Source organism: Agrobacterium sp. 10T429, assembly GCF_056393925.1.
The window spans coordinates 630,625-685,307 of the sequence record NZ_JBFTGV010000001.1 but is presented as its reverse complement, the minus strand read 5'-3'; the positions used below and the strand labels follow the sequence as shown (position 1 = coordinate 685,307).

Here is a 54,683-nt window from a genome sequence, read left to right as displayed (position 1 = left end):
ATGGCGGCGTCTTTCCCGATACCGAAGAGGGCCTGAAGAAGCTGCCCGGCATCGGCGACTATACATCTGCTGCCGTGGCGGCCATTGCGTTCAACCGGCAGGCGGCGGTGATGGACGGTAATGTGGAGCGCGTCATCTCCCGCCTTTTCGCGATAGATGCACCCCTGCCCGGCTCGAAACCCGCCATGAAGGCGAAGGTGGCGGAGCTTACGCCTCCCGACCGGCCGGGCGATTTTGCGCAGGCGATGATGGATCTCGGTGCGACGATCTGCACGCCGAAGCGCCCTGCCTGCGCGCTCTGTCCGTTCAATGGCGGCTGTCTGGCGCTTGCCCATGACGAGCCGGAGCGGTTTCCGGTCAAGGCCGCGAAAAAGGCAAAACCGGTGCGGCTGGGAGCCGCCTTCGTGGCGGTGAATGCAAGCGGCAAAATTCTGCTGCGGCGGCGCATAGAAAGCGGCCTTCTCGGTGGCATGACGGAGGTGCCGACAACGGCATGGACCGCCCGCGTGGATGGCGGCACCGACACGAGCCACGCGCCTTTTGCCGCGTCTTGGCAAGCGGCGGGCGTCATCGTGCATGTCTTCACCCATTTCGAGCTGCGGCTCACCGTCTATCGGGCACAGGTGCCGGATGGGCTTGAAACTGGCGCGGATGACGGATGGTGGGAGCCGGTTACAAATCTTGACGCGCAAGCCTTGCCGACGGTGATGAAAAAAGTCATCGCACAGGCTATTCCATCCGCATTCGATGAAAGCAGGAAGTTTCGATGACCAAGATTGAGCATATCGTATTCGACATCGGCAAGGTACTGATCCACTACGATCCGCATATTCCCTATAGCCGCCTCATTCCCGATGCCGACGAGCGCAAATGGTTCTTCGAGAATGTCTGCACCCATGACTGGAACCTCGAACAGGATCGCGGACGCGGCTGGGAAGACGCCGAGGCGCTGCTGATGGAGCAGTTTCCCGAGCGGGAAGAGCATATCCGCGCCTTCCGCAAGTTCTGGCATGAGATGGTCTCGCATTCCTATGACGACAGCGTCGCGATCATGACTGGCCTGATCGACAACGGTCACGACGTGACGATGCTGACCAACTTCGCCTCCGATACCTTCCGCGAAGCGCAGAAGATGTTCCCCTTCCTCACCCTGCCGCGCGGCGTGACGGTCTCTGGCGATGTGAAGCTGCTGAAACCGGATGTGGCGATCTACGAGCTGCACGCGAAGGAATTTGGCCTCGACCCTGCCGCAAGCATCTTCATTGACGATACGCTTGTGAATGTCGAAGGCGCCAAGGCCGCCGGCTGGCAGGCGGTGCATTTTACCGGAGCGGAAAAGCTGAAGCAGGATCTGCAATCCTACGGCGTGGATGTCTGACAGACCATCAGATCCAAAAAGAAAATTGGCGCAGGCGGAAATGGCGGTCTCCTGCCTGCGCCAGTCCTGCCGCAAGCGGCATGGGACAGCAATGTTTTCGTGAACTTTCCGAACCGGATTTTCACAACCATTGCTTTGCGTAGGACACTATGACCGTTCTCTTGCGCGAAACTTGTCTGGCTAAATTTAGATATTCAAAAATACCAACGCCCGACACCGAAGTGCCGGGCGTTGGTCGTTCTCCATCCGGGACTGAAGGTACTAAACCGGACGGAGACGTATGCTGACAATGGCGGGCGGTGGATCGTTGCCTTCAGCCTTTTGGGCTTTAGACTGTCAGGCCTTTGCCAGTTCACTGCGGATGATTGTTCTCAGATCATCGATAGGCTTCAGCTGGTCGCCATCCTCGAAGTGCCAGAACGTCCATCCGTTGCATGCGTCGAGACCCTGCACCTTTGCACCAAGACGGTGAATGGAGCCGGCAGTCCCGCCGGATGCAATCGTACCATCGGCACGAATAATGGCGCTATAACGGCGCTTTGCATCGGTCAGCACCTGGCCGGGACGGACGAGGCCGCTTTCCACCAAGGTATTGAAGGCAACACGCGGTTCGGCCCTCTTGCCGGTCATGACGGTCAGCTCCGCCTTGCCGAGCGGCTCGACGGCGGCGATGCGGGCAGAGGCCGCGTCGATGTAATCCTGTTCGCGCTCGATACCAACGAAGTGGCGGCCGAGACGTTTTGCAACCGCACCCGTGGTGCCGGAGCCGAAGAACGGGTCGAGCACGATGTCGCCAGGCTTGGTAGAGGCCATGATGATGCGTGCCAGCAATGCTTCCGGCTTCTGGGTCGGATGCACCTTCTTGCCGTCGTCACCTTTCAGCCGCTCATGACCGCTGCAAATCGGGAACAGCCAGTCGGAGCGCATCTGCACGTCGTCGTTGGAGGCCTTCAGCGCTTCGTAATTGAAGGTATAGCCCTTGGCTTTCGGATCGCGGCTCGCCCAGATCATGGTCTCATGGGCGTTCTGGAAACGGCGGCCCTTGAAGTTGGGCATGGGATTGGTCTTGCGCCAGACGATATCGTTCAGGATCCAGAAATCGAGGTTCTGGAGCATGGAACCGACGCGGAAGATGTTGTGGTAGGAGCCGATGACCCAGATGGTACCATTCGGCTTCAGCACGCGGCGGCAGGCCAGCAGCCAGGCGCGGGTGAAGGCATCATAGGCCTCGAAGGAGGAGAACTGGTCCCATTCGTCATCGACCGCATCAACCAGCGACTGATCTGGCCGGTGAAGCGTACCGCCAAGCTGGAGGTTGTAGGGCGGATCGGCGAAAATCGCATCCACCGACTGGCTCGGGAGGGCATCCAAGGCAGCGACACAATCACCTTTGATTATGCTGTCTTTCCAGGCGTCACTCTCGCCCGCACGATCAAAACCGGCACGCCGAAAATCGGCCAGCGGAAAAACTGCTGCCATTGGTACTCGCTCCATACGCTTACTCTCTACTGATGCTTATGGTTACCGAAGATGGTTATCAAAGCCTGAACAAGTCACGGAAAATGCGAAATAAATGGCTGTCGCGGCTGACACGCGCAATTTGCTGGCGCGGGCGGGGAACCCGAAGTGGCGCAAAAACGTTGTGCACAACGGGTTGTCCTGTTCCGCATGTCGGTGCTGGCAATACCGGCAACTCAGGGGGTAATCCGCAATGATGTCCGTAACGCGAGTGGCTTCTTTTTCAGTGCATGCCTTTTCCGCGGCTTTTCTTCTGGCGGCGCTGCCGTCAAGCTTGGGGGCGCAGGAGCCGGCACCGCTATACAACGTCGTCACCGACGCTGTGCTGTTCGATGGTGGCCCATCGCTCGGCAACAGCGACAGGGTGCGTTGGGATTTTTACAAGGCTGACGGGGCCGGAGTGCGCAGCGACGTCAATGCCGGCGGCTCCTACGACGCCACCTTCGAAGCGAAGCTGCCGGCGGGCAAGTATGTCGGCGTGGCAGCGCTGGGCAACATCCGTCGCGAAATACCCTTCGAGGTGAAGGAGGGAAGCCTAACGAGGCCAAAGGCTAATTTCGACGCGGCGGAACTAACGGTGGTGCCAAAACGCAGCCCCGGCGGCGATGTGGAAAGCCAGGCGAAAACCGAAATCACCAAAGACGATTTCAAGGACAGCGTTTACGGGCAGAACACGACCTTCGTGCCGGCGGGCGAACTGCTCCTCACCGGCAGCATCGGCCCTGCGCGTGCGCAGGAAACGCTTGCCATCAAGGCGGGCGAGACGATCAGCCACGATCTAGTCATCCCGAGCGGCGTGGTCGTTGCCAAGGCGGCCTATACGGACGGTGGCAAGGCTGTGGAAACGGACGATATCCGTTTCGAAGCGCTTTCAGCCAAGGAGACGCTTGATGGCACGCGCCAGACCATCAACGGTGTTTACGGCACCGGCAAAACCATGGAAATGCCTGCCGGTGATTTCGTGATGCGCGCGCGTCTGGGCAAGGTCACGGTGGAACAGCCCTTCACCGTAACTGCAGGAAAACGCACCGAGATCAACCTCAACCTCGATGCTGGTGTTCTGGCAATCACGGCACCGGGTGCGGAGCGGATCGACATCGTCGAAACGACCAAGGACCTTCAGGGTACGCAAAAGGAAATTTCCGGCCGTTATGGCAACCGGCATCAGGAGACCCTGCATCCCGGCGATTATTCGGTGAAGGTGAGCTACGACAAGAAATCCGGGCGCGAGCCGAAGGAGATCAAGGCGACGGTCAAGGCCGCCGAGAGAACCGAGACGAATGTGCCGGAGTAGCAGTAAGCCGCTGCCCGGCCGGGTGCGGCGGCGGCTCGCCAATCTTCACGCCGGTAAATCCTGATGCCGCGATGCGATCGCACAGCCTAATCCACTGGCAGCCGCGACAGGCTTGCCGGATGTCTCCGGCGGCAAAGGCCAGACGCATTTTCTCAAGCAGCTCCGGCGTTGCCCGCAGCCGCTTTCCGGCGGTGATTGTCTCGTTCAAAAGCGTTGAAACCGAAAGCCGGGCCGCCTCGTCCCTCTGGACCACGCCCTCGTTGAAACAGTGGGCATGGCTTTCGCACAACAGGCCAACGCAGATATCGTCCGGCCCATCGACCAGCTCGATATCCTCTTCGCCTGCGTTCAGCCGAGCGGCGACACGGTCGTAGTTTTCGACAAAGCCGGAGGTATATCCCTTCCCCACATAGGTCAGCATGCAGAGAAGGTGATGGGGGCGAAGGCGGACCGTCACGGGACGCGTTTCCGATCAAGAAAACAGATCGGCGGACAAAGGAAAAATCCGCTCCGTGATTTCGCCGTATCAGCAGCCATACATGCTCCCTTCACGCACCGCGGATCGTCATCGCGGCCGGATATCGATAACCGACTTTTCGGGCGGAGTCCAAACGAGCACAGCCAATCGTTCCCGGCCTATCCGACGATGGCGAAGGCGTCGTGCACCGAGCCTGAAGGGGTGCGGATTGCCTTGCGACCGATCCATTGCACGTGCCCGTCGAGAATTCGCACCGCCTCCTCGGCACGGCCGCCGCGCAATGCGTCGAGGATCGCGCGGTGATCGGTATCGGTGCGGCGCTCCCATCCTGCCCGCCAGGCGGAAAACAGGAATCGGGCGCTCGCGGCATGCAGGCCGTCGATCGCCTCCATCAGGCGCGGCATGTTGCAAGGCGCCGTGATGAGGCGGTGGAAGCGGCGATTGGCCTCTTCCCAATGCTGCACGTCGACCGCGCTATCGCCTTCGAGCGTGGCGGCCTCCGCCTGGTCGAGAATGGCTGAAGTCATGTTTGGAATGGCGTGGCGCAGCGCCAGAACCTCAAGCGCGGCGCGCATTTCCGCGACTTCGCGCACATCGGCGAGGCCGAAATCCGCGACCCGCACGCCGCGGCGCGGAATGCTGGCGGCCAAGCCCTGCGCCTCCAGCCTGCGGAACGCTTCGCGCACCGGCACATGCGATGCGCCGAATTCGGCGGCAATGTGATCCTGCCTCAGACGTTCACCCGGCGACAGCTCACCGCGCACGATGCGGTCAGCCAGAGTGCGGCTGATGCGTGCGGCAATGGTATCTTCGGGTCTGGTTTTCGCTGTCTTGGGCATAACATCCCATAACGCATCCGGCGCTGATCTGTGTAGCGGTTTTTGTGCGCAGGAAACGCGCAAAGCCAAATCCCAGCTATGAGCCGGGCGCGGCCGACCCTTGCGGGCCAGCCGGTTGAGCTTGACGCGGACTTGGTCTAAAAGCCCGGGCATCACTTTTTTCCAAGGCAAATCCGATACAGGGAGCGCCCATGAGCGGCTTCGACCTCATTATTTTCGACTGTGACGGCGTTCTGGTCGATTCCGAAATCATCGCCGCACAGGTGGAGTCCCGCCTTCTGACCGAGGCCGGGTATCCGATCTCCGTCGAGGAAATGGGCGAGCGTTTCGCCGGCATGACCTGGAAGAACATCCTCCTGCAGGTGGAAAGCGAAGCCAGCATCCCGTTTTCCGCATCGCTGCTCGACAAGTCGGAAAAGCTGCTCGACGCGCGGCTGGAACGCGACGTGAAGATCATCGAGGGCGTCAAGTTCGCTCTGTCGCGCCTGACGACACCGCGTTGCATCTGCTCGAATTCCTCCAGCCACCGCCTCGACATGATGCTGACGAAAGTGGGCCTGAAGCCCTATTTCGCACCACATATCTACTCCGCCAAGGATCTCGGAGCCGACCGCGTCAAGCCGAAGCCGGATATCTTCCTGCATGGCGCAGCCCAGTTCGGCGTTTCACCGGATCGCGCCGTCGTAATCGAGGATTCCGTGCACGGCGTGCATGGTGCAAAGGCAGCCGGCATGCGCGTCATCGGCTTCACCGGCGCATCCCACACCTATCCGAGCCATGCCGACCGGTTGACGGATGCGGGCGCGGAAACGGTGATTTCACGCATGCAGGACCTGCCCGCCGTTATTGCAGCGATGGCGGAGTGGGAAGGCGCTTTTTAATCTCTGGCTTTGTCACAAACGCCACTTCGTCATGCTCGGGCCTGTCCCGAGCATCTGCAACGACTTGATTCCACGATACGTGTTCGGATCCTCGGGACAGGCCCGAGGATGACGTTGCGTATGAGGCATGGTTTGTTTGCGATCTGCCCGAAAGCCCGCAAAAGCAGCCTCCGGTTTTTACATTTCGCCCGTCAAATCACCGGCGCTTGGTCTTGGCCTTTGCGCCCTGCTCGGCAAAACCGATATAGACACTGACCGACCTCGGTGCGCCGCCCGGTCCGTTGGGAATGGCGACATGATCGTTGTTGAAGATGAACTGCGTGCCGGCACCGCCCGCAGCAACGTCGATGGCGAAATTGGTCGTTTCGCCGTAAATCTCGCCGTCGCCGTCCTTAACGGTGACGCGGATCGGTACGGTCACGCGGCCGGGCTTCGACATCGGGCCGGGAACGAGACGGCCCTGGGCCAGCACGTTTACCGTCAGCGTGGTTTCGTTCGCGGTACAAGAGCGCGTCGTGTCTGACAGCGAAACCTGATAGGCGAGTTTCTGCGGATCGTCCTTTGCGCCACCGGCATAGACGCGGTGGACGGCATTGGCATCGAGAACCGTGACCGTCGGGCAGTTGGCCTGCACCACCGGAGCAACGGCATTTGCCTGCGCCGCCGGAGGGTTGACGGCAAGCGAGTCTGACGGATTGGAGGAATTGCATCCTGCAACAACGGCCAGAAGCGACATCGCGGCGGACAAACGCAAGAAATTCCCTGACACTCTTCTAATTCCCTCTCCATTGTCCCGGAACCGAACCGGAGACGCTGTTTATTGACCTTTCACGCAGGTTGGCGATGGTCTATAGCAGCGACGCCGGAAAAAATCGATTGGCATGTTTGGTTTTGCTTGAATTTTCAAAAAAGCCCTTCATTACCTCGCCAATCGCCTCATTCCGGCGGGATGCTGCTGATAAAGAGCCGGTAACGGCAACGGACAGACCGGTAAACGACAAGGGACTATCTCGTGAAATATGTATCGACCAGGGGTGCGGCCCCTTCGCTTGGTTTCTGCGACGCGCTTCTGGCGGGCCTTGGCCGTGATGGCGGGCTTTACGTGCCGCGCGAATGGCCCTCCATGTCGAAAAAGGAAATCCGCAACCTGCGCGGCAAGTCCTATCAGGACATCGCGTTTGAGGTTCTCTACCGTTTCACCGGTGGTGAAATTCCGGCCGACAAGTTCAGGGCGATGATCGACGACGCCTATGCGACGTTCCGCCATCCGGCCGTAGCACCCCTGACGCAGACCGGGCCGAACACCTTCGTGCTGGAGCTTTTCCACGGCACCACGCTTGCCTTCAAGGACGTGGCGATGCAGCTTCTCGCCCGCCTGATGGATTATACGCTGGCTGAGCGCGGCGAACGCGCCACCATCGTCGGCGCCACCTCCGGCGACACGGGCGGCGCAGCCATCGACGCCTTTGCCGGGCGTGAGCGCACCGACATCTTCATCCTTTTCCCCAATGGCAAGGTCTCTCCGGTGCAGCAGCGCCAGATGACGACCTCCACCGCCTCCAACGTGCATGCGCTGGCGATCAACGGCAATTTCGACGATTGCCAGAACCTCGTCAAAGAAATGTTCAACGACGCGAAGTTCCGCGACGGCGTCAAGCTTTCGGGCGTCAACTCCATCAACTGGGCGCGCATCATGGCGCAGGTGGTCTATTATTTCACGGCGTCCCTGTCGCTCGGCGGTCCCGACCGGAAGATTTCCTTCACCGTCCCAACGGGCAATTTCGGTGATATCTTCGCCGGTTACGTTGCCAAGAAGATGGGCCTGCCGATCGACAAGCTTGTCATCGCCACCAACGACAACGACATTCTGGCGCGCACGCTGAAGACAGGCCGTTACGAGATGCGCGGCGTCACGCCCACCACCTCGCCCTCGATGGACATCCAGATCTCGTCCAATTTCGAGCGGCTGCTGTTTGAAGCCTATGGCCGCGATTCCGCTGCAGTAAAGGCATCGATGGATGGCCTCAAGCAATCCGGCGCGTTTGAAATCCCGCCGCATGCGCTGAAATTCATCAAGAAGGATTTCCGCGCCGGCCGTGCCACCGAAAAGCAGGTGGCGGCGACGATCCGCAATACGCTTGAGAAAACCGGTTACCTGATCGACCCGCATACGGCGACCGGCGTTTTTGTGGCGGAAAAACACGAAAAGGCATCAAGCCCGATGGTGGTCCTGTCCACTGCCCATCCGGCTAAATTCCCGGCCGCCGTAAAATCCGCTTGCGCAATCGACCCGGCGCTTCCAGTATGGCTAGCTGACATTATGAACCGGGAGGAGCGTTTCGACATTCTGGACGCAGAGCTGAAGACGGTGGAAACCTTCATCGGCAGCCACGCACGCGCCGGCAAATAGAGACGCGGAAAGACTTGATATGAGAGTTAATGTGACCCGGCTTTCGTCCGGGTTGACCGTTGTCACGGAAAGAATGCCGCATCTCGAAAGCGTTGCTCTTGGGGTGTGGATCAAATCCGGGTCCCGCAACGAGACGACTGCCGAGCACGGCATCGCCCATCTTCTCGAGCATATGGCCTTCAAGGGTACGGCGCGCCGCACCGCCCGGCAGATCGCCGAAGAGATCGAAAATGTCGGCGGCGAAGTCAACGCCGCGACATCGACGGAAACAACTTCATACTACGCCCGCGTCCTGAAAGACCACGTTCCGCTCGCCGTCGATATTCTTGCAGACATTCTGACGGAGTCGCTGTTCGACGAAGACGAGCTGGAGCGGGAGAAAAACGTCATCCTCCAGGAAATCGGTGCCGCCACCGATACGCCTGACGATGTGATTTTCGACAATTTTTCCGGCGTCGCCTATCGCGACCAGACCATCGGCCGCCCGATCCTCGGCACTCCGGAAACCGTGCAATCCTTCACCAGCGCCCAGATCAGGCATTATCTCGCCCGCAACTATACGACGGATCGCATCTTCGTCGTTGCAGCAGGTGCTGTCGACCACCAGAGCTTCGTGAAGCAGGTGGAAGAACGTTTTGCCTCGCTGCCGCAGCTGCCGGTAACCACGCCGGTTCTCGAAAAGGCGATCTATACCGGCGGGGAAATCCGCGAGACCCGTGACCTCATGGACGCGCAGGTGCTTCTCGGCTTCGAGGGCAAGGCCTATCACGCCCGCGATTTCTACTGTTCGCAAATTCTCGCCAATATTCTTGGGGGCGGCATGTCATCGCGCCTGTTCCAGGAAGTGCGAGAGTCCCGCGGCCTTTGTTATTCCGTTTATGCCTTCCATTGGGGTTTTTCCGACACCGGCATTTTCGGCGTGCACGCGGCGACCGGCGGCAACGACCTGCCGGAACTGATGCCCGTCATCGTCGACGAGTTGCGCAAGTCTTCCCAGACCATTCATCAGGAAGAAATCGACCGCGCCCGCGCACAAATCCGCGCGCAACTGCTGATGGGTCAGGAAAGCCCGGCAGCCCGTGCCGGCCAGATGGCACGGCAGATGATGCTTTACGGGCGGCCCATCCCCAATGAGGAGATGATGGAGCGCCTGAACGACATCACGCGGGAACGCCTGACCGATCTTGCAGGACGGCTATTTTTCGATACAGTTCCGACGTTGTCTGCAATTGGCCCGCTCGAACAGCTGCCGCCTCTTTCAGACATTACTGCCGCGCTTTCCGCGCAGCAGCCCGCAAGGATAAAGGCGAACGGCTGAGGGTTGCGGTTTCTTTCCGTACAGGGATGGTGAATGCTGCGTTTTCTTTCCCGACATAACGACACCCCGGAACTGCGCAGCGCCAACCATCTTCTCAGACTGCCGCGCTATGGCGATTTCAAGCAGTGGCACGTTCTGCGCTCGGAAAGCCGTCAGTTTCTCCAGCCATGGGAACCCACCTGGCGCCCGGACGAACTGACGGAAGGCTCCTTCCGCACGCGTGTGGTGCGCAACGGCCAGGAGTTTTCCTCCGGCACCGCCGTGTCGTTTCTGCTATTCGAGAAGGAGACGTTGCTCGTTGGCGGCATCACCATCGGTTATATCAGGAGGGGTGCTGCACAAAGCTGCATGATAGGATATTGGGTGGGCGAACGCTACGCCGCGCAAGGCCATATGTCTGCCGCATTAAAATTGGTAATACCCTATATCTTCAACGGACTTCAGTTGCACCGTATCGAGGCAGCCTGTATTCCGGAAAACTTCAAAAGCATCCGGCTTCTCGAAAATGCCGGGTTCCAGCGGGAAGGCCTCTTGCGGGAATATCTGAAAATCAACGGCCAATGGCGGGATCATACGATGTTTTCCCTTCTTGTCGACAAGCAAAGCTCCAGTGGAACGAAGTACGATACATGACTTACACTCACTCTGCGCCGTGCCTGTCGAAACGTCTGGCGGCAATTGCACTGGCTGCGCCGTTCTTCCTGTTTTTCCTGCTTTTTTCGTCTCTTTCCTACGCCTTCGAGCCAGTGAAGATTTCCCGTGACGATACGGCGCTCGATCTCACCGCGACAACCGATATCTATGCCAATCAGGGTGAAGCCTTTCAGGTCTCGACCGCGCCCGGTCCGGATGGCATCCGCCGCCGTATCGAGGTGCGTGCCAGCTCCACCGACCATCAGGGCGACTGGGCCGTCTTCGCGCTCGCCAACGTCTCGGAAGAGCAGCTGGAGCGCGTTATCGTCGCACCGCATTTCCGTCTGGTGAATTCCAAGCTGTTCTGGCCCGATCTCGGCTCGCAGCGCATCATCGCGATCACACCGAGCGAAGGCTTTGCGCTTGACCGGCAGCCAAGCCCGGATGCCGACGTCTTCCGCATCACGCTCAATCCCGGCTCCGTCATCACCTTCGTCGCCGAGCTGTCGACCCCGCAATTGCCGCAGATCTATCTGTGGGAACCGGAAGCCTACAAGGATACGATCAACGCCTTCACGCTCTATCGCGGCATCGTTCTCGGCATTGCCGGCCTGCTGGCCGTGCTCCTGACCATCCTGTTCGTCGTCAAGGGAACCTCGGTTCTGCCGGCGTCGGCCGCGCTCGCCTGGGCGGTGCTCGCCTATATCTGCGTCGATTTCGGCTTCCTTGAAAAACTCATCACCGTCACATCCAGCGATCAGCGAATATGGAGGGCGGGCGCCGAAGTGGCTCTCGCCTCCAGCTTCGTGGTCTTCCTGTTCACCTATCTCAATCTAAACCGCTGGCACGCGCATCTGGGTTATGCGACCTTTGCCTGGGTGGTGGGGCTGGCGCTGCTGTTCGGCGTCGCGATTTACGATCCTTCGGTCGCCTCCGGTATCGCGCGCGTCTCCTTCGCGCTGACGGCGACGGCCGGCATCGCACTCATCATCTATCTTGGCTTCAACCGTTACGACCGGGCGATTTTGCTCGTTCCGTCCTGGGCGCTCATCCTCGTCTGGCTGTTCGGCAGCTGGCTGACGGTGACCGGACAATTGGACAACGACATCGTTCAGCCGGCGCTTGGCGGCGGGCTGGTGCTGATCGTGCTTCTGATCGGCTTCACAGTCATTCAGCATGCCTTTGCCGGCAGCGCCTATCAGCAGGGCCTGTTTTCCGATCTCGAACGGCAATCTCTCGCACTGACGGGCAGCGGCGATACCGTGTGGGACTGGGACGTGACGCGCGACCGCATCGTCACCACACCTGATATTTCCAACCGTTTGGGGCTGGAGCCCGGCACGATGCATGGTGCTGCGCGCAACTGGCTGCCGCGCCTGCATCCTGACGATCGCGACCGGTTCAAGGCAACGCTCGACGTGCTGCTCGACCATCGCAAGGGCCGCCTCAATCACGAATTCCGCATTCGCGCTGAAGACGGACATTTCCATTGGCTGCAAATCCGCGCCCGCCCGGTTCTCGGCTCCAACGGCGAAATCATCCGCTGCGTCGGCACCATCACCGACATCACCGAGCAGAAGAACTCGGTGGAGCGGCTGTTGCAGGATGCGATGAATGACAATCTGACCGGGCTACCGAACCGGCAGGTCTTCCTCGACCGCCTGCAATCGATCCTCAACCTCTCTCCTGAAAGCGACGGCGTGCGCCCGACGGTGATGGCGATCGATATCGACCGTTACAAGCTGGTCAACGATACGCTCGGCATTGCTGCAGGCGACAATATCCTCATCGCGTTGACACGGCGTCTGCGCCGCCTGTTGAAACCGCAGGATACGCTGGCGCGTCTCGGCGGCGATGAATTCGGCCTGATCCTGACCTCGGAGCGCGATCCGCAGCGGGTGGCCGATTTCGCCGATGCGGTGAACAAGGCAATCATGGTGCCGATCAATTTCGCCAATCGCGAAATCATCCTCACCGCCTCCATCGGCCTCGTTTCATGGATCGACCAGCAGGAAAGTGCCGCAGGTCTCTTGAGCGATGCGGAACTGGCGATGTACCGCGCCAAGCGCGCTGGCGGAAACCGCGTCGAGCCGTTCCGTCCCGCTTTCCGCACGTCCGGCACCGACCGCCTGCAAATGGAAAGCGATCTTCGCCGCGCCATCGAGCGCAAGGAGCTGTCGCTCGCCTATCAGCCCATCGTCAAGCTTGACGATGGCGCGCTGGCCGGTTTCGAGGCGCTGATGCGGTGGGAACACCCCAAACGCGGCAACATTCCGCCGAGCGAATTCATCCCCATCGCGGAAGCCTCCGGCCTGATCGAACCGCTCGGCATGTTCGCGCTGGAGAGGGCAGCGACCGACCTGATGGACTGGCAGCATTCCATCGAGAAGATGCCGATCTTCATCTCCGTCAATATTTCCAGCGCGCAATTGCTGAATAACGAACTGTATAACGACGTGCGCGGCATGCTGACGCGAACGCGCTGTAATCCGCAGCAGCTGAAGCTGGAGCTGACGGAATCCGTGGTGATGGAAAACCCGGAACAGGCGCGGCTGGTGCTTTCCAAGCTGAAGGAAACGGGCATCAGCCTCGCCATGGACGATTTCGGCACCGGCTATTCGTCACTTGCCTATCTCACCCGCTTCCCCTTCGACACGATCAAGCTCGACAAGGCACTGGTGGCCAATACCAGCGACAAGCGCAACGTGCTGCTGCGCTCCGTTATCGCCATGGCGCGCGCGCTCGATATGCAGGTGGTTGCGGAAGGCATTGAAACGCCTGAGGATGCGGCGGAACTCTCACGCATGAACTGCCATTTCGGCCAGAGCTTCCTGTTCGGCACACCGGTTTCCGGCGATGCGGCGCTGAAGCTTCTGCGCGAGCGGTTCCAGCCGACGAAGCGAGCTTCGTAAGAGGTATTGGAATATGGGGTGGTAAAGGGCTACTCCATCCACCGCCGTCATTCCGGCATTGAGGCGGAATGACGGGAGAAGGAAACGGCGCGTTTTCTGACTATGACTTCTCGTGTCTCGTATTCACTGCGCCATCGAGAACTGCTGCATCTGCTGTTGAGGCATCGCGTCGATCCTGCCGTGTAGCAGGTCGTGGATGAATTCCATCTTGCTCACAACAGGCGGGGCCAGCACGAAGGGATAAAGGTCCGCCTCCCCCATGCTGCGCTGGATCGAGTTGATGGCGACGCTGAGCGGAATCCAGGCCTTGACCAGTTGTGCGGCGCTACGGGCATTGTAGGGATCGAAAGTGACCTCCGCCGCCATTTCCTCATGTCCGTCGGGGTCTATCGCCACGCCAAAGGCGCGCGCGGTTTCCAGCGTATCGACGATGTGAAGATAATGCGCGAAACACTCGGCAAAATCCTCCCAGGGATGCACGGAGGCATAGGCGCTTATGAAAGTTTCCTGCCAGTTGGGGCGCGGCCCCTGCTCGTAATTGCGCTGTAGCGCCGCGGCATAGTCTTCGCGCTCGTCGCCGAATACCGCGCGGCAGGCCTCCAGTCGGTTCTCATCACGAACCAGCTTGTTCCAGATGAAATGCCCGACCTCATGGCGGAAATGGCCAAGCATGGTGCGATAGGGCTCGTTCATGTTGGCGCGCACCTGCTCGCGCGTCGCATCATCCACCTCTGCCGCGCGAATGGCGATCAGGCCCTCGTCGTGGCCGGTCATGGCGGGAATGACGGAACCGTCAGGTGCGACTTCGTCGACCAGAAAGTCGAAGACTAGCCCGCCGACAGGATCGGCATCGCGGTTGGGATGCGGCAGGCCGAGACGCAATATCGAATAGAACAAATGCCGCTGCGCCTGGCTGATGCCGCGCCACTGTTCGATACCCTTATCCGTCGCAATATTCGGCACGAGACGGTTATGGCTGCAGGCCGGACAAAAGGCGTTCTGGCTTTCCGCCGGCACGGACCAGTTGCAGATGTCGTTCACCTCATTGGCGCAGAACCGCACCTGTCTTTCCGGCTGGGCCACGAGTTGCCAGTTCGGCTCTCCCGCAGGCGCCAGCGCTTCCATGGAAAGGCGCTCCGGCACGAAGGCCAGACGATGGCCGCAAGAAACGCAGAAACGATTGTCGAAGTGGACCGGCTGGCCACAAGAAGCGCAGGAAAAAAGCTTCATTCATGAAACCCTTGCGGTGGATGAATTGGGTGAAGGCGAATATATGAGACCAAGGTGAAAGGCGTAACACACCCGCCCTTCAAGCCTCCAGACGACAAGAGCGCATGTGCGATAACACATGCGCTCCAAAGCACCGCGTCAAAGACGCGGGAGCCCGTCAGGTGGCGTTACATACGATCAACGACACCCTTGACCGCATCCTTGGCCTTGCCGACGTTCTTCTGTACCTTGCCTTCGGTTTCCTGAGCGGCACCCTTGGCGCGCAGCTCGTTGTTGCCGGTTGCTTCGCCGACGTTTTTCTTGACCTTGCCAGCAACTTCCTTGGCTGTACCGGCGATCTTGTCTGATGTGCTACCCATGTTACTGCTCCCTAGTTGAGCCGTACTTTCTGTGCGGCTTTCGGGACTGTTAACGTCAGGGATTGGGATTGGTTCCAGCAGTCGACAAAAGGAGCATCACGAAAAAATCAGGCGTGGCCGGCTTCCGCAGAAAGCATGCGAGCATCCACACCCATAAGCGCAAGCGCCCGTTCGTATTTGTTGTCCAGTGCACGGTCGAAAATCAGCTCTTCCGCCGCCGGGCAATTCAGCCATCCATTATTGGCGATCTCGTTTTCCAGCTGACCCGGACCCCAGCCGGCATAACCGAGCATCATGGTAGCCTTTTGCGGGCCGCGACCATTGGAAATGGCGCGCACGATATCCAGCGTCGCCGTCAAGGAAATGTCGTCGCTGACCGGAATGCTCGATTCACTTAAATAATCATCGGAATGCAGCACGAAACCCCGGCCGGATTCGACCGGGCCGCCGCACTGGATCGGAAATTCCCGGGTGCGGTTGGGCAGCATGATGGCGTCGTTGCTGTCCACCAGCTTCAGATGCAGCAGAATATCCGTGAAGGTGATCTGCTGCGGCCGGTTGATGATGAAACCCATGGCTCCGGCATCCGAATGGGCGCAGATATAGACCACCGAACGGGCAAAATTGCCATTGTCCAGCCCCGGCATCGCAATGAGGAACTGGCTGTCAAAAAAGCCACGTTCGCGTTTGTCCATCAGGGTTGAAAAGCTCACCGGCGCCTCCAGCTTGCCGAATTCCATCGTTGAACGGGAAAGCGGCGTTCGCACTTCGACAAAGCACAGGATGCGGCATCGCGCCCGATCAATCAACCGAAAATGATGAACCGCACGAATTCGTAACTGGTCCATCAGGCGATGTTGGGTTAGACGGAAAGAATGAGCGTCAGGACATTCTTTCGATTTTCACATCTTCGCCTCGCCGTTGCCTTCGCCGCCCTACTCGGTGGCGGGCAAGTAGCGCAGGCCGAAATTACCGACTGGGCGAGAAGTGAAGGCGGCCAGATGCGTGTGGCAAGCCTTGCCATGGATGCGGACGGCGTGGTGCGCGGCGTGTTGCAGATCGAGCCGAAAGACGGCTGGATAACCTATTGGCGCGAACCAGGCGAAGCTGGAATACCGCCCAAGATCACGCTTGATCCGGCAAGCGGTGTAAGCCTGACATCGATGGCCTATCCTGTTCCCAAACTCATCGAGAACGGCGATATCACCGATATCGGCTACGATCACGCTGTCAGCATTCCCTTTCAGTTGAAAGCCGTGGACGCCAAAGCGGGAGGCAATATCGACCTCACCGCCTTCATCGGCGTCTGCCAGAATATCTGCATTCCCTTTGAGGCGACGTTTTCGATCAGCCGCGGCAATGCGGGCGATGACGACCACGAAGAGCGGCGATTGCTGGAAGAGGCGCGCGAGACGCTGCCAGAGGCTGCGTCCGACGATTTCAAGGTTGTCGATTTCCACATCACGCCCGACAAGACCATGCTTGGCGTGCAATTGCAGCTGCCGGAAAACGCGCCGAAGGAGACCGAGATATTCATCGCCGGCCCCTCCGGTTTTGCCTATTATGAGCCGCAGAACCTGGTGCGAGACAAGCGCAAGCTCTCCTTCTACATGAACATCAAGGGCTTGCCAAAAACCTATCAGGTGCAGGGCAACAGCTGGCCCATTCTTGTCAAATCCGGCGATCGGACCATGGAGACCATGCTCAATTTTCCAAAGCCCTGACCGTTCAGGCGGCATATCCCGAACGGCTGTCTCAGCCATGGAATTTCCCGCGAAAACCGTATGACAGTTTTCTTTTCCTTGCTCTATAGTCGCGCGAACCAAACGGCCATAGGAGCATGGACATGACTATCAAGATCGGCGAAAAACTGCCTTCCGCAACCTTCAAGGAAAAGACCGCCGATGGCCCGGTGGAAACCACCACCGATGCGCTTTTTGGCGGCAAGACGGTGGTTCTTTTTGCCGTACCCGGCGCTTTCACTCCCACCTGCTCGCTGAACCACCTGCCGGGCTACCTCGAAAACCGCGACGCCATTCTCGCAAAGGGCGTGGATGACATCGCCGTCGTTTCCGTCAACGACTGGCACGTCATGGGCGCATGGGCACAATCGTCCGGCGGCCAGGGCAAAATTCACTTCCTCGCCGACTGGGACGCCGCCTTCACCAAGGCGCTCGGCCTCGATGCCGACCTCTCCGGCGGTGGCCTCGGCGTGCGCTCCAAGCGCTATTCGATGCTGGTGAAAGACGGCGTGGTTACATCGCTCAACGTGGAAGAAAATCCCGGCCAGGCGACGGTCTCGGCCGCTGCAGCGATGATCGAGCAGCTTTAAGCCACCTCTCTGTCGTCGCGAATGAAGTACAGTATCCATTAAAGGGCGGTCAAACCGCCCTTTTTCACACATTCATATCGAACACCAGAAGCCCGGCCAGACCGCCATCGGTCAGCGAGACCAAACGTTGACCGACTTCCATGTGTTGCGGGTGCGCCAGATATTCGTCGCGGGCTTCCGGGCTGTCCAGCGTCACGATGAAGCCATCGACGAAACCGCCATTCAGGCCTTCCGGCGAAACGTTCTGGCCGTATTTCACGTCGATTATGCCGGGTATCACGTTCTTGAGGGCCGCAATTGCTTCAAACACCGCGTGTTTTTCAGAGGATGCCGTTGCAGCCTTGAACCGTAGAAATACACAATGCAGGATCATCTGAATGTCTCTCCTCCGCTGGAACATCGTCCAACTGTTTGACGACAAGATAGATCGGGTTTCAGTTTTCACAATCCCTTATCACGGTTGGCCCGGATCAGGGCCGCATGGAAGAAATCAGACTTCCGTTACCGGCGTTTGAAAGGCTCCATGCCCTTGCGTGCCAATTCGTCGGCGCGCTCGTTTTCCGGGTGGCCTGCATGGCCCTTGACCCAGTGCAGCGTCACTTTATGGCGCTCCTGCGCCGCCTCCAGCGCCTGCCACAGCTCCACATTCTTGACCGGCTTGTTATCGGCGGTTTTCCAGCCCTTCTTTTTCCAGCCGAAAATCCACTTGGTGATGCCATCCTTGACATAGGCGCTGTCGGTATAGAGATCGACTTCGCAGGGACTTTTTAGCGCGTTGAGCGCCGAGATGGCCGCCAGCAGTTCCATGCGGTTGTTGGTGGTATCGGCCTCGCCGCCGGACAATTCCTTTTCGGTCTCGCCATATCGCAGCACGGCACCCCAGCCGCCCGGACCGGGATTGCCGGAGCAGGCGCCGTCGGTGAAGATATCGACATGTTTCATTCGCCAACCAGCCCGTATTCGGCGACATGACTGATGGAGCGGTGGAACCGCAGCTTGCGCAGATATTCCAGCGGGTCTTTCTTCACCACCAGCGCGCCCGCCGGCGTCGTCAGCCAGTCATAGAGGCGGGTCAGGAAGAAGCGCAGCGCCGAGCCGCGTGCCAGAAGCGGCAAGGCATCCAGTTCCGCCTCGCTCAACGGACGCACTGACTGGTAACCTTCCAGCAGCGCCTTGCCCTTGGTGACGTTGTACGCACCATCCTTCTCGAAGCACCAGGCATTGAGGCAGATCGACACGTCATAGGCGAGCAGGTCGTTGCAAGCGAAGTAAAAATCGATGAGGCCGGAAAGCTCGTCACCGAGGAAAAAAACGTTGTCCTGAAACAGGTCCGCATGGATGACGCCCGCGGGCAAATCCTTCGGCCAATGGGCGGCGAGATAATCGATTTCCGGGCGGATCTCTTGCTTCAAGCCCTTCTCCACCTCGTCGGCGCGGTCTTCAGACTTGTCCCATAGCACCTTCCAGCCATCGACGGAGAGTGCATTGGGGCGCTTGATCTCGAACCCCTCACCGGCCAGATGCATGGCGGCCAGCGCCTTGCCGACTTCCCGGCAATGTTTCGCTTCCGGTTTTCGCAACCACATGCCTTCAAGGAAGGAGATCAGCGCCGCTGGGCGACCGGACAATTCGCCCAGCAGTTCCCCGTCCTTGCGCGGCAGCGGCAAGGGGCAGGACAGACCCTTGGCGGCCAGATGCTGCATGAGACCGAGGAAGAACGGCAGATCGGATTTTTCCACACGCTTTTCGTAAAGCGTCAGGATCAGTGGATCCTTCGTCGTATGCAGCAGGAAATTGGAGTTTTCAACGCCTTCGGCAATGCCCTTATAGGATGTGAGGCTGCCAACGTCGTATTGTATGAGGAAATTCCTCAGATCATCTTCGGTGATGTCCGTATAAACTGCCAATTTCAAATCTCTTGATGAAGGATGGAGTGAAAATCTGAAGAGGGGATGACATATGCGCGGTGGGAACCGCTCACATATCTCGCCATCCCGGTCTAGGCGCCAGTGGCGGCTTTCGGTGGCAGGGCATTGCTGGCATTGCCGTTCACGAAAGCCATGTCGTCCGTCGTCAGCTCGATGCTGCGCAGTTCGCGGTTGACGAGGAAATGTTCCGTTTCCTCCACCGTGACGGCCAGATCGAGCGTCGTATCGAAACGCGCCTTGAAGGCTTCGATGATCTCATCAACTATGACCTCCGGCGCGGAAGCGCCCGCCGAAAGACCGACGGTGCGGATATCGCCGATCGCATCCCAGTCGATTTCCGCCGCACGCTGCACCAGAACCGAATGTTTGGCGCCAGCGCGCAGCGCCACTTCCACCAGCCGCTTCGAGTTTGACGAATTGGGAGCGCCGACCACGATGAAGAGATCGCAGCCGGGGGCCGCCTGCTTCACCGCATCCTGACGGTTGGTGGTGGCGTAACAAATGCTGTCGGCGGCTGGCGCCTGAATGGCCGGAAAACGTTCCTGCAACCGGGCAATAACGCCTGCGGTATCATCGACAGACAGCGTTGTCTGGGTAACGAAACCGAGGTTTTCTCGGTCCACCGGTTCATAGGTGCTGGCATCCTCCACCGTCTCGACCAGCGAAACAGTACCTTCGGGCAGCTGGCCCATGGTGCCGATGACCTCAGGGTGACCGGCATGGCCGATCAACACGACATGACGGCCGAGGCGCTGGTGGCGCATGGCCTGCTTATGGACCTTGGAGACGAGCGGGCATGTGGCATCGAGATAAAACAGGTTGCGCGCCTGCGCATCCTCCGGCACGGATTTCGGCACGCCATGGGCGGAAAAGACCACCGGCTGCTCGCGATGCTCGGTGGGGATTTCGTGCAGTTCCTCGACGAAAATCGCGCCCTTGGCTTCCAGCCCCTCGACCACATATCGGTTATGGACGATTTCGTGGCGGACATAGACCGGCGCGCCATAGGCTTTCAGCGCCAGCACGACGATCTGGATCGCCCGGTCCACGCCCGCGCAAAAGCCGCGCGGTCCGCACAGCCTTATCGTCAAAGGGGGTTTGGAAACGGCGATGTTCATTCGTGCTCCTTGGCGTGCTCCTTGCCCTTGCCCGGTAGCCAGCCTTACCGGACAGGGCGCGCGTTATTCACCTTGCGCCTTACCGTTCCGGAAATAGGCAAAACCGGCGACGATGACAAGGGCCGCCGCCAGACCATACCACGTTATCGCATATTGCAGGTGATTGTTGGGCAAATCTATCAGCGTCACGCCGCCCTGTGGCCAGCCGCCGGGGTTCGGCGCATCGTCGGCATCCACGAACAGGTTGACCAGCCTGTTGGGCGGGATATCGGTGCTCGACGCCATGGCCGCCAGATCCTTCCAATAGAAGATGTTCTTGGCGATATCGTTATCCGGCAGCAGGGAAGACGGTTTTGCAACGAGCGGCGCGCGCGCCAGTCCCTTGATCTCCACCTCGCCAGCGACCTGCCCTTCAGGCCGCTTCGTTGCCTCCTTCATCTCAAACGGCACGAAGCCGCGATTGACGAAGAGGATACGGCCATCGGCAAGCGACAGCGGAGTATAGATGTAATAGCCGGTTCTGCCCTGGTGGGTGGCGAAGAAATGCCGCTCGCGGGCATGATCGAAAACGCCGGAAACGTTGACCCTGCGATATTCAATTTCGCCGCCGCTTTTGGCAATGACCTCGATCTGCGAGAGCGTGGCCGGACTTGCGTTGCGCCGCGCCTCGATATCGGCAATCAGCGCTTCTTTCCAGTAAAGCCGCTTCACCTGCCATGTGCCTAGCCCGAGAAGGATGGCAAGTGCCAAAAGGACGAGCGGCGCGGCAAACCAGATGCGTCTTTCCGCCGCCTTCATGTGGGAAACCTCATTCACGATCAAGCCTGCCTTCGCTTGCATTGTTGCGGTATTGCAGCGCAATCATGATGCCCTTCATCTTGCGCAGCAGCACGAGGGAGACGATCACCGCAAAAGGCAACCAGAGCATGACATGCACCCAGACGGGCGGCGCAAAACGCTGATCGAACCAAAGCGCCAGCCCGACGACAAGGAAACCGACGATCAGCATGACAAAGACGGCCGGGCCTTCACCCGCATCGGCAAAGCCGTAATCCAGCCCGCAAGCACTGCATGCGGGTTTCGGGGTCAGGAAGCCGTCGAACAGCCTGCCATTGCCGCAACGTGGGCAGCAGCCCTTCAGCCCGACTTTTATTGGGTCCACCGGCGCAAAGCCGCCGTTTCCGGGTTCAGACATGATGGCCTCCCGCCTTGGGCCGGTTAAACCTCCGTCCGGCCCGCCTGTTTAAACACAAAGGGCGGCAGATGCCGCCCTCCGAGTCAGAAAACAAACCGCATCACTCCGCCAGCGGCGCGCCCCAGCCGCCCCAGATGTAGATCGCGAAGAACAGGAACAGCCAGACGACGTCAACGAAGTGCCAGTACCAGGCAGCTGCTTCGAAGCCGAAATGCTGTTTCGGCGTGAAGCCGCCGGCAATGGCGCGCAGCAGGCAGACCAGCAGGAAAACCGTGCCGACGAAAACGTGGAAACCGTGGAAGCCGGTCGCCATGAAGAAGGTCGCGCCATAGATCGAGTTCTTGAAGTCGAACGGGGCGTGCATGTATTCGTAAACCTGCACGGTCGAGAACAGGACGCCGAGCGCAACGGTGAGGACGAGACCGGTGATCAGCCCCTTGCGGTCATTGTGCAGCAGGGCATGGTGCGCCCAGGTGACGCAGGTGCCCGACAAAAGCAGGATGACGGTGTTGTAGAGCGGCAGGTGCCAGGGATCGATGACCTCGATGCCCTTTGGCGGCCACTGACCGCCGGTATATTCGAGGCGGGACGCCTGAATGGCCTCGTGCGGATAAAGGCTGGCATCGAAATAGGCCCAGAACCACGCGACGAAGAACATCACCTCAGAGGCGATGAACATGATCATGCCGTAACGCAGGTGAAGCGAAACGACGCGGGTGTGGCTACCCTCATTGGCTTCCTTGATCGTGTCTGCCCACCATGCGTACATGGTGTAAAGCACGATGACGAGACCGATATAAAACAGCCAGGGATTGGCCAGTTCCATGCCGAACAGCTTGAAGGAGCCAGCCGACAGGTAACGCATGTAACAGACGCCGCCGAAGGTCAGAATGAAGGCGCCGATCGAGGCCAGAAGCGGCCAGGGGCTTGGATCTATGATGTGGTAGTCGTGGTTCTTTTGATGCGTATCTGCCATGTGTGACAATCCCCTGGTATCTCTTCCCAGACCCGGACCTGCTCAAAAGGCCCGAGTCTCCTCTCACAATTTGCTTTCGCCAGATTCAGTCTTTACCGGCAAGGACGCAACCGGTTTTTCGGTTTTGGCCGGATAAAACGTATAGGACAGCGTCAAAGTATGAATGTTCTTCGTTTCGCGCGCCGTGGCGATATCCGGATCGATGAAAAACACCACCGGCATTTCGAGCGTTTCGCCCGGCTGAAGCGTCGTTTCAGTGAAGCAGAAACACTCCACCTTGTTGAAATAAGCGCCTGCTTCCATGGGCGTGACGTTAAAGACCGCTGTGCCCGTGGTTGCCACCGCTGAGCGGTTCGTCGCCTTGAAATTGATCTGCACCGTCTCGCCGATTTTCGGCGTGACCAGCTTGTCGACCGGGCGGAAATCCCAGTTGAGGCCATTCGACGTATTGGCGTCGAATGTGACGTTGATAGTCTTGTCGAGAATGACGTCGGAATATTGCTCGACGCGCTGGGTCGTGCCGTTATAGCCAGTGACGCGGCAGAACAGGCTGTAGAGCGGAACGGCGGCATAGGCCATGCCGATCATAGCGCAGAAAAACACGAGACAGAGCACGAGGATGGAGCGATTGCTCACCCGCTGCGTGCCGGCCGTTGCCTTGTCTGCCCCGATATTTGCCCCAGTACTCGCCATGTCCCCCTCCTCTCCTCCGATCATGCCCTCACTGTCAGGCCGTCAATGCGAGCCGATCTTGATGATGGTGATGACGTAAAACAGCACCACCAGACCGGCGAGCAAGACGCCGAGCGCGACGTTGCGCCCGCGCCTCGATTTTTTCTGCGCCGCGCTCAGTTCCACGGTTTCCATCAAAAAACTCCCGAAATCACGGCTTTCAGGGCCGGAGCGAAATGATCGGCCAAAAGGCCGGAGAAGATGGCGAAGAGGTAAAGCACCGAATAGGCGAACATCTTCTTGGCGGGCAGCATTTTTTCGTCACCGTCAGGCATGCGCCGGACATCGAGCGAACAGTACACGAAGATCGCGCTCAGCACGGCGGCGAAAATGCCATAACCGAGGCTCGCCAGACCGGTGAAATACGGCGCGACCGCAACTGCAGCCGTCAGCACCGCGTAAACGATCATCTGGTTTTTGGTGGAGCGCTCGCCCGCCACGTTCGGCATCATCGGAATGCCGACGGAGCCGTAGTCGCGCATCTTGAACAGCGCCAGCGCCCAGAAATGCGCTGGTGTCCACAAGAAGATGATGAGGAAGAGGATGACGCTATCAAGCGATACGCCGCCGGTGACGCAGGCCCAGCCAAGCATGGGCGGGAAAGCGCCGGCAGCACCACCAATGACGATGTTCTGCGGTGTCGAGCGTTTCAGCCACATCGTATAAACGACGGCGTAGAAGAAAATGGTGAAGGCGAGCAGTCCGGCGGAGAACCAGTTGACCGCAAGCCCGAGGATGACCACCGAAAAGGCCGAGAGCGTCAGCCCGAAGGCCAGGGCCTCGCCAGGTGCTACGCGGCCGGAGGGGATCGGCCGCTTGGCGGTGCGGCTCATCACTGCGTCGATATCTGCATCGTACCACATGTTGAGCGCGCCGGATGCGCCGGCACCGACTGCAATACAGAGAATGGCGATGAGGCCGAGGACCGGGTTGATGTGGCCCGGCGCCAGCACGAGGCCCGCAAACGCCGTGAAGACGACGAGCGACATGACGCGCGGTTTCAGCAACTCGAAATAATCGCGCGCGCCGGCTTCCGAAAGTTCGGAGCTTTCCAGGCCAAGCATTTCGCGATTGTCGATGACGGTCATTTCGTATCCTGTTTTTCTTCAGATGCCGCTTGCCGCGGCATCCCTTGCACCAGCCCGAAAACAGAGTGTCGTTTTCGGCGTGCACGGTGCGTCAATTCATTGGTCCGAACGTTCCGGCACGGGCAGCACCGGGGTCAAAGACCCGATGCCATGCGCCTGGCATATCGCCACGCCCGTTCCGTCGCCCTGCTGCGTCTGCCCATTCATAGTGGCAGTACTTGGCTTTTATCATGTCGCACGAAAAGCTTCGCTTGGACAAAATGCCTCACGCAGCAGCAGACTCCGTCCGCCTCAAGGGAAACGGCGCGGATAAGCCCACACCATCCCCTCTTTTCAGCTTCCGGAGTTCGCAAGCCCTGCCTGCGCACTCCGGTCCGGCATTCAGCGAATGCGCGGAAGCTGTTCCCACTGGTGGTATGGCGGCGGAGAGGACAGCTGCCATTCGAGCGTCGTCGCACCTTCACCCCAGGGATTGTTGCCAGCGATCCGCTTCTTGGCGAAGGCTTCCCAAACACCGAAGAGGAAGATCAACACGGCAACGGCCGAGATATAGGAACCATAGGAAGACACCAGGTTCCAGCCGGCATAGGCATCGGGATAATCGATGTAACGACGCGGCATGCCGGCAAGGCCGAGGAAGTGCTGCGGGAAGAAGATCAGGTTCACGCCAACGAACATCACCCAGAAGTGCAGCTTGCCGATGAACTCGTTGTACATGTAGCCGGTGATCTTCGGGAACCAGTAATACCAGCCGGCGAAGATCGCGAAGACCGCGCCGAGCGACAGAACGTAATGGAAGTGCGCCACGACGTAGTAGGTGTCGTGCAGCGAACGGTCGAGACCGGCATTGGCGAGCTGGACGCCGGTAACACCGCCGACCGTGAACAGGAAGATGAAGCCGATTGCCCAGACCATCGGGGTCGAGAAGGTCAGCGAACCGCCCCACATCGTCGCGATCCACGAGAAGATCTTGATACCTGTCGGCACCGCGATGACCATGGTTGCGAAGACGAAATAACGCTGCGCTTCCAGCGAAAGGCCGACCGTGTACATGTGGTGCGCCCACACGATGAAGCCGACAGCGCCGATGGCGACCATGGCGTATGCCATGCCGAGATAGCCGAAGACCGGCTTCTTGGAGAAGGTGGACACGATGTGGCTGATGATGCCGAAGCCGGGCAGGATCAGGATGTACACTTCCGGGTGGCCGAAGAACCAGAACAGGTGCTGGTAGAGGATCGGATCACCGCCGCCTTCCGGCGAGAAGAATGCCGTGCCGAAGTTACGGTCGGTCAGAAGCATGGTGATGCCACCAGCCAGAACCGGCAGGGAAAGCAGCAGCAGGAATGCGGTGACCAGAACCGACCAGGCAAAAAGCGGCATCTTGTGCAGCGTCATGCCCGGAGCGCGCATGTTGAGGATGGTGGTGATGAAGTTGATGGCGCCAAGGATCGAGGACGCGCCGGCAACGTGCAGCGAGAAGATCGCAAGATCCACCGCCGGTCCCGGCATGCCGTTGGTCGAAAGCGGCGGATACATGGTCCAGCCGCCACCCACGCCGTAACCGCCAGCCGGACCTTCGACGAAAAGCGACAGGAGCAGTAGGATGAACGCCGGAACGATCAGCCAGAAGGAAATATTGTTGAGGCGCGGGAAAGCCATGTCAGGAGCGCCGATCATGATCGGGATCATCCAGTTGGCAAAGCCGCCGATCATCGCCGGCATGACCATGAAGAAGATCATGATGAGCGCGTGCGCTGTCGTGAACACGTTGAACATGTGCTTGCCGCCGTCGATGGCAGCGTCACCCTCGAAGCCGTAGACCATGGAGGCCAGACCGTGGAAGATCTGGATGCCCGGCTCCTGCAGCTCCATACGCATGACAACCGAAAGCCCGCCACCGATGATGCCCGCCATGATGGCGAAGATCAGGTAGAGCGTGCCAATGTCCTTATGGTTGGTCGACAGGAACCAGCGGGCGAAAAAGCCCGGCTTGTGGGAATGATCATGCGAATGATCATCATGCGCGTGCCCATCATGAGCGGATTGACCATGCGAGTGATGATCGTCGTGTGCGGAAGGTCCAGCCATTGTCGTCACTCCAGGTCTCAGTTGGTTTCGTTGGCGGCAACGTCGACCGTGCGCGGAGCGCCATCGACGGAGGCCATCAGTGCCCGGTTCGCGCCGTTCAGATCTGAAGCGGCGGCGGCGTGCCAGGCATTGTACTGCTGTTCGGAAACCACCCGAATGGCGATCGGCATGAAGGCGTGGTCCTTGCCGCAAAGCTCGGAACACTGGCCGTAATAAAGGCCTTCCTTCTCCGGCTTGAACCAAGTTTCGTTGAGGCGGCCCGGAACGGCGTCGATCTTAACACCGAAAGCGGGCATGGCGAAGGCGTGGATGACATCCGTAGGCGCCGCCGTCACCAGAAGGCGAACGGTCTTGCCGACCGGAACGACCATTTCATTGTCTACCGCGAGAAGACGCGGGTAGCGGGCCTTGTCCTCCTTGCCTGCAGCTGCACGATCCTGCTCTTTCAGCAGATAGCTGTCGAAGGCGAGCGGCTCCGCGCCCTCGGCAGCCTTGTATTCGTAGTTCCAGAGCCATTGCGTCGCAGTCGCCTTCAGCGTCAGATCAGGGTTTTCCGGCTGCGTCAGCTGCGCGTTCAGAAGATTGAACGACGGGAAAGCGAGGAACAGGAGAATGAGAACCGGCGCAAGTGTCCACACCACTTCGATCGCGGTGTTGTGGCTGGTCTTGGACGGCACCGGATTTTTCGCTGCACGGAATTTCAAGGCGACGATAATGAGCAGCGCAAGAACGAAAAGCGTAACCGGAACAATGAACCAGAGCGTATATTGTTCAAACCAGCGTATTTCGTGCATGATCGGCGTGGCGGCCTCCTGCATGCCCATTTGCCAATGCACCGGCTGATCGGCGTGGGCGCCGACAGCCGTGAGCAGACAGGTCATCCCCGCCAATGCTGCGTAAATCCTATTCGTCACGGTACCCTCTCCCTCACGCGTCTGATCTTGATCAATTACAGACGCAGAATCCATGCTTATGGTACTAACTTCAAACCACAGTTTGTCCTCTGCCGCAATATGCGTAAGGACACGGATGTCAGCCAATTTCACCATTGTTCGTCGCAGCCGAGTTTCCCATGTCCCGTATCCCGCAAGATATTTCAGGTGCGCTTGGCAATGGTCAAAATCCGGCGCAGCCCCTGCTGGCAGCGCTTTTGCAGCAGGCTTGAGCCACCAGGGACCGGCTGCTGCACGGTCAAATCAGGCGCCTGCACCCGGCAACAGGTCCTATTTCCGCCCAACTCGGCTGGAATTGAGGTACCAAGGCTTTTTTTTCCGGATTATGGCGTCAAAATAGCCGCACTGATTCGAATCCCAGAGGTATCCATGCGTCTTTCCCCGCTCGCGCGCACTTTTCTTGCCGCCGCCGGTCTTGCCATCATCGCTCCCGCCGCAGCGGCGCTGGCGCAACAGCAGCCGCCCGGAACGCCGAAGTCGACGCATGGAGCATGGTCGGTGATCTGCGACAAGCCGGCAGGCGCATCCGAAGATCAATGCGCCCTGATGCAGAACGTGATTGCCGACGACCGCCCGGAAGTGGGGCTTTCGGTGGTGGTCCTGAAAACCGCGGACCGCAAGTCGCGCATCCTGCGTATCCTCGCACCGCTTGGCGTGCTTTTGAAGGACGGCATGGAGCTTTATATCGACAACAACAATATTGGCCGCGCCTATTTCACCCGCTGCTTCTCCGAAGGCTGCTATGTCGAGGTCGATATTGACGACGAACTGCTGAAGGTTCTGCGCGCCGGCAAGAACGCGGTTTTCGCGCTGCGTGAATCCGTCGATCAGGATCGTGTCGGTATTCCGATCGAGCTCACCGGCTTTGCCGAAGGCTACGACGCGCTTCCTTAAACAATAAGGTTGAATCCGAGAGACTAAAACCCTACCATGAAAGTATTGTTTTAACTATTTTCGGATATCATGAAATATAGAAAACCGGTAACCCTCCGTCAGTTTTGCGGCGTTTTTCTGGTACTTCTACTATTTGCTTTTGCGGTGAGCTTTGCTCATGAAAGTGGCCTCTTGCCCGATTTCATGGTAGGAAACGCGCAGCCGCAAATGCTGATTATGATTGTCACTGGGAATATTCTGTCGCAGTTCCACTGGGAACGCGTCGTGCCGAATCCGCCTGAGCACTGGGGACGTCTGACGTTGCTGGTTCTTCTCCATAGCGTCCCTGTCTATGTGGCCATGGCTTTTTTCGTGCACCTCATATTCAAGCTGACTTGAGCCAAATCACGCTTTGGCTTGCCACCGACGCCCCACAATCCTACATGCTTGCCAGACACTATTCAGTTTGGAGCCTCCCATGACCAACGACCTTGTAAATCTCTTCGATTGCGACGAGACGCAGTTGCGCAAGCTGGTCGCGGAAGCACTCACCGGCGCAGACGATGGCGAGTTGTTCATCGAACATGCGCAGGCCGAATCGCTGACCTTCGATAACGGTCGCCTGAAGGGCGGCTCCTTCAATACCGACCAGGGTTTTGGCCTGCGCGCCGTTGCCGGCGAGACCGTTGGCTACGCCCATGCGGGCGAGCTGTCGCAGGCTGCGCTGAAGCGGGCGTCGGATGCTGTCGGCGCCGTCACCAGAGGTTATTCCGGTTCCTATGCCGCAGCGCCACAACGCACTAACAAAAAGCTCTACGGCGACGAAAACCCGATCGGCAGCCCGAGCTTCGAGGAGAAGGTGAAACTTCTCACCGATATCGATGCCTATTTGCGCGACAAAGACGCGAATGTCCGGCAGGTGACGGCGACGATTTCCGCAAGCTGGCAGGTGGTGGATATTCTACGCGCCGATGGCCATCGCGTCAGCGATGTCAGGCCCATGACCCGTATCAATATTTCCGTGGTCGCAGGTGAAGGCGACCGGCAGGAAAGCGGCTCCTACGGCATTGGCGGCCGCGTCGGCTTTGGCGATTTCATTACCACGGAGAACTGGCAGCGCGGTGCGGACGAGGCGCTGCGCCAGGCGCTCGTCAACCTGACCGCCGTCGATGCGCCGGCCGGCACCATGGATGTGGTTCTCGGCTCCGGCTGGCCCGGCGTCATGCTGCATGAGGCTGTGGGCCATGGCCTCGAAGGCGATTTCAACCGCAAGAAAACCTCGGCCTTTGCCGGCCTGATGGGCGAGATGGTGGCAGCCCCGGGTGTTACTGTGGTGGATGACGGCACCATCGACAGCCGCCGTGGTTCGCTCACCGTCGACGACGAGGGAACACCGTCGGCCTATAATGTGCTGATCGAGAACGGCAGGCTGGTGGGATACATGCAGGACCGCCAGAACGCCCGGCTGATGGGTGCGAAGGCGACAGGCAATGGCCGCCGGCAGGGTTATGCCTATGTGCCGATGCCGCGCATGACCAACACCTATATGCTGTCAGGCGACAAGACGCCCGAGGAGATCATCTCCTCCGTCAAGAAGGGCATCTATGCCGTTTCCTTCGGTGGCGGTCAGGTGGATATCACATCAGGCAAGTTCGTGTTCGGCTGCACCGAGGCTTATCTCATCGAGAACGGCAAGATCGGCGCGCCGGTGAAGGGTGCAATGCTGATCGGCAACGGGCCGGACGCAATGAAGCGCGTCTCGATGATCGGCAACGATTCGAAACTGGACACCGGCATCGGCAATTGCGGCAAGGCCGGGCAATGGGTGCCGGTTGGCGTCGGCCAGCCGCATCTGCGCATGGACCAGATCACCGTCGGCGGCACGAAGGCGTAGTTCCGGCCTCGAGCCGGAATCCGGCCTACCCGCGTCCGCTTGGCGAGATGAGCCGTTTCAGCCCAAGGACTTGGGCTGACTAGGTGCCAGATCATGTCCGGCATGAGGTGAGAAAAGTTGTGACAGGCCGAAAAGTTGAACCTGCTTCAGCCCACAACTCCGCACATGGCTGCCATGATGAGGATTCCTCTGGCAAGTCACCCGGAAGACGATAATATCGCCCCATTACCGCAGGCCACGCCTCCCATAGCCGGGCCTGCGCGGCAAAGGAGACCATGACCATCATACGAAATGCCCTCGTCCCGGAACTAGCCGTCAGCGACTGGCAGAAAAGCCGCGCTTTTTATTGCGACCTGATCGGTTTTCATGTGGTTTATGAGCGCGCCGAAGAGGGCTTTGCCTATCTGGCGCTGGGTGATGCGCAGCTGATGATCGACCAGATCGGTGCGACCCGGACCTTCGTGGCGGAAAATGCAGCGCTTGAATTTCCGCTGGGCCGCGGCATGAATCTGCAACTTGCCGTTCCTTCCCTGCTGCCCATCCTCGCGCGGCTTGAGCGGGCCTCGATCGATCTTGTCCTGCCGTCAGAGGAAAAATGGTACAGGCGCGGCACAGTCGAGGTCGGTAACCGGCAATTCATCGTTGCCGATCCGGACGGTTACCTGCTCCGCCCGTTCGAAAGCCTCGGCGAACGCCCCTTCCGGTTCGGTTGAGCCGCCATGCTGCCTTTTCTCCCGCATGCAGTCGTTTTCGACATGGATGGATTGCTGATCGAAAGCGAGACGCTTTATCGCGATTCCTTTCTGGCCGCGTCAGATGAGGGCGGCCACGGAATGCGGGTCGAGACCTATCAGAAGGTCTGCGGCAGCCCGTGGGATGTCATTACCGGCACCATTTTCGCCGATTATGGCGCGGATTTTCCGATCGACAGCTTCCGTGACGCCTGGCTCCGGCATCTTGCCGTGATGATGGCGGAAGGCGTGGCGCTGAAACCCGGCGTCGTCGAAATCCTCGATCTTCTCGACAGGCTCGATATACGCCGCGCCATCGCCACCTCCTCGCGGCACGATTCCGTCACGCGTCATCTCGGCCCCTATGACCTGCTCAAACGTTTCGATACCATCGTCGCCCGCGGCGACTATTCGGAGCCGAAGCCGTCGCCCATGCCATATCTTACTGCCGCAAAACGTCTCGGCATCGATCCGGGCCGTTGCCTGGCGCTGGAGGATTCCTGGCACGGCGTGCGCTCCGCCTCATCGGCGGGCATGATGACGATCATGGTGCCGGATGTCGCGCCGCCGACCGAGGAAATGCGGGAAAAATGCATTGCCGTTTCAACCGACCTTCATGCGGTTGCCGGCCTCCTGCAACAGGCGCCGTTATCAGAGGCATGAAGGCGCGGGCAAGGACGGCCTGCCCCCTGCAGCTTTCAAGGATACATGCGGACCTTGGACCACGGTTCATCCGGCGTCTCGCGGCGGAATTCGACACGGTCGTGCAGGCGGAACTTGCGGTCGTGCCAGAACTCGATGCTGACCGGGCGAATGCGGAAACCGGACCAGTAGGAGGGGCGCGGAATATCGCCGATCGCATATTTCGCGGTGTATTCGGCAACCGCCTTTTCCAGCGCAAACCGGCCTTCCAGCGGCCGCGACTGCTTGGACGCCCAGGCGCCGATGCGGCTTCCGCGCGGACGCGAGGCGTAATAGCTATCCGCTTCCGCGTCGGTAACGATCTCCACCTCGCCGCGCAGACGCACCTGCCGGCGCAGGCTTTTCCAGTGGAAACACATGGCCGCTTTTTTCTGGCCTAGGATCTCGCGCCCCTTCTGGCTTTCGAAATTCGTATAGAAAACGAAGCCGCGATCGTCGACGTCCTTCAGCAGCACCATGCGCACATTCGGCAGGCCGTTTTCATCGACGGTTGCGAGTGCTACCGCGTTCGGATCGTTGATTTCGGAGGCCGTCGCGTCCTTCAGCCATTCGGCAAAAAGCGTGAACGGTTCATTTTCTTCAGTGAAGTCACTGGATGTTAACCCCGTTTCCGACATATTGACTAAAATGCTCCCGAGCTGATTTGGACCCCAGAGATGATCTCTGGCGAAAGATGGTGACCGTCATAGCAAAGTCGAACAGTCGAACAAAGGGCCTCCTTTCATCGATAGCGGAAGTTTCCGCCATCGTGTCAATGCTTGTGGTGCTGAGCGGATGCGTCAGCCTTGACCTGTTCGGCGGCGACAAGGTCGATCGCTCGCTTTCCACCGCCTCCGTTCCCAACCAGCCCAATAATAACCCGCAGACCGACGACGCGACCATCCGCAATGCGGTCACATCGGCGGATCTCACCAAACTCGCGGAACAGCCCCTGCCCTGGGCCAATGCCGCAACCGGCAGCGCCGGTGTCGTCACAACCATTCACGAAGACAAGTCCAGCGGTTTCGTCTGCCGCGATTTCAAGACGACGCGCCACTCTTTCGAAGGTGTGGCGAGTTATGCCGGACAGGCCTGCCTGTCGGAAACCGGCGAATGGTTACTCACCCGCTTCGAACAGAAATAAACTGTTTACCCTGGCGCGCGGAATTAATCCGGCCGCATGGCGGCGCGCATTCCCCGTAAACAACTGCTTAGCAACTTATTGCCACAGTCGACGTTGTTTGAACCGAGGGCATGCATGCGAATGATCGCAGGCATCCCTTTTCGGAGGGGTTTGTTTCAGGATTGCGCCATGAGCGGCTGCACGTGCCTGAGCCAACGTAACTGGTGTTTCGCATGCGCGATCCGTATTCTATCCTCGGCTTAAAACGTGACGCCCGTCACGAAGACATCAAGGCTGCCTGGCGCACGAAGGCGAAAACCGTCCATCCGGACGCCAATCGCGATGACCCTGACGCGTCGGCGCGATTCGCCGAGGTCGGGCAGGCCTACGATCTTCTGAAAGACCCCAAAAAGCGCGATCTTTACGACCAGGCCCGCAAGGCGGCCGAGAAAAAGCAGCGCGGCGAAACAATCATGCAGCAGCGGGAGGCGGCGCGCGAGGCCGCCGAGCGCGCCAGGGCCGCTGAGAAGCTGATGGAGGAACTGGCCCGTGCGGATGCCCGCAACAGGGCGCAAACCGGCCAGAAAGCCGATGCAAAACCCGAAACGGCCGAAGATATCGTCGAGCGGATTTTCGGCGCAGACGCGCAGAACGACCCCAAGGTGCAGCAGGCAGCCGAAGCGGCGAAAGCCGCAGCCACGGGCGTTAAGGGCGAAGCGCCCGGTGCTGGCGAGACCACGCAGACGTCTGCAAGCGAAACCGCAGCCGCTTCGCTCGCCGCCAACCTCTTCAGCGCTCTCGTGCGTCGCTTCCGCCCCCCGCAGACGCCGCCGGAAAAGGCACCTGACATCACGGCGGAAGCCACCGTTACGGTCACCGAACTTCTGGAGCGCAAATGGATCACCGTATCCCTTGCCGACGAACGCGAGGTACGCTTCCAGCTTGAACCCGGCATGACGGACGGTCATGTGGTGCGGCTAAAGGGCCAGGGGCTGAAGCTGCCGAACATTGCGCGTGGCGATCTGGCCGTCACGTTGCTGGCGGCACGCGACGACGCCTTTTCCCTTCGCGGCTTCGATATTCATACGACGCTGCCAATCTCTCTCAGTGACGCGGTTCTGGGTTGCGAGACGAGTATCCGGACGCCGCTTGGCGAGGAAACCGTCACCATTCCTGCCTGGTCCGGCTCCGACCGCGAGCTGCGGCTTGCCGAAAAGGGGCTTGCGGACGGCAAGGGTGGATATGGCGATCTCGTCATCGAATTGCGCATCATCCTGCTCGAAAAGCCGGACGAGAAGGTGACTGACCTCATGCGCCACATGCGCGAAGGCCTTTATTTGTAAAAGTTTTGCGAATAGGCGGGACAACGCACCCTTTGTTACGTTCCCTAACAGTAGATGATCCTCGGCAATCTTGAACAGGATTGCAGCCTATGCCATAGGCAGGATCAATCGAAAGTATCAGGGAGCATACAATGGCTCAGGCATCCGGCCTTATGGCTGGCAAACGCGGCATCATCTTGGGTGTCGCCAATAATCGTTCAATCGCTTGGGGCATTGCCAAGGCTTGCGCGGACGCGGGCGCGGAAATCGCGCTCACCTGGCAGGGCGACGCGCTTAAGAAGCGTGTTGAACCGCTGGCGCAGGAACTGGGCGCCTTCATGGCCGGCCACTGTGACGTGACCGACCTCGAGACGATCGATGCGGTTTTTGCCGGGCTGGAAAAGCATTGGGGCAAGATCGATTTCGTCGTGCACGCCATCGCCTTTTCCGACAAGGACGAGCTGACCGGCCGTTATCTCGACACCAGCCGCGACAACTTCAACCGCACCATGGACATTTCCGTCTTCTCGCTGGCCGCCGTTGCCAAGCGGGCAGAGCCGATCATGAATGATGGCGGTTCGATCATCACGCTCACCTATTACGGTGCCGAGAAGGTCATGCCGAACTACAACGTCATGGGCGTGGCCAAGGCTGCACTCGAGGCAAGCGTGCGTTATCTCGCGGTAGACCTCGGCAGTCGCGGCATCCGCGTCAACGCGGTTTCCGCTGGCCCGATCAAGACGCTTGCGGCTTCCGGTATCGGCGATTTCCGTTACATTCTGAAATGGAACGAATACAACGCGCCGCTGAAGCGCACCGTTTCCATCGAAGAAGTCGGCAAGTCGGCGCTTTACCTGCTGTCCGACCTTTCGACAGCTGTCACCGGCGAAATCCACCACGTGGATTCCGGTTATCACACCATCGGCATGAAGGCCGTTGACGCGCCGGATATCTCGGTGGTCAAGGACTGAGCCGACCGAACTTTGAAACAGGGGTATCGCCTTGCTCGTCTATGTGATCCGGCACGGACAAACGGACTGGAATGCGATACGCCGGCTTCAGGGCCAGAAAGACATTCCGCTCAATGATTTCGGCCGCGCGCAAGCGGTCGGCAACGGCAAGGTTCTGGCGCAAATTCTCGGCGACTCCGCGCGTGATTTCGATTACGTGGCAAGCCCGCTCGGGCGCACGCGCGAGACCATGGAGCTGATGCGCGGGGCGATGGGGCTCGATCCCCACGCATACCGCACCGATGACCGCCTCGTCGAAGTTTCCTTCGGCGACTGGGAAGGCCAGACCCTGCCGGAACTGAAAAAAGAATTTCCCGACCGGGTGAAAGCGCGCAAGGCCAACAAGTGGGACTTCATTCCCCCAGGTCAGCATGCCGAAAGCTATGAAATCCTGTCCTGGCGTATTGGCGCATGGCTTTCCTCAGTCGAGGTGCCGACGGTATGTGTCTGCCACGGCGGGGTGATCCGCTCGATCTTCCGCCTGGTTTCCGGCATGGACAAGGATGAAGCCTCTACGACGCAGATCCCGCAGGACCGGATTTTGAAGGTCGAGATCGACAGGAACAGTGCTGAGTGGATTTCGTGAGGGTACCGATCCTGCTCCGTCATTCCGGCCTCGAGCCGGAACCCGGCCAACCCAAATCTTTAGGCTGAAAAACCAATCCCGCCACGCAGACGCTCGTCGGCTGGATGTCGGATCAAGTCCGGCATAATGGAAATTCTGGAGCTTCCCGACCGGGTTTAGAGAGGTCCGCCTCGACAACAGGCAGAGCCGAAACCGCAGTTTACTGCACGACCTCGAGATCATCGACCACGCGTTTTCCGTCCACTTCCGTGTAGAAAACAACGACCTTCACGCCTGCCTTCAGGCCTTCGAAATTGAACTCTTCCGGCACACGGTAATTCTTGCCGTCGTTCAAGGTAATGGTCAGCGCATTCACGTCGATCTTGCTGATCGTTCCCTCGACATCGACGCTCTGGGCGTAGCTGTTGATAGGCATAAGCAAGTTGGCGGTGGCCAGAAGGGCGGCAATCATCATACGCATCGATCTAGCTTTCGTGAATTTGCGTGAAAACCTTACATGCATGAAGAATTGCCTTTCGAATGTGGCGGAAATTGCCCGCAACCATGACATTTTCGGCCCAATTGATGAACGGATTTTGGATCACGTTCAAGTCGTTAGTGATTTTTACACCGCATTTCCCGGCAATATTGGAAAACCGCGAAACAGCGTGGAAAACACCAGCACCTTTACACTTTTGTCACCTGGAAAACTCTGCGCCGTTTCCGCCGAATCATTCATCCGACCAGTCGTCAGCCATCGTCACGCCTGTCGTTTTCCGGGCTGCTCGGCGTCGTGAACGGTGCGTCGCCGTCTTATCGGACTTGCGATGAAAGAAAGGCTTTTGCCTTGGTCCGATTTTCTACTATGACAAATCCGCTTGTTTTAAACGGCCCCTGTCCGCAGGCGCGCCCTCGTTTTCCGGTCTAGAGAAATATGTCGCATAACAGCTTCGGTCATCTTTTTCGCGTTACCACCTGGGGCGAAAGCCATGGGCCCGCTTTGGGCTGCGTGGTGGACGGGTGCCCGCCCGGTATTCGCTTCACGCTTGCCGAAGTGCAGCACTGGATGGACAAGCGCAAGCCCGGCCAAAGCCGCTTCGTCACCCAGCGCCGTGAAGATGACATCGTCAAAGTCCTGTCCGGCGTGATGCTGGATGAGGACGGCGAGACGATGATAACCACCGGCACGCCGATCTCCATGCTGATCGAAAATACCGACCAGCGTTCCAAGGATTACGGCGAGATTGCCCGCAGCTTCCGCCCCGGCCATGCCGACTTCACCTATGACCTGAAATACGGCATTCGCGATTATCGCGGCGGCGGACGCTCTTCCGCCCGCGAGACGGCGGCGCGTGTTGCCGCAGGCGCAATCGCCCGCAAGGTGGTACCGAGCCTCAACGTGCGCGGTGCGCTGGTGCAGATCGGCAAACACAAGATCAACCGTGACAATTGGGATTGGGACCAGGTCGATCAGAACCCATTCTTCTGCCCCGATCCGGCGATGGTGCCGGTGTGGGAAGAATATCTTGACGGCATCCGCAAGGCGGGATCGTCGATCGGCGCGGTCGTCGAAGTCGTGGCGGAAGGTGTTCCGGCCGGCATCGGCGCGCCGATCTACGCCAAGCTCGATCAGGATATTGCCTCCAGCCTGATGTCGATCAACGCCGTCAAGGGCGTGGAGATTGGCGAGGGATTTGCCTCGGCCGAGCTTTCCGGCGAGGAGAATGCCGACGAGATGCGCATGGGCAATGACGGCAAACCGATTTTCCTGTCGAACCATGCCGGCGGCATTCTGGGCGGCATCGCGACTGGCGAGCCCGTTATCGCCCGCTTCGCCATCAAGCCCACCTCCTCCATTCTGACGGAGCGCCAGTCCATCGACACCGACGGCCGCAATGTGGATGTGCGCACCAAGGGCCGCCACGACCCCTGCGTCGGCATCCGCGCCGTGCCGATCGGCGAGGCGATGGTGGCCTGCACCGTTGCCGACCATTATTTGAGAGATCGTGGCCAGACCGGCCGGTTGAAGTGAGGTAAATCCGAAATGGCCTATGATCAGAAACGTGTCGTCGACGCTATCCGCGCTTTCGAAGCTGGCGAGATCGTTGTCGTGACCGACGACGACGACCGTGAAAACGAAGGCGATCTGATTATTTCGGCGGTTCATTGCACGCCGGAAAAAATGGCGCTGATCGTGCGCCACACATCCGGCATCGTTTGTGCGCCCATGCCGCGTGACGAGGCAAAGAGGCTGAACCTCAACGCCATGGTGGCGGAAAACGACAGCGCCCACACGACCGCCTTCACCGTCAGCGTCGATTTCAAGCATGGCACGACGACCGGTATTTCCGCGGATGACCGCACCTTGACGGTGCGCAACCTCGCCAACCCGAATGTCGGCGCGTCGGATTTCACTCGGCCAGGCCACATTTTCCCGCTGATTTCCCGCGAAGGCGGCGTGCTGATGCGTTCCGGCCATACCGAAGCGGCCGTCGATCTCTGCCGGCTCGCCGGCCTGCCACCCATCGGCGTCATCAGCGAGCTGGTCAATGACGATGGCACCGTGATGCGCGGGCCGCAGGTCCTGGATTTCGCCGAAAAACACGGCATGAAGCATGTTTCGGTCGCCGATCTGATCGCCTATCGCCAGCGCAAGGAAACGCTGGTGGAGATGGAATCCTCCTTCACCATCCAAACCCCGTTCGGACCGGCCAAGGCGCATACCTATTCCCTGCCATGGGACCGGATGCAGCATATGGCGGTGATTTTCGGCGATATCCGCGATGGCGTCGACATTCCCGTCCGCCTGCACCCTGAAAACGTTGCTGACGACGTGTTCGGCGACCGCCAGCCGGTGCAGCACTATATGCAGAAGATCGCCGAAGAAGGCCGCGGCGTCATCGTCTATCTACGCGAAGGTTCTGTCGGCGTCGGCCAGGTGGACGGACGGCGCAAGGCGCGTGATCCCGACGAAGCGCACGCACAGGCCCGCTCCCGCGAAAATGAGTGGCTGGAAATCGGCCTCGGCGCGCAGATTCTCAAAGACCTCGGCATCAGCTCGATCAAGCTGATGACAACCCGCGAGCGCCACTATGTCGGGCTGGAAGGCTTCGGGATCAAGATTTCAGCAACGGATATCGGGTGATTTAGGGACGTCGCGAGGGCGCTTCGATTTGGCGTCCTCTCCGCCCGTCCGGCGTCATCCTCGGTCTTGTGCCGAGGATCTGCAGACGCATCCTATACATTTTCCGTTGCAGATGCTCGGGACGGGCCCGAGCATGACGGAAGAGGCAGTCGCCGGCTCAAGGCGCAATTACACATCCCGCCACCCCTCCAGATAATTCACACTCTCCACTCCCGTAAACTTCGCAAGCCGCGACAATTCCGCGTCTAGTTTCTCGAGCCTTCCCGCTGAGGCGCGCACGCCCGGTTCCAGCCACAGGCGGCGCACATCCAGCGTGCTGCGCTTGCGGTCTGCCTTCATGTCGATACGGCCGATCAGCCGGTCGCCTTCCAGAAGCGGGAAGACGTAATAGCCATATTGCCGTTTCGGCTCGGGTACGAAGACCTCGATACGGTAATAGAAGCCAAACAGCCGCTCCGTGCGGTTGCGGTCGCGCAACAGCGGATCGAAGGGGCTCAGCACACGGACGCGGGACGACGGTTCCGGCAGGTTGGCGACATCGGCGCTGAAATCCGCAAATGCATAGGACGGGCGGGCAGCACCGCCATCGCTTGCGAGAAGCGAGACCTCGCACAGTTCGTCACGGTGGCTCTTGACCCAGTCCCTCGCCTCCTGCGGGGTAACGAGATCAAAAAAGGCGGCGATTTCGCCATGGGTGGCAAAACCCAGCCGGGTGAGCGCCTGCCGGCAGGCCCAGTCGACGAATTGCGTATGCTCCACTTCGCTTTCGTGGTGCTCGCCGGGAATGACCCGCTCCGCCAGATCATAGACCTTCTGGAAATTCACGCGGCCGGATATGGCAAGCTTGCCGGTGTGCCACAGATATTCGAGTGCGGTCTTGGAAGGATGCCAGTTCCACCAGCCGCCGGACTGATGCCCCTCCTCCTTTAACTCACGCGCCAGAACAGGGCCCGTGGCGGCGATGCGCTCCAGCGTCTCGGCGAAAGCCGCATCGAACCCCTCACCGTGCCATTTGCGCCAGCGCTCCTGAATGATCGGCTCGCGGCGGCGGAAGCGGTGCTTCCAATATGGGTAAAATTCGGTCGGCACGATGGAGGCATCATGCGTCCAGTGCTCGAACAGCGCGCGGTCCTTTTCCAGCAGTGCCGTCAGATGTTCGCGCCTGTAGGTCTGGTTTCGGGAGAATATTATCTGGTGATGGGCGCGCTCCACCGTGCCGATACTGTCCACCTGCACGAAACCGATATCGGTAATGAGCTGCAGCAGGCCATCCTTGGAAAGCGCCTTTCCGGGCGGAGAGCAAAGCCCCTGCCGCGCCAGAAAAATCCGCCTTGCCGCTTCGTTTGAAACCTTGATCGTCATAAAGCAGAAGGTATGACGGCTTTTTCAGGATTGCAATGTTCTTTTTTTGTTCTTTGTTTCACTTCTGTTGATGACACGATATAGAACCGGAAAGCGATAGAGGGATGCATCAATCTTGGAAATCCGTTTCGACACCGCAGGCGTCGCCTTCGAGGGCAGGCAGGCTTTACAGCCCGTGTCCCTGACATTGACTGAACGGCGTATCGGCGTCATCGGCCTCAACGGCTCGGGCAAGACCACCTTTGCGCGGCTTATCAATGGTCTGACAAAGCCGACGGGCGGCAAGGTGTCGGTGAACGGTCTCGACACCGTCAAAGATGCGAGAGCGGTATTGCAGGCAGTCGGTTTCATCTTCCAGAATCCGCAGAACCAGATCATCCTGCCGATCATACGCGACGATGTCGCCTTCGGCCTCAAGCGACTCGGTATCGGCAAGACGGAGACAGAAACGCGGGTCAAGGCCGTGCTTGCCCGGCTCGGTATCGCTCATCTGGAAGAACGGCGCGCGCACGAGCTTTCCGGCGGCGAATTGCAGCTGGCGGCGCTGGCCGCCCTGCTGGTCACTGAACCGCAAATCCTCATTCTCGATGAACCGACCAATCAGCTCGACCTCAAAAACCGCGCGATCGTTGAGAAGACAATGGCTGCGCTGTCGCAGGCGCTTGTCGTCATCACCCATGATCTGCCGCTGCTTTCCGGCTTCGATCGCGTACTGGTTTTTCACGAAGGCGAGCTTGTTGCAGACGCCAACCCCGAAGAGGCGGTGGCACGTTATCTGGAGGTTGCGTCGCGATGAAGTCCCTTCATGTCGAAGGCACGGGCTGGCTCTACCGCGTCTCTCCGCGCCTCAAGCTCGTGACGCTGATGGTTTTCAGCATTGCGCTGTTTCTCACCCGCGACCTGCTTTTGCTGGGATGCGCCGTCGTTGTGGCCGCTGCCATTCTGCGCGAGACGCGGCTGCAATTCCGCGAGATCGGCCTGCGGCTACGCCCGGTGATGCTGACCATTCTCCTCGTTGCCGCCTTCAGCTATCTGCTGCTTCCGATACACGATGCGAGTGTCAATCTTTTGCGGCTGACTGCACTGGCGCTTCTCGCCACCGCCGTCACCATCACCGTCAGCATTTCGCAATTCATGGACGAAATCGCGCTTGCCGCCGCCCCGCTGGAAAGGCTGGGGCTGGTCAAGGCGGCCGATATCGGGCTTGCGGTCGGGCTCGTCGTGCGGTTCGTGCCTGAGATCGTCAATCGTTACCATGCCGTGCGCGATGCGCACCGGGCGCGCGGCCTCCCCGTTCGGCTGGCCACGATCATCGTGCCGCTCGTCATTATGACGTTGAAGGATGCGGATGCCATTGCCGACGCCATTGACGCGCGCGGTTTCAGAGGCCAAAGCTGACGGCAAAACAACCATCCGGAGTTCCCGAGCCATGACGACCCGCGACCTTGTGCTGATCTCGCTGTTTTCCGCCATCATCATCGCACTCGGACTTTTGCCGCCGATCACGCTTGGTTTCATTCCGGTGCCCATCACCGCGCAGTCGCTTGGCGTCATGCTGGCCGGTGTCGTGCTGGGGGCGAAACGCGGCACGCTCGCGGTTCTTCTGACCATCCTCATCGCCGCCATCGGCCTGCCAGTCCTCTCAGGCGGACGCGGCGGCCTTTCCATCTTCACCACGCCGACCACGGGCTTCCTGATCGGCTGGATTGCTGCCGCTTTCGTCACCGGCATGCTCTCGGAAAAACTCGTCAATCGCGGCCAGTCGGCTCTGACGCAGGGTATCGGTTTCTTCATCGCCAGCCTCGCCGGCGGCGTGGTCGTGCTTTATGCCTTCGGCATCTCCTATCTGGCGCTGGTGGTCGGGCTCGGGTTTGAAAAGGCGTTCATGGGTTCGCTCGCCTTCATTCCCGGCGATGCGTTGAAGGCCGTGCTTGCCGCCCTTGCCGGCCGCGCTGTGATGGTCGGTTATCCGCTTTTGCCGCAGCGCGCTTGATCAGCTTATTTCGGGAGGATTAGAGAATGGCGACCCGTCTTTACGAACATCCGATCTTCCTTGAACACATCACCCCGGAAGGCCATCCCGAGCGGCCGGATCGGCTGCGATCTCTGAACATTGCGCTCGAACATCCGAATTTCGAGCGACTGGTCCGCAAGCAAGCGCCGCAGGCCAACGAGGATGCCGTGCTTCTGGCGCATCCGGAGGAGCATCTGCTGTCCGTCATGCGCCAGATTCCCGAGGAAGATGGCGAGATCAACCGCGTCGAGGCCGACACCTATGTCTCGCCGAAAAGCCTGCAGGCGGCGCTGACCGGTATAGGCGCTGCGATGGTGGCGGTAGATGACGTGTTTACGGGTGCCGCCGACAACGTCTTCGTTGCGTCCCGCCCGCCCGGCCACCATGCGGAAACCGCAAAGGCCATGGGGTTCTGTCTCTTCAACAATGCAGCAATCGCCGCCCGTCACGCCCAGAAGGTGCACGGCGCAGAGCGCGTCGCCATCATCGACTGGGACGTGCATCACGGCAACGGTACGCAGGATATCTTCTGGAACGACACGTCAGTGCTGTTCTGTTCCACCCACCAGATGCCGCTTTACCCGTGGAGCGGCGATAAAAACGAAACCGGCGTGAAGAACAATGTCGTCAACGCGCCACTTTCCCCAAATACCGGCAGCGAGTATTTTCGCGAGGCGTTCAAATCCCGAGTCCTGCCGGCGATTGCCGATTTTTCGCCCGATCTCATCATCATCTCCGCCGGTTTCGATGCACATCACCGCGATCCGCTGGCGCAGATCAATCTGGTGGGCGAGGATTTCGACTGGGCGACGGGGCGGCTGCTGGAAATGGCGGACAAATACGCCTCGAACCGGGTCGTCAGCCTGCTTGAAGGCGGTTATGATCTGGAAGGGCTGGCGGAATCGGCGGCCATGCATATTTTGAGAATGATGAAGGGTTGAAAATGACGGAAAATGCCAACACAGCCGATGTCAGCGGTTATTCCTTCGAAAAGGCCGTCGCCGAGCTGGAAAGCATTGTTGCACGCCTGGAGCGCGGAGACGTGGCGCTGGACGAGTCGATCGCCATCTACGAGCGCGGCGAAGCCCTGAAAAAACATTGCGAGACGCTGTTGAACGCCGCCGAAAAGCGTATCGAGAAAATCCGTCTCGACCGCGCCGGAAAACCGCAGGGCGTGGAGCCGCTGGACGGGGAATAAACACGTCCTGTTGAACGGGGGCGACACAGCGTTCAACATTACGGCGCTCCCACGTCGTATCGTTCGTGGTAAGCTTGCGTGTAACGATACGAGGAGCTTCGGATGTCCTTCTTTCCCGGCAACGATCCTGTCGCGGGCGATGCTTTCGCCTGCGACGCCATCGAAAACCTCATCATTCCGCGCACCAGCGATATTGGCGGCTTCGCCGTGCGGCGGGCGCTGCCGACGCGGCAGCGGCGTCTTGTCGGCCCGTTCATCTTTTTCGACCGCATGGGTCCGGCCATCCTGAAGGCGGGCGAGGCGCTGGATGTCAAGCCGCATCCGCATATCGGGCTTTCCACCGTTACCTATCTGTTTGACGGCGAAATCAAGCATCGCGACAGCCTCGGCACCGAACTGGTCATCCGGCCCGGCGACATCAACCTGATGACGGCGGGGCGCGGAATCGTGCATTCGGAGCGCACGCCGGAAAACCTGCGCGGCCATCCGCTTTCCATGTCCGGCCTGCAGACCTGGCTTGCCCTCCCCGATCATATGGAGGAAATCGCTCCGGCCTTTTCCCATACCGCCCGGGAAGACATGCCTCTGATCGATATCAAGGGCGCATCCGGTCGGGTCGTCATCGGTGATTTCGAAGGCCTCACTTCCCCCGTTTCGGCTTTTACCGACACGCTTTACGTTGACCTGACGCTGGAACCGGGTGTGAAATTCCCGTTCTCTGCCGACCATGAGGAACGGGCGATCTATATTCTTTCCGGCTCTCTGGATGTCGCGGGTGACGTTTTTGCCGCCGACCAGTTGCTCGTCTTCCGGCCCGGCGACGACATCACATTGCAGAGCGGCAGCGGCGGCTGTCACATCATGATCTTCGGCGGTGCGGCACTCAACCAGCGCCGTTACATCTGGTGGAACTTCGTTTCGTCATCAAAAGAACGCATAGAGCAGGCCAAACAGGAGTGGAGAACCGGACGCTTCGATATCGTTCCCGGCGACGAAGAAGAGTTTGTCCCTTTGCCGGAGGGTTGAAATTCTATAGAAGTGAACGACATGCAGGGCTCAACTGCTGGCTTTCTATATGAAAGACGCACTGGTGCCCGCCGCTGACACGAGAAAAGGCCGAACGATTGACCGGAATGCCACAGACCCCATTGCTTGACCGGGTGAATTTTCCATCCGATCTCAAGGAGATCGACGATCGCGACCTGCCGGAACTGGCAAGGGAGTTGCGCGACGAGATGATCGACGCGGTGTCGAGCACCGGCGGGCATCTGGGTGCCGGTCTGGGCGTGGTGGAGCTGACGATTGCCATCCATAAGGTGTTCAACACGCCGGAAGACCGGTTGATCTTCGATGTCGGCCACCAATGTTATCCGCACAAGATCCTGACCGGCCGTCGCGAGCGCATCCGCACGCTGCGCCAGGAAGGCGGGCTTTCCGGTTTCACGCGTCGGGCCGAGAGCGAATATGACGATTTCGGCGCCGGCCATTCCTCCACCTCCATTTCCGCCGGTCTCGGCATGGCGGTGGCTGCGGGGCTGGATCAGAGCGACCGCAAGGTTATCGCCGTCATCGGTGATGGCTCCATGTCTGCGGGCATGGCGTTTGAGGCGCTCAACAATGCCGGTGCGCTCGACGCGCGGCTGATCGTCATCCTCAACGACAACGACATGTCGATTGCGCCGCCGACGGGCGCGATGAGCGCTTATCTCGCGCGGCTGGCCTCCGGCCGCACCTATATGGGCTTTCGCGATTTCGGCAAGAAACTCACCGCCTATCTCGGCAAGACCATCGACCGCGCCATTACCCGCGCCGTGACCCATGCGCGCGGTTACGTAACCGGCGGCACGCTGTTCGAGGAGCTTGGCTTCTATCACATCGGCCCGATCGACGGCCATTCCTTCGATCACCTGCTGCCTGTGCTGCGCAATGTGCGCGACAACCAGAAAGGCCCGGTTCTCATCCATGTGGTGACGCAGAAGGGCAAGGGTTATGCACCGGCGGAAGCGGCAGCGGACAAATATCACGGCGTCAACAAGTTCGATGTCATTACCGGCGCACAGGCGAAAGCCAAGCCGAATGCGCCAAGCTATACCAGCGTGTTTGCCGAAGCGCTTATCCAGGAAGCGACACTCGACGACAAGATCATCGGCGTCACCGCCGCCATGCCTAATGGTACCGGGCTGGACAAGATGGCCGAGCTTTTCCCGGCCCGCACCTTCGATGTCGGCATTGCCGAGCAGCACGCCGTAACCTTCGCGGCGGGGCTTGCGGCGGATGGCTACAAGCCGTTCTGCGCGCTTTATTCCACCTTCCTGCAACGCGGTTACGACCAGCTGGTGCATGATGTGGCGATCCAGAGCTTGCCCGTGCGCTTCCCCATCGACCGCGCCGGTTTCGTCGGCGCAGACGGACCGACCCATGCCGGCTCTTTCGACACCACATTCCTTGCCACCCTGCCCGGCATGGTGGTTATGGCGGCGTCCGACGAGGCCGAGTTGAAACACATGGTTCGCACAGCCGCAGCCTATGATGAAGGCCCTATTTCCTTCCGTTATCCGCGCGGCGAAGGCGTGGGCGTCGAGATGCCCGCACGCGGCCAGATTCTTGAGATCGGTAAGGGCCGCATCATCAAGGAGGGCACCAAGGTCGCACTCCTTTCCTTCGGCACACGCCTTGCCGAATGCTTGGCGGCTGCCGAAGACCTCGATGCCGCCGGACTTTCGACCACGGTTGCCGATGCGCGCTTCGCCAAGCCGCTCGACCTCGACCTCATCCGCCAGCTTGCCGCTCATCATGAGGTTCTGGTGACAATCGAGGAAGGCTCTGTCGGCGGTTTCGGTGCACATGTGCTGCATTTCATGGCAAGCGCAGGCTTGCTCGACCACGGCCCGAAGGTTCGGACCCTGACGCTGCCCGACCATTGGGTGGAGCAGGCCAAGCCCGAGACCATGTATGCCAATGCCGGCCTCGACCGCGCCGGCATCGTTTCCACCGTGTTCAATGCGCTCGGCCAGCGTCAGGCCGGCGTCGGTTTCGCCGGCTGACAGCATTACCGGGACAGAAGGCGGGACGACCTGCCTCTGCCTCAGGATGCGGCGCCATCGAGAAAACCGACGACATTTTCAATCTGCCCCTCGGCATTCAGGCTGACGACATCGGTTCCGCCGGCGACATCTTCTCCGTCAGGCGAAATGAGACGCCATGAAAAACGGGTGAAGTTGCCGTGGCCGTCCGGGGTGCCTGTGAGCACAAAGCGATATCCCGGAAATTTCTGCCGCGCCGCCTCGATCATCGCGGCAATCCCCTGCTGCCCCTCACCCTGCATCAAAGGATCTGTATAGCACGCCATTTCAGCCCAGCCTTGGCTGACGAGGCGCTGGCGGCATTCAGCGTTCTCCTCGTTCCAGACAGCGAGGTAGGTTTCGGCGATTTTGAGATGTTGCGTCATGATTGCGCTCCTTTTGGTTGACGGCCTGAGCATGCCGGGGGCTGTGACGCAGAACAATTACCTGCGAGGTAATCGCATTGCCGATATCTTCTGCTAGGCTGCGGGGCATGACACATCATCAAGAACATGTCGGCCAGGTGCTTAAGGAATGGCGGGCGCGCCGCAGATTGAGCCAGCTCGATCTGGCGTCCGATGCCGAGATATCGGCGCGCCATCTGAGTTTTGTGGAAAGCGGGCGATCTTCGCCCAGCCGTGAAATGCTGGCGAGGCTGGCAGAGCAGCTTTCCATGCCAGCCCGCGCCGCCAACCGGCTGATGCTGGCGGCAGGCTATGCGCCGATCCATTCCGAACGATMACTGGATGCGCCTGATATGACGGCCGTTCGTAAGGCCGTCGAAACCGTGGTGCAGGGCCACATGCCCTTCCCGGCACTTGCCGTCGACCGCCACTGGAATCTGGTTCTTGCCAATGATGCGATCAAATCGCTTCTCGCTGGCATATCCGAAGACCTGCTTCACCCGCCCCTCAATGTATTGCGCCTGAGCCTGCATCCTGATGGCTTGAGTTCACGCATCGTCAATATTGCCGAATGGCGGCATCACCTGCTGGATCGCCTACGCCGCCAAGTCGAAGAGACCGGAGACGAGACGCTTTCCCGGCTGCATGCGGAACTTTCCGCCTATCCCGCACCCGCAGCTCCACGGCATTCCGCCGGGGCCAATCCGTTGGCGATACCGCTCGAACTACGCGATCAGTTGTCCGGGGGCGTGCTGCGCTTCATTTCGACCACCACGGTTTTCGGAACCGCCACGGATGTGACGTTGTCCGAGCTGGTGCTGGAATGTTTCTACCCGGCCGACGCCGAGACCCGCGCCGCCCTAATGAACGGTACAAAGGAGTAACTATCCATGCACACCACCTATCTCATCGGCTTCAAGGTCCGTGCCGATCAGCGCGAACGTTTTCTAGGATTGCTGAATGATCTGCTCGACGCCATGCGACACGAGAACACCTTTGTGAACGCAACCCTGCATCGGGACGGCGAAAACGAAAACCACTTCCTGCTGCATGAGACCTGGAGCGACCATCAGGATGTCCTAGACGTTCAGGTTCATCGTCCCTATCGGCAGGCTTGGCACGATGCCTTGCCCGAGCTTCTAGATGCCCCGCGCGACATTTCCGTCTGGCACCCCGTGCGGGCCGATCACGCCGCGTGAGACTATCATCGTCCCACCAACGCATGGTGCATCAGTGTCGCTGCGAAATGGATATTAGATGAGCGAATGTCCCGCATTTTTCAGCAGAACGAAAGCTTTTTCCAGATCGTTCGATTTCACAAGCAGGTGGTCGCCATCGAAAGTCGAAACCACGAATATACCGATCTCATTGGTCGAGAGCGGCTCGATAACGGACAAGACGATGCCCGTTTCATCGAAGGCAAATGGCCCCTGTAGCTTTAGACAGGACCAACCCGTATCAAATCTGACATGCCCAGGTATACGATCTTCCCGGCAGACGATGGAAAGCTCATCATCGGTCCGGGTGATACTGACGAAGCCACCGCCATCGGCCCAGACCGGAATGGCTTCAGATGCCTCAAGTCGGGCCACCCCATATGCACCATCCAGAACTTTCAACTTGATCCTAGGTGCCATCTCGAAATCAACTTTGTTGGGAAACCGCGACAGAACGCGTGGTTGAGTGCTCGCGCCGTAAATCTAGCAACAAAAAGGGGGCTTCACAGCCCCCTGATTCACGCTTGATGATCGTGACCGTCAGGATCAGAACTCCGTCCAGTCCTGATCCTTTGCAGCCGGCGCTTCCGCTTTGCCGCCAAAGGCGCGGGCGAGGCTTTGGCCAAGGGCGCGGGCGGGTGAAGCGACCRGCCTTGCGGTTGTGGAGGCAGGCTTCACTGCGGCTTTTCTGACTGGTGCGGCGGGTGCGGGCTGGTAGACAGGCTTCACCGAGGACTGGCGAGGAGCAGAATATCCGCCGGCGCCGGCAACGGCACCGCGAACGCCGCCCACCTTGAACTGGCCGAGCAGGCTATTGAGCGCTTCCGCTTCACGGGCGAGCGAATGGCTGGCAGCGGTCTGCTGCTCAACCATTGCGGCATTCTGCTGCGTGCCCTGATCCATGGTGTTCACGGCCGTGTTGATTTCCTGCAGACCAGTCGCCTGTTCGCGGGCAGCGACGACGATGGCGCTGACATGGGCGTTGATCTCCTCGACTTCTGCCACGATGAGTTCGAGCGCCTTGCCGGTCTCGTCGACGAGGTTGACGCCGTTTTCCACCTGCTGGCTGGAAGCGCCGATCAGCGTCTTGATTTCCTTTGCGGCATTGGCGGAACGCTGGGCGAGTTCACGCACTTCCTGCGCGACGACGGCAAAGCCCTTGCCCGCGTCACCCGCACGGGCGGCTTCGACGCCTGCGTTCAGCGCAAGCAGGTTGGTCTGGAAAGCGATATCGTCGATGACGCCGATGATATTGCCGATTTCGCCTGATGATTTTTCGATCTCGCGCATGGCGGCAACCGCCTTGCGGACCACGATGCCGGATTTTTCCGCTCCGCTGCGGGCGCGCTGAACCAGATTGCCAGCGTCCTCAGCACCCCTTGCGCTATCACGCACCGTGGTGGTGACTTCTTCCAGTGCTGCGGCGGTTTCCTCGATGGAAGCGGCCTGCTGTTCGGTGCGGCGCGACAAGTCGTCGGCAGCAGAGAGCATTTCCGAAGCCCCGGCATTGATTGCAGCGGCATTCTCGCCAACGGCGCGCATGGCCTGCTGCAGCTTTTCGACAGCGCTGTTGAAGTCGATACGGATGGGGTCGATGTAGGAGGCGAACGGCGTTTCGATACGGTAGGCGAGATCGCCTTCCGCCAGAGCCGAAAGACCCTTGCCAAGCTCGTCACGCGCAAGGGCGTTGGCGGCTTCGTCCTGGGCCTTCTCTTCTTCGTTGCGGCGGCGCTCGGTCTCGGTTGCGGAGCGCATGCGCTCGGTTTCGCCGGCAAGGCGGGATTTTTCCAGCCCGGCTTCCTTGAAGACGAGAACGGCCTTCGCCATTTTGCCGACTTCATCCTTGCGGTCGAGAGCCGGAACTTCCGTGGTCATGTCACCATCGGCAAGCCTGCTCATAGCCGCCGTCATACCGACGATCGGCGTGACGATGGAGCGCGACAGCGCCCAGATGAGGGCCACGGCCAGAAGACCGGCAACCGCGCCGCCACCCAGAAGTGCGAGCTTGAGGTTGAGTGCGGCAGCATCCTGCTGTGCGGCGTAGCTTGCCGACAAGCCATTCAGCTGGTCCTTGATCTTGGCGGCGGAGGCGCGGAAACCGTCGAGCTGACCCTTGGCCTGATTGCGACCGATCTCGATGATTTCGGAAATCGGTGCTTCGGTCGTCTTGCGGGCGGCAAGCTGCGGTTCCGCCAGTTCCCTGAAGAACACGGTGGCGGATGCCTGCATGTCATCGATGGATTTCAGAATGGCCGGCTGGCCGGCGGCAAGCGCACGGGCTTCACCAAGCTTCTTCAGCATCAGATCGCGCTGGGCGAAAACATCGTTGTAGGTGCTGTCGCTGCGAAACAGCAGAAAGCCGCGCTGGTTGACGGCCTGTTCCAGCATTGCGGCCGTCGCACCGTCAACCGCATGCAGGATGTTGTTGGCCTTGTTGTTCTGGACCGTGACGTGCTCGCTCCCCAGCGTCTGCCAGAAGACCACCGCCGAGGCGAGCAGGCAAACGCCCATCAAGACGCAGAAGGTGACAATGAGCTTAATGTTGATGGGGAAATTTTTTAGCGACATCGCAAACTCTCTCGGCGACCTGATGCCACGGAGCAAGCGTCTGCGCTGCAACGGTCGCAATTTTGGGAATGGGAGGAGATGCCGTCATGGCAGGTTCCGACTGGCCGCACGGGCCTTGCAGACAAAGTGCAATACAAGCCTTTATATTGGATTAATCGCATATGCTGTTAAAGACCACGAAACGACCCTGCGCTGCGGCAAATGGTGCCGTTGCGAAGCCTTGCGCGCGATAAATCGCTTGCATCTGCGGGGTTTGGCGGTCATTGACACGGGACCATGTCCAAAACACCTGAAAATGAACGGCTTGACCAGCTTCTTGTTTCGCTCGGCCACTTTGCCAGCCGCTCGCGTGCGCGCGATGCGATTGCGCGCGGCACCGTGAGCGTCAACGGGAAAACGGCCACAAAGCCCAGCCAAACCGTTGCCGGAAACGTCAAGATCGCCATTACCGATCCGGCGCAGGCTTATGTTTCCCGCGCCGCCCTCAAGCTCACCGCCGCGCTCGATCACTTCGGGCTCGATCCGAAAGGCCATGAATGCCTCGACGTCGGCGCCTCCACCGGCGGCTTCACCGAGGTATTGCTTCATCGCGGCGCAAAACACGTCACCTCCATCGATGTCGGCCACGGGCAGATGCATCCACGGATCGAGAACGATCCGCGCGTGACCAATCTGGAAGGGCTGAATGCGCGCTTCCTGACAACCGACGACATTGATGACCGGTCCGTGGACTTCATCGTCTCCGACGTGTCCTTCATCTCCATAAAGCTCGCCCTTGCCCCGGCACTCGCACTTGCCGCCTCCGGCGCGCAAGCGGTTCTGCTGGTCAAGCCGCAATTCGAGGCAGGCCGTGATGCCATCAGCAAGGCCGGGCTGTTGAAAGAGCCGGAAACGGCGCCTGCCGTTGCTGCCGAACTGGAACGCTGGCTCGTTGAAGACATGGGCTGGAAGAGCCTCGGTCTCATCCCCTCGCCGATTTCCGGCGGCGATGGCAATATCGAATTTCTTCTCGGAGGCGAAAAGCCATGAGCACGCAGACCGTCAGTATCAAGAGCCTTGGCGCCCAGGGCGACGGCATTGCGCACTGTCCCGACGGCCCGGTCTATGTGCCCTTCGCCCTGCCCGGCGAAACGGTGGCCATCGCCAAGGTCAAGGATACCGGCACCATCATCTCGATTGCGGAAGCCTCCACGGATCGCCGCGAACCCGTGTGCCGCCACTTCGGCCCCGAGGGCGTTAACGGCACCTGCGGCGGCTGTTCGCTGCAGCATTTTGCCGACCAGCCCTACCACGCCTTCAAGCGGGAGCTGGTGGTTTCGGCGCTGAGATCGAAAGGCCTGACGCCGCCAGTAGACGATCTCGTCATCTGTCGCCCCGGCGAGCGCCGCCGCGCGGTGTTTGCCGCCCGCAAGACGGAAAAGGGCCTGCTGCTCGGCTTCAACCAGGCAAACAGCCATCACATCGTCGCCATCGAGGAATGTCCCGTCACCTCGCCCGGTATCGTCGCGCGGCTGGACGCCGTGCGCGCAATCGGCCTTTCCCTTGCGTCGAATGCCGAACCGTTCCGCATGACCGTTCTTGAAACGCTTTCGGGCCTCGACATTTCCGTCGAAGGCATCAAATCCGTCGGCGACAAACAGCGGCGCACATTGACGGAAACGGTGCTGGCAATGCGTGGCATCGCCCGTGTCGCGCTATCAGGCGAAATCCTGATCGAACCGCAAAAGCCGATCATCGAATTCGGCGGCATTCCGGTTTCCCCACCGGCCGGCGGTTTCACGCAGGCAACCAAACAGGCCGAAGACGCCATGGCGGAACTGGTGCTTGCCCATGTTGGCAAATCCAAACGCATCGCCGATCTCTTCTGCGGTTCCGGCACGTTTGCGCTGCGGCTTGCGCGCATCGGCCGCGTGCATGCGGTTGAGGCAGAGGACAAGCCGCTGAAAGCGCTCGATTTCGCCGCGCGCAACACGCAGGGCCTGAAACCCGTCAGCATCGAAAAGCGTGATCTTTTCCGCCGGCCGTTGATGACGAGCGAAATGAAGAATTACGATGCCGTTGTGTTCGATCCGCCGCGCGCCGGTGCGGAAGTCCAGTGCAAGGAACTTGCGCGCAGCGCGGTGAAGAAAATCGTAGCCGTCAGCTGCAATCCGCTGACGCTTGCGCGCGACCTCGCCATTCTGGTGGAGGGCGGCTATCGCGTCACGCGCGTCACGCCGGTCGACCAGTTCTTGTGGTCGCCGCATGTGGAAGCGGTGGCGACGCTGGAGAAATAATCACCAGGCGGTGTCAACAGTGCCGTTGCCGACCACGCCCGAGCAACGGCAGGCGCCGCCAACGCGGCCCTGCTCGATGGGGCAGACATAGGGCCGACGACGATTGGCGCTGTCCGGTGGAGTGATGACGCAAACGAAACGCGCGCGGCGCTGGCGATCGCGGGAATTGCCGGAGTAATAATTCGGGCTGTCGTCTTGCGTGGACTGCGCCAAAATGACGTTATTGCTCGAACCCGGCAAAGGCACGGTCGCCGCTGCCTCTGCGACAGTCGCAGCGGAGAGGAGGGCGGTCAGGGCGAAAACAAAGTGACGCATGGCGGGTGGCCTTCGAAGGATGACGTTGCGTTATCTAACCCAAGCCATATTACCCGGCTCCTTAACCGCAAGGAATTCCTGCCGGAACGCTTAACGCCGCATGAATGCCTCGAAAGCGGCCCGCGCCTCGGCACTCTGCAATTGCGCGGTGAAATGGCGGGCTTCCTCATCGATGCGGGCCAGCACATCTGCCGGATTGCCGCGCACGAGATCGCGGGCAATCTTCAGCGCCTGCTGCGGCTTGGCGGCAAGCCGCGTGGCAAGCGCCAGCGTTTCGCTTTCGACATGTTCCGGCGCCACGACTTTCCAGATCATTCCGGCCTGCAAGGCCTGTTCGGCGGTAAAACCTTCGCCCATGGCCAGCAGGGCAAAGGCGCGCTGATGGCCGATGAGCTTTGGCGCAAGCAGGCTGGACGCAGCTTCCGGCACCAGCGCCAGATCCACAAACGGCGTCTTGAACAGGCTGCGGTTGGAGGCAACGGTCAGATCGCAATGCAGGTTCAGCGTCGTGCCGATGCCGATGGCCAACCCATCGACGCCCGAAACCAGCGGCTTTTCGAAGGTTGCCAGCGCCTTCAGAAGATCGAGTACCGCGAGCTTGCCCTTTGCGCCAGACATGGCGAAGGCAAGAAAATCGGCCATGTCATTGCCGGCGGAAAAGCAACCTTCCGTACCCAGAAACGCGACGACACGGATATCCGGGTCTGCATTGGCGGCCTTCAGAGCCTCTGCCATGCGCAGATACATTGCATCGGTGATGGCGTTTTTCTTTTCCGGCCGGTTGAAGCGGATGGTCAGAACGTCAGGCGCATGACTGACCCGCTCGACGAGAATATGGTCGTCCGACATGGTTTTCTCCTTAACCCAGCACGGCGCGGGCGGCGGCAAGGCTTGCTGCACCGGCAATGACGCGATCCCTCAGCGCTGCCGTTTCCGCCAGCAGGTTTTCCGCCGCAAACCGGCAGAGCGATGCGCGATGCGCTCCCCTGCCGTCATCCACCTGGGCCAGGGCGCCCTTGGCAAGATAGGCTCCGGTGAGCGCCAGCCCGAAGAGGCGCTGATAGGGCGTGGCACCGGCGAGCGCGGTTTCGGTTTCCCCCGCTTTCAGGCGTTCCAGCAACCAGTCGGTCGCCGTTTCGAGATCGGTGAGACTCGTTTCGAGATAACGGGCAGTCTCGCCGAGATCGCTGCGGTTCGAGGCAGCAGTTCGGGCGACGATTTCACGCAATTCTGCGATGAAACCGCGCACCTGTGCGCCAT

61 protein-coding genes (2 of these 61 only partly in view) are annotated in these 54,683 nt (G+C 59.8%); 33 read left to right on the top strand and 28 right to left on the bottom strand.

Going from position 1 to position 54,683, the window contains the following annotated elements:
• Positions 1-770, top strand: the 3' portion of a protein-coding gene (gene mutY, locus AC1DCP_RS03325) for an A/G-specific adenine glycosylase (protein ID WP_065688071.1). 334 nt of this gene lie to the left of the window's left edge; only the last 770 of its 1,104 coding nucleotides appear in the window; the start codon falls outside the window, past its left edge; the stop codon is at positions 768-770.
• Positions 767-1,378, top strand: coding sequence for an HAD family hydrolase (locus tag AC1DCP_RS03320; RefSeq protein WP_003511829.1), 612 nt, complete (start codon positions 767-769; stop codon positions 1,376-1,378). The genes mutY and AC1DCP_RS03320 overlap by 4 nt, the downstream gene beginning before the upstream one ends.
• Positions 1,379-1,714: 336 nt before the next feature.
• Here the strand turns inward: AC1DCP_RS03320 and AC1DCP_RS03315 are convergent, their stop codons facing one another.
• Complete coding sequence (locus AC1DCP_RS03315) at positions 1,715-2,857, bottom strand: site-specific DNA-methyltransferase (RefSeq protein WP_003511827.1); 1,143 nt, start codon at positions 2,855-2,857, stop codon at positions 1,715-1,717.
• 232 nt (positions 2,858-3,089) lie between these two features.
• Between AC1DCP_RS03315 and AC1DCP_RS03310 the strand changes: the two genes are divergently transcribed.
• On the top strand, positions 3,090-4,190 hold the full coding sequence (locus AC1DCP_RS03310) for a hypothetical protein (protein WP_065658248.1): 1,101 nt from the start codon (positions 3,090-3,092) through the stop codon (positions 4,188-4,190).
• On the opposite strand, the gene AC1DCP_RS03305 is transcribed toward AC1DCP_RS03310, so the two are convergent.
• Positions 4,150-4,611 carry a DUF1284 domain-containing protein gene (locus AC1DCP_RS03305; RefSeq protein ID WP_041694521.1) on the bottom strand — a complete coding sequence of 154 codons (462 nt, stop codon included), beginning with the start codon at positions 4,609-4,611 and terminating at the stop codon, positions 4,150-4,152. The two genes, AC1DCP_RS03310 and AC1DCP_RS03305, sit on opposite strands and share 41 nt — an antisense overlap.
• A gap of 215 nt (positions 4,612-4,826) precedes the next feature.
• Complete coding sequence (locus AC1DCP_RS03300; RefSeq protein WP_013635630.1) at positions 4,827-5,507, bottom strand: GntR family transcriptional regulator; 681 nt, start codon at positions 5,505-5,507, stop codon at positions 4,827-4,829.
• 191 nt (positions 5,508-5,698) lie between these two features.
• On the opposite strand from AC1DCP_RS03300, the gene AC1DCP_RS03295 reads away from it, so the two are divergent.
• The gene (locus AC1DCP_RS03295) at positions 5,699-6,388 is read left to right on the top strand and encodes an HAD family hydrolase (RefSeq protein ID WP_003511821.1); all 690 of its coding nucleotides are present in this window, start codon (positions 5,699-5,701) and stop codon (positions 6,386-6,388) included.
• Positions 6,389-6,584: 196 nt separating this feature from the next.
• On the opposite strand, the gene AC1DCP_RS03290 is transcribed toward AC1DCP_RS03295, so the two are convergent.
• A complete protein-coding gene (locus AC1DCP_RS03290; RefSeq protein ID WP_003511819.1) occupies positions 6,585-7,124 on the bottom strand; it encodes a hypothetical protein in 540 nt (179 codons plus the stop codon).
• A gap of 276 nt (positions 7,125-7,400) precedes the next feature.
• Between AC1DCP_RS03290 and thrC the strand changes: the two genes are divergently transcribed.
• Genes thrC through AC1DCP_RS03270 form a run of 4 tightly spaced genes read left to right on the top strand, consistent with a single transcriptional unit; the run spans position 7,401 to position 13,661 of the window.
• Positions 7,401-8,798, top strand: a complete 1,398-nt coding sequence (gene thrC, locus AC1DCP_RS03285) for a threonine synthase (protein ID WP_019564176.1) — start codon at positions 7,401-7,403, stop codon at positions 8,796-8,798.
• Between the two features lie 19 nt (positions 8,799-8,817).
• Positions 8,818-10,116, top strand: coding sequence for a M16 family metallopeptidase (locus AC1DCP_RS03280; RefSeq protein ID WP_003511816.1), 1,299 nt, complete (start codon positions 8,818-8,820; stop codon positions 10,114-10,116).
• 33 nt (positions 10,117-10,149) lie between these two features.
• Positions 10,150-10,749 (top strand): GNAT family N-acetyltransferase, encoded by a 600-nt coding sequence (locus AC1DCP_RS03275; protein WP_065688070.1) that lies wholly within the window; start codon positions 10,150-10,152, stop codon positions 10,747-10,749.
• Positions 10,746-13,661 (top strand): EAL domain-containing protein, encoded by a 2,916-nt coding sequence (locus tag AC1DCP_RS03270; RefSeq protein ID WP_003511812.1) that lies wholly within the window; start codon positions 10,746-10,748, stop codon positions 13,659-13,661. The genes AC1DCP_RS03275 and AC1DCP_RS03270 overlap by 4 nt, the downstream gene beginning before the upstream one ends.
• Before the next feature lie 123 nt (positions 13,662-13,784).
• Here the strand turns inward: AC1DCP_RS03270 and AC1DCP_RS03265 are convergent, their stop codons facing one another.
• The 3 genes from AC1DCP_RS03265 to AC1DCP_RS03255 form a co-directional block, all read right to left on the bottom strand.
• On the bottom strand, positions 13,785-14,891 hold the full coding sequence (locus tag AC1DCP_RS03265) for a zinc-binding metallopeptidase family protein (RefSeq protein ID WP_003511810.1): 1,107 nt from the start codon (positions 14,889-14,891) through the stop codon (positions 13,785-13,787).
• 167 nt (positions 14,892-15,058) lie between these two features.
• Positions 15,059-15,250, bottom strand: coding sequence for a CsbD family protein (locus tag AC1DCP_RS03260; RefSeq protein WP_003511808.1), 192 nt, complete (start codon positions 15,248-15,250; stop codon positions 15,059-15,061).
• A gap of 107 nt (positions 15,251-15,357) precedes the next feature.
• Entirely contained in the window at positions 15,358-15,963 is a 606-nt protein-coding gene (locus tag AC1DCP_RS03255) for a YqgE/AlgH family protein (RefSeq protein ID WP_065688291.1), read from the bottom strand.
• Between the two features lie 162 nt (positions 15,964-16,125).
• On the opposite strand from AC1DCP_RS03255, the gene AC1DCP_RS03250 reads away from it, so the two are divergent.
• Together AC1DCP_RS03250 and AC1DCP_RS03245 are read left to right on the top strand one after the other, a co-directional pair.
• Positions 16,126-16,974 carry a protein-disulfide reductase DsbD domain-containing protein gene (locus tag AC1DCP_RS03250; RefSeq protein WP_019564180.1) on the top strand — a complete coding sequence of 283 codons (849 nt, stop codon included), beginning with the start codon at positions 16,126-16,128 and terminating at the stop codon, positions 16,972-16,974.
• A 122-nt stretch (positions 16,975-17,096) separates the two neighbouring features.
• Positions 17,097-17,582 carry a peroxiredoxin gene (locus AC1DCP_RS03245; protein WP_003511803.1) on the top strand — a complete coding sequence of 162 codons (486 nt, stop codon included), beginning with the start codon at positions 17,097-17,099 and terminating at the stop codon, positions 17,580-17,582.
• Positions 17,583-17,646: 64 nt separating this feature from the next.
• Here AC1DCP_RS03245 and AC1DCP_RS03240 read toward each other — a convergent pair whose 3' ends face one another.
• From AC1DCP_RS03240 to coxB, 12 genes are all read right to left on the bottom strand, one after another.
• Positions 17,647-17,955, bottom strand: a complete 309-nt coding sequence (locus AC1DCP_RS03240) for a Dabb family protein (protein ID WP_003511801.1) — start codon at positions 17,953-17,955, stop codon at positions 17,647-17,649.
• 128 nt (positions 17,956-18,083) lie between these two features.
• Positions 18,084-18,524: a ribonuclease HI gene (rnhA, locus tag AC1DCP_RS03235; RefSeq protein ID WP_003511799.1), complete on the bottom strand. Its 441-nt coding sequence runs from the start codon at positions 18,522-18,524 to the stop codon at positions 18,084-18,086.
• Complete coding sequence (locus AC1DCP_RS03230) at positions 18,521-19,489, bottom strand: homoserine kinase (protein ID WP_003511797.1); 969 nt, start codon at positions 19,487-19,489, stop codon at positions 18,521-18,523. The genes rnhA and AC1DCP_RS03230 overlap by 4 nt, the downstream gene beginning before the upstream one ends.
• A gap of 92 nt (positions 19,490-19,581) precedes the next feature.
• Positions 19,582-20,628: a 4-hydroxy-3-methylbut-2-enyl diphosphate reductase gene (gene ispH, locus AC1DCP_RS03225; RefSeq protein ID WP_003511794.1), complete on the bottom strand. Its 1,047-nt coding sequence runs from the start codon at positions 20,626-20,628 to the stop codon at positions 19,582-19,584.
• 63 nt (positions 20,629-20,691) lie between these two features.
• A complete protein-coding gene (locus AC1DCP_RS03220; protein WP_025592673.1) occupies positions 20,692-21,426 on the bottom strand; it encodes an SURF1 family protein in 735 nt (244 codons plus the stop codon).
• Positions 21,427-21,436: 10 nt separating this feature from the next.
• Positions 21,437-21,823: a DUF983 domain-containing protein gene (locus tag AC1DCP_RS03215; protein ID WP_019564184.1), complete on the bottom strand. Its 387-nt coding sequence runs from the start codon at positions 21,821-21,823 to the stop codon at positions 21,437-21,439.
• Positions 21,824-21,923: 100 nt separating this feature from the next.
• On the bottom strand, positions 21,924-22,799 hold the full coding sequence (locus tag AC1DCP_RS03210; RefSeq protein WP_003511788.1) for a cytochrome c oxidase subunit 3: 876 nt from the start codon (positions 22,797-22,799) through the stop codon (positions 21,924-21,926).
• A 63-nt stretch (positions 22,800-22,862) separates the two neighbouring features.
• The gene (locus AC1DCP_RS03205; protein ID WP_065688068.1) at positions 22,863-23,492 is read right to left on the bottom strand and encodes a cytochrome c oxidase assembly protein; all 630 of its coding nucleotides are present in this window, start codon (positions 23,490-23,492) and stop codon (positions 22,863-22,865) included.
• A 42-nt stretch (positions 23,493-23,534) separates the two neighbouring features.
• Positions 23,535-23,666: a hypothetical protein gene (locus AC1DCP_RS03200; RefSeq protein ID WP_013635615.1), complete on the bottom strand. Its 132-nt coding sequence runs from the start codon at positions 23,664-23,666 to the stop codon at positions 23,535-23,537.
• Complete coding sequence (cyoE, locus tag AC1DCP_RS03195; protein WP_065688067.1) at positions 23,666-24,619, bottom strand: heme o synthase; 954 nt, start codon at positions 24,617-24,619, stop codon at positions 23,666-23,668. Before cyoE ends, AC1DCP_RS03200 begins: the two co-directional genes overlap by 1 nt.
• Before the next feature lie 381 nt (positions 24,620-25,000).
• Complete coding sequence (ctaD, locus tag AC1DCP_RS03190) at positions 25,001-26,710, bottom strand: cytochrome c oxidase subunit I (protein WP_003511781.1); 1,710 nt, start codon at positions 26,708-26,710, stop codon at positions 25,001-25,003.
• Positions 26,711-26,727: 17 nt separating this feature from the next.
• Entirely contained in the window at positions 26,728-27,591 is an 864-nt protein-coding gene (gene coxB / locus AC1DCP_RS03185; RefSeq protein WP_019564187.1) for a cytochrome c oxidase subunit II, read from the bottom strand.
• A 441-nt stretch (positions 27,592-28,032) separates the two neighbouring features.
• On the opposite strand from coxB, the gene AC1DCP_RS03180 reads away from it, so the two are divergent.
• The 5 genes from AC1DCP_RS03180 (at position 28,033) to AC1DCP_RS03160 (ending at position 31,824) form a co-directional block, all read left to right on the top strand.
• Positions 28,033-28,557 (top strand): invasion associated locus B family protein, encoded by a 525-nt coding sequence (locus AC1DCP_RS03180; RefSeq protein WP_003511775.1) that lies wholly within the window; start codon positions 28,033-28,035, stop codon positions 28,555-28,557.
• Between the two features lie 69 nt (positions 28,558-28,626).
• Positions 28,627-28,935: a hypothetical protein gene (locus AC1DCP_RS03175; protein ID WP_038490085.1), complete on the top strand. Its 309-nt coding sequence runs from the start codon at positions 28,627-28,629 to the stop codon at positions 28,933-28,935.
• 79 nt (positions 28,936-29,014) lie between these two features.
• On the top strand, positions 29,015-30,430 hold the full coding sequence (gene tldD, locus AC1DCP_RS03170; protein ID WP_003511774.1) for a metalloprotease TldD: 1,416 nt from the start codon (positions 29,015-29,017) through the stop codon (positions 30,428-30,430).
• A 275-nt stretch (positions 30,431-30,705) separates the two neighbouring features.
• Complete coding sequence (locus AC1DCP_RS03165; protein ID WP_003511773.1) at positions 30,706-31,143, top strand: bleomycin resistance protein; 438 nt, start codon at positions 30,706-30,708, stop codon at positions 31,141-31,143.
• A 6-nt stretch (positions 31,144-31,149) separates the two neighbouring features.
• A complete protein-coding gene (locus AC1DCP_RS03160; RefSeq protein WP_003511772.1) occupies positions 31,150-31,824 on the top strand; it encodes an HAD family hydrolase in 675 nt (224 codons plus the stop codon).
• A 35-nt stretch (positions 31,825-31,859) separates the two neighbouring features.
• Here AC1DCP_RS03160 and pdxH read toward each other — a convergent pair whose 3' ends face one another.
• Positions 31,860-32,480, bottom strand: coding sequence for a pyridoxamine 5'-phosphate oxidase (gene pdxH, locus AC1DCP_RS03155; protein ID WP_003511768.1), 621 nt, complete (start codon positions 32,478-32,480; stop codon positions 31,860-31,862).
• Between the two features lie 56 nt (positions 32,481-32,536).
• Here pdxH and AC1DCP_RS03150 point away from each other — a divergent pair, with 56 nt between their 5' ends.
• From AC1DCP_RS03150 to AC1DCP_RS03135, 4 genes are all read left to right on the top strand, one after another.
• Positions 32,537-32,986 carry an RT0821/Lpp0805 family surface protein gene (locus AC1DCP_RS03150; protein WP_003511767.1) on the top strand — a complete coding sequence of 150 codons (450 nt, stop codon included), beginning with the start codon at positions 32,537-32,539 and terminating at the stop codon, positions 32,984-32,986.
• A gap of 212 nt (positions 32,987-33,198) precedes the next feature.
• A complete protein-coding gene (locus tag AC1DCP_RS03145; protein ID WP_065688066.1) occupies positions 33,199-34,308 on the top strand; it encodes a DnaJ C-terminal domain-containing protein in 1,110 nt (369 codons plus the stop codon).
• 131 nt (positions 34,309-34,439) lie between these two features.
• Entirely contained in the window at positions 34,440-35,258 is an 819-nt protein-coding gene (gene fabI, locus AC1DCP_RS03140) for an enoyl-ACP reductase FabI (protein ID WP_003511762.1), read from the top strand.
• A 31-nt stretch (positions 35,259-35,289) separates the two neighbouring features.
• Positions 35,290-35,883, top strand: coding sequence for a histidine phosphatase family protein (locus AC1DCP_RS03135; protein WP_003511761.1), 594 nt, complete (start codon positions 35,290-35,292; stop codon positions 35,881-35,883).
• Between the two features lie 199 nt (positions 35,884-36,082).
• Here the strand turns inward: AC1DCP_RS03135 and AC1DCP_RS03130 are convergent, their stop codons facing one another.
• The gene (locus AC1DCP_RS03130; RefSeq protein WP_003511760.1) at positions 36,083-36,343 is read right to left on the bottom strand and encodes a DUF1344 domain-containing protein; all 261 of its coding nucleotides are present in this window, start codon (positions 36,341-36,343) and stop codon (positions 36,083-36,085) included.
• A 40-nt stretch (positions 36,344-36,383) separates the two neighbouring features.
• Here AC1DCP_RS03130 and AC1DCP_RS03125 point away from each other — a divergent pair, with 40 nt between their 5' ends.
• From AC1DCP_RS03125 to ribB, 3 genes are all read left to right on the top strand, one after another.
• Complete coding sequence (locus tag AC1DCP_RS03125; protein ID WP_162540190.1) at positions 36,384-36,659, top strand: hypothetical protein; 276 nt, start codon at positions 36,384-36,386, stop codon at positions 36,657-36,659.
• 137 nt (positions 36,660-36,796) lie between these two features.
• Positions 36,797-37,894 (top strand): chorismate synthase, encoded by a 1,098-nt coding sequence (gene aroC / locus AC1DCP_RS03120; protein WP_003511758.1) that lies wholly within the window; start codon positions 36,797-36,799, stop codon positions 37,892-37,894.
• 12 nt (positions 37,895-37,906) lie between these two features.
• Positions 37,907-39,007, top strand: coding sequence for a 3,4-dihydroxy-2-butanone-4-phosphate synthase (gene ribB / locus AC1DCP_RS03115; protein WP_003511757.1), 1,101 nt, complete (start codon positions 37,907-37,909; stop codon positions 39,005-39,007).
• Between the two features lie 168 nt (positions 39,008-39,175).
• Here ribB and AC1DCP_RS03110 read toward each other — a convergent pair whose 3' ends face one another.
• Positions 39,176-40,369, bottom strand: coding sequence for a winged helix-turn-helix domain-containing protein (locus tag AC1DCP_RS03110; RefSeq protein WP_035197937.1), 1,194 nt, complete (start codon positions 40,367-40,369; stop codon positions 39,176-39,178).
• Between the two features lie 115 nt (positions 40,370-40,484).
• Between AC1DCP_RS03110 and AC1DCP_RS03105 the strand changes: the two genes are divergently transcribed.
• From AC1DCP_RS03105 to dxs, 7 genes are all read left to right on the top strand, one after another.
• The gene (locus AC1DCP_RS03105) at positions 40,485-41,165 is read left to right on the top strand and encodes an energy-coupling factor ABC transporter ATP-binding protein (protein WP_065661299.1); all 681 of its coding nucleotides are present in this window, start codon (positions 40,485-40,487) and stop codon (positions 41,163-41,165) included.
• The gene (locus AC1DCP_RS03100; protein WP_112152807.1) at positions 41,162-41,767 is read left to right on the top strand and encodes a CbiQ family ECF transporter T component; all 606 of its coding nucleotides are present in this window, start codon (positions 41,162-41,164) and stop codon (positions 41,765-41,767) included. The genes AC1DCP_RS03105 and AC1DCP_RS03100 overlap by 4 nt, the downstream gene beginning before the upstream one ends.
• Positions 41,768-41,798: 31 nt before the next feature.
• The gene (locus AC1DCP_RS03095; protein ID WP_003511752.1) at positions 41,799-42,362 is read left to right on the top strand and encodes a biotin transporter BioY; all 564 of its coding nucleotides are present in this window, start codon (positions 41,799-41,801) and stop codon (positions 42,360-42,362) included.
• 26 nt (positions 42,363-42,388) lie between these two features.
• On the top strand, positions 42,389-43,324 hold the full coding sequence (locus AC1DCP_RS03090; RefSeq protein WP_003511750.1) for a histone deacetylase family protein: 936 nt from the start codon (positions 42,389-42,391) through the stop codon (positions 43,322-43,324).
• Between the two features lie 2 nt (positions 43,325-43,326).
• Complete coding sequence (locus AC1DCP_RS03085; protein ID WP_003503059.1) at positions 43,327-43,581, top strand: exodeoxyribonuclease VII small subunit; 255 nt, start codon at positions 43,327-43,329, stop codon at positions 43,579-43,581.
• Between the two features lie 102 nt (positions 43,582-43,683).
• Positions 43,684-44,607, top strand: a complete 924-nt coding sequence (locus tag AC1DCP_RS03080; protein WP_003511747.1) for a pirin family protein — start codon at positions 43,684-43,686, stop codon at positions 44,605-44,607.
• A 98-nt stretch (positions 44,608-44,705) separates the two neighbouring features.
• A complete protein-coding gene (gene dxs / locus AC1DCP_RS03075; RefSeq protein WP_065702759.1) occupies positions 44,706-46,625 on the top strand; it encodes a 1-deoxy-D-xylulose-5-phosphate synthase in 1,920 nt (639 codons plus the stop codon).
• Positions 46,626-46,666: 41 nt separating this feature from the next.
• Here the strand turns inward: dxs and AC1DCP_RS03070 are convergent, their stop codons facing one another.
• Positions 46,667-47,029 carry a nuclear transport factor 2 family protein gene (locus AC1DCP_RS03070; protein ID WP_111798841.1) on the bottom strand — a complete coding sequence of 121 codons (363 nt, stop codon included), beginning with the start codon at positions 47,027-47,029 and terminating at the stop codon, positions 46,667-46,669.
• Positions 47,030-47,136: 107 nt separating this feature from the next.
• On the opposite strand from AC1DCP_RS03070, the gene AC1DCP_RS03065 reads away from it, so the two are divergent.
• Positions 47,137-47,931 (top strand): helix-turn-helix domain-containing protein, encoded by a 795-nt coding sequence (locus tag AC1DCP_RS03065; protein WP_476774125.1) that lies wholly within the window; start codon positions 47,137-47,139, stop codon positions 47,929-47,931.
• 6 nt (positions 47,932-47,937) lie between these two features.
• On the top strand, positions 47,938-48,246 hold the full coding sequence (locus AC1DCP_RS03060) for a putative quinol monooxygenase (protein WP_065688061.1): 309 nt from the start codon (positions 47,938-47,940) through the stop codon (positions 48,244-48,246).
• 54 nt (positions 48,247-48,300) lie between these two features.
• On the opposite strand, the gene AC1DCP_RS03055 is transcribed toward AC1DCP_RS03060, so the two are convergent.
• Both AC1DCP_RS03055 and AC1DCP_RS03050 read right to left on the bottom strand, forming a co-directional pair.
• Positions 48,301-48,684, bottom strand: coding sequence for an ACT domain-containing protein (locus tag AC1DCP_RS03055; RefSeq protein ID WP_065688060.1), 384 nt, complete (start codon positions 48,682-48,684; stop codon positions 48,301-48,303).
• Positions 48,685-48,810: 126 nt separating this feature from the next.
• On the bottom strand, positions 48,811-50,832 hold the full coding sequence (locus tag AC1DCP_RS03050) for a methyl-accepting chemotaxis protein (protein WP_476774124.1): 2,022 nt from the start codon (positions 50,830-50,832) through the stop codon (positions 48,811-48,813).
• Between the two features lie 276 nt (positions 50,833-51,108).
• Here AC1DCP_RS03050 and AC1DCP_RS03045 point away from each other — a divergent pair, with 276 nt between their 5' ends.
• Positions 51,109-51,861 carry a TlyA family RNA methyltransferase gene (locus AC1DCP_RS03045; RefSeq protein ID WP_019564205.1) on the top strand — a complete coding sequence of 251 codons (753 nt, stop codon included), beginning with the start codon at positions 51,109-51,111 and terminating at the stop codon, positions 51,859-51,861.
• Positions 51,858-53,108, top strand: a complete 1,251-nt coding sequence (locus tag AC1DCP_RS03040; RefSeq protein WP_065688058.1) for a class I SAM-dependent RNA methyltransferase — start codon at positions 51,858-51,860, stop codon at positions 53,106-53,108. The genes AC1DCP_RS03045 and AC1DCP_RS03040 overlap by 4 nt, the downstream gene beginning before the upstream one ends.
• Here the strand turns inward: AC1DCP_RS03040 and AC1DCP_RS03035 are convergent, their stop codons facing one another.
• From AC1DCP_RS03035 to AC1DCP_RS03025, 3 genes are all read right to left on the bottom strand, one after another.
• Positions 53,109-53,423, bottom strand: a complete 315-nt coding sequence (locus AC1DCP_RS03035) for a hypothetical protein (protein ID WP_065688057.1) — start codon at positions 53,421-53,423, stop codon at positions 53,109-53,111.
• Between the two features lie 90 nt (positions 53,424-53,513).
• A complete protein-coding gene (locus AC1DCP_RS03030) occupies positions 53,514-54,272 on the bottom strand; it encodes a crotonase/enoyl-CoA hydratase family protein (protein ID WP_003511725.1) in 759 nt (252 codons plus the stop codon).
• A gap of 10 nt (positions 54,273-54,282) precedes the next feature.
• Positions 54,283-54,683, bottom strand: the 3' end of a protein-coding gene (locus AC1DCP_RS03025) for an acyl-CoA dehydrogenase (protein ID WP_112152806.1). It continues 1,384 nt past the right edge of the window; 401 of the gene's 1,785 nt are visible here — the last part of the coding sequence; its start codon lies beyond the right edge, outside the window; it ends in the stop codon at positions 54,283-54,285.

What these genes read in the sequence shown, in the direction of transcription:
- AC1DCP_RS03245 (WP_003511803.1), top strand. Translation starts at nt 17,097, where the DNA reads ATGACTATCAAGATCGGCGAAAAACTGCCTTCCGCAACCTTCAAGGAA.
- AC1DCP_RS03160 (WP_003511772.1), top strand. Translation starts at nt 31,150, where the DNA reads ATGCTGCCTTTTCTCCCGCATGCAGTCGTTTTCGACATGGATGGATTG.
- AC1DCP_RS03310 (WP_065658248.1), top strand. Translation starts at nt 3,090, where the DNA reads ATGATGTCCGTAACGCGAGTGGCTTCTTTTTCAGTGCATGCCTTTTCC.
- AC1DCP_RS03130 (WP_003511760.1), bottom strand. Translation starts at nt 36,343, where the DNA reads ATGCGTATGATGATTGCCGCCCTTCTGGCCACCGCCAACTTGCTTATG.
- AC1DCP_RS03145 (WP_065688066.1), top strand. Translation starts at nt 33,199, where the DNA reads ATGCGCGATCCGTATTCTATCCTCGGCTTAAAACGTGACGCCCGTCAC.
- AC1DCP_RS03070 (WP_111798841.1), bottom strand. Translation starts at nt 47,029, where the DNA reads ATGACGCAACATCTCAAAATCGCCGAAACCTACCTCGCTGTCTGGAAC.
- AC1DCP_RS03250 (WP_019564180.1), top strand. Translation starts at nt 16,126, where the DNA reads ATGAGCGTCAGGACATTCTTTCGATTTTCACATCTTCGCCTCGCCGTT.
- fabI (WP_003511762.1), top strand. Translation starts at nt 34,440, where the DNA reads ATGGCTCAGGCATCCGGCCTTATGGCTGGCAAACGCGGCATCATCTTG.
- AC1DCP_RS03060 (WP_065688061.1), top strand. Translation starts at nt 47,938, where the DNA reads ATGCACACCACCTATCTCATCGGCTTCAAGGTCCGTGCCGATCAGCGC.
- AC1DCP_RS03125 (WP_162540190.1), top strand. Translation starts at nt 36,384, where the DNA reads ATGAAGAATTGCCTTTCGAATGTGGCGGAAATTGCCCGCAACCATGAC.
- AC1DCP_RS03305 (WP_041694521.1), bottom strand. Translation starts at nt 4,611, where the DNA reads ATGCTGACCTATGTGGGGAAGGGATATACCTCCGGCTTTGTCGAAAAC.
- AC1DCP_RS03080 (WP_003511747.1), top strand. Translation starts at nt 43,684, where the DNA reads ATGTCCTTCTTTCCCGGCAACGATCCTGTCGCGGGCGATGCTTTCGCC.
- AC1DCP_RS03275 (WP_065688070.1), top strand. Translation starts at nt 10,150, where the DNA reads ATGCTGCGTTTTCTTTCCCGACATAACGACACCCCGGAACTGCGCAGC.
- AC1DCP_RS03300 (WP_013635630.1), bottom strand. Translation starts at nt 5,507, where the DNA reads ATGCCCAAGACAGCGAAAACCAGACCCGAAGATACCATTGCCGCACGC.
- AC1DCP_RS03315 (WP_003511827.1), bottom strand. Translation starts at nt 2,857, where the DNA reads ATGGCAGCAGTTTTTCCGCTGGCCGATTTTCGGCGTGCCGGTTTTGAT.
- AC1DCP_RS03290 (WP_003511819.1), bottom strand. Translation starts at nt 7,124, where the DNA reads ATGTCGCTTCTGGCCGTTGTTGCAGGATGCAATTCCTCCAATCCGTCA.
- tldD (WP_003511774.1), top strand. Translation starts at nt 29,015, where the DNA reads ATGACCAACGACCTTGTAAATCTCTTCGATTGCGACGAGACGCAGTTG.
- AC1DCP_RS03260 (WP_003511808.1), bottom strand. Translation starts at nt 15,250, where the DNA reads ATGGGTAGCACATCAGACAAGATCGCCGGTACAGCCAAGGAAGTTGCT.
- AC1DCP_RS03200 (WP_013635615.1), bottom strand. Translation starts at nt 23,666, where the DNA reads ATGGAAACCGTGGAACTGAGCGCGGCGCAGAAAAAATCGAGGCGCGGG.
- AC1DCP_RS03045 (WP_019564205.1), top strand. Translation starts at nt 51,109, where the DNA reads ATGTCCAAAACACCTGAAAATGAACGGCTTGACCAGCTTCTTGTTTCG.
- AC1DCP_RS03220 (WP_025592673.1), bottom strand. Translation starts at nt 21,426, where the DNA reads ATGAAGGCGGCGGAAAGACGCATCTGGTTTGCCGCGCCGCTCGTCCTT.
- AC1DCP_RS03280 (WP_003511816.1), top strand. Translation starts at nt 8,818, where the DNA reads ATGAGAGTTAATGTGACCCGGCTTTCGTCCGGGTTGACCGTTGTCACG.
- AC1DCP_RS03040 (WP_065688058.1), top strand. Translation starts at nt 51,858, where the DNA reads ATGAGCACGCAGACCGTCAGTATCAAGAGCCTTGGCGCCCAGGGCGAC.
- AC1DCP_RS03210 (WP_003511788.1), bottom strand. Translation starts at nt 22,799, where the DNA reads ATGGCAGATACGCATCAAAAGAACCACGACTACCACATCATAGATCCA.
- AC1DCP_RS03100 (WP_112152807.1), top strand. Translation starts at nt 41,162, where the DNA reads ATGAAGTCCCTTCATGTCGAAGGCACGGGCTGGCTCTACCGCGTCTCT.
- ispH (WP_003511794.1), bottom strand. Translation starts at nt 20,628, where the DNA reads ATGAACATCGCCGTTTCCAAACCCCCTTTGACGATAAGGCTGTGCGGA.
- AC1DCP_RS03035 (WP_065688057.1), bottom strand. Translation starts at nt 53,423, where the DNA reads ATGCGTCACTTTGTTTTCGCCCTGACCGCCCTCCTCTCCGCTGCGACT.
- AC1DCP_RS03215 (WP_019564184.1), bottom strand. Translation starts at nt 21,823, where the DNA reads ATGTCTGAACCCGGAAACGGCGGCTTTGCGCCGGTGGACCCAATAAAA.
- rnhA (WP_003511799.1), bottom strand. Translation starts at nt 18,524, where the DNA reads ATGAAACATGTCGATATCTTCACCGACGGCGCCTGCTCCGGCAATCCC.
- AC1DCP_RS03205 (WP_065688068.1), bottom strand. Translation starts at nt 23,492, where the DNA reads ATGGCGAGTACTGGGGCAAATATCGGGGCAGACAAGGCAACGGCCGGC.
- pdxH (WP_003511768.1), bottom strand. Translation starts at nt 32,480, where the DNA reads ATGTCGGAAACGGGGTTAACATCCAGTGACTTCACTGAAGAAAATGAA.
- AC1DCP_RS03320 (WP_003511829.1), top strand. Translation starts at nt 767, where the DNA reads ATGACCAAGATTGAGCATATCGTATTCGACATCGGCAAGGTACTGATC.
- AC1DCP_RS03270 (WP_003511812.1), top strand. Translation starts at nt 10,746, where the DNA reads ATGACTTACACTCACTCTGCGCCGTGCCTGTCGAAACGTCTGGCGGCA.
- ribB (WP_003511757.1), top strand. Translation starts at nt 37,907, where the DNA reads ATGGCCTATGATCAGAAACGTGTCGTCGACGCTATCCGCGCTTTCGAA.
- AC1DCP_RS03240 (WP_003511801.1), bottom strand. Translation starts at nt 17,955, where the DNA reads ATGATCCTGCATTGTGTATTTCTACGGTTCAAGGCTGCAACGGCATCC.
- AC1DCP_RS03055 (WP_065688060.1), bottom strand. Translation starts at nt 48,684, where the DNA reads ATGGCACCTAGGATCAAGTTGAAAGTTCTGGATGGTGCATATGGGGTG.
- AC1DCP_RS03165 (WP_003511773.1), top strand. Translation starts at nt 30,706, where the DNA reads ATGACCATCATACGAAATGCCCTCGTCCCGGAACTAGCCGTCAGCGAC.
- cyoE (WP_065688067.1), bottom strand. Translation starts at nt 24,619, where the DNA reads ATGACCGTCATCGACAATCGCGAAATGCTTGGCCTGGAAAGCTCCGAA.
- AC1DCP_RS03095 (WP_003511752.1), top strand. Translation starts at nt 41,799, where the DNA reads ATGACGACCCGCGACCTTGTGCTGATCTCGCTGTTTTCCGCCATCATC.
- ctaD (WP_003511781.1), bottom strand. Translation starts at nt 26,710, where the DNA reads ATGGCTGGACCTTCCGCACACGACGATCATCACTCGCATGGTCAATCC.
- coxB (WP_019564187.1), bottom strand. Translation starts at nt 27,591, where the DNA reads ATGACCTGTCTGCTCACGGCTGTCGGCGCCCACGCCGATCAGCCGGTG.
- AC1DCP_RS03295 (WP_003511821.1), top strand. Translation starts at nt 5,699, where the DNA reads ATGAGCGGCTTCGACCTCATTATTTTCGACTGTGACGGCGTTCTGGTC.
- AC1DCP_RS03150 (WP_003511767.1), top strand. Translation starts at nt 32,537, where the DNA reads ATGGTGACCGTCATAGCAAAGTCGAACAGTCGAACAAAGGGCCTCCTT.
- AC1DCP_RS03175 (WP_038490085.1), top strand. Translation starts at nt 28,627, where the DNA reads ATGAAATATAGAAAACCGGTAACCCTCCGTCAGTTTTGCGGCGTTTTT.
- AC1DCP_RS03085 (WP_003503059.1), top strand. Translation starts at nt 43,327, where the DNA reads ATGACGGAAAATGCCAACACAGCCGATGTCAGCGGTTATTCCTTCGAA.
- AC1DCP_RS03030 (WP_003511725.1), bottom strand. Translation starts at nt 54,272, where the DNA reads ATGTCGGACGACCATATTCTCGTCGAGCGGGTCAGTCATGCGCCTGAC.
- AC1DCP_RS03265 (WP_003511810.1), bottom strand. Translation starts at nt 14,891, where the DNA reads ATGAAGCTTTTTTCCTGCGCTTCTTGTGGCCAGCCGGTCCACTTCGAC.
- AC1DCP_RS03090 (WP_003511750.1), top strand. Translation starts at nt 42,389, where the DNA reads ATGGCGACCCGTCTTTACGAACATCCGATCTTCCTTGAACACATCACC.
- AC1DCP_RS03180 (WP_003511775.1), top strand. Translation starts at nt 28,033, where the DNA reads ATGCGTCTTTCCCCGCTCGCGCGCACTTTTCTTGCCGCCGCCGGTCTT.
- aroC (WP_003511758.1), top strand. Translation starts at nt 36,797, where the DNA reads ATGTCGCATAACAGCTTCGGTCATCTTTTTCGCGTTACCACCTGGGGC.
- AC1DCP_RS03110 (WP_035197937.1), bottom strand. Translation starts at nt 40,369, where the DNA reads ATGACGATCAAGGTTTCAAACGAAGCGGCAAGGCGGATTTTTCTGGCG.